The following is a 45,866-nucleotide window of genomic DNA, read 5'->3' as shown; positions in this document are numbered from 1 at the left end:
GGGGACCTCTGCCGCCAGGCCAGATTCCGGCGGCAGAGGTCCCCGGGACTGTGAATAGTAACTATTTACACTCTCAGCAAACTTTGATATCATTATATTGAAGTATGTTTTTCAAAAACGCCTATTGGCAAAGGGGTGATTATATGGCTAGAAAAACAGTTTTAGTGACCGGCGCATCCAGAGGCATCGGCAAAGCCATCGCAGTGAAATTTGCGAAAAAGGGATACGATCTCGTGATCAACTGCGTGCGCAATGAAGAACGTCTGCTTCAGACAAAAAAAGAAGTGGAATCCTACCAGGCTTCCTGCCTGGCTTTTCTCGGCGATATGGGAGATATGGCTCAGTGCGAGCTTTTATTTTCCAAGGCGAAGAAACAGTTTGGAACCATCGATGTACTTGTTAACAACGCGGGTATCTCCTACATCGGGCTTCTGCAGGACATGACATCAAGCGATTGGGACCGGGTGATCCACACCAATCTGACCTCGGTTTTCAACTGCAGCAAGCTGGCGATTCCGGGAATGGTGGCGCAGAAATACGGCAAGATCATCAACATATCCTCCGTATGGGGCAATGTGGGCGCTTCCTGTGAAGTAGCTTATTCCGCCACAAAAGGAGGAATCAATGCATTTACAAAAGCCCTGGCAAAGGAACTGGCTCCCAGCAATATTCAGGTGAATGCCGTTGCCTGCGGCGCGATCGATACGGAAATGAATCAGTTTCTGGAAGAAGACGAGCTGATCTCACTCATAGAAGAAATCCCTACCGGAAGATTAGGGCGTGCCGACGAAGTGGCCGATCTGGTCTACCATCTGGGTTATAAAGATTCCTACCTGACCGGCCAGGTTATCGGACTGGACGGCGGATGGATGTAAAAATTAGAAAATATAAAATATGGCGTATCCCGGCTGTATGTTCAGCCGGGATACGCCATATTTTTACGATTTGTTTAATATGAAGATGCTGCGATCATAGCAAAAATTGATCCATAGAATATAACTAAGAGTACAATACCCACAACCATCCAGATCAAAGATGCGCGGCAGAAGTTCTTACGGTTTTCATTACCGTTTCCGAACGCCCATACGAGTGTCATGATAAAACCAACACACGGAATCGCCATAATAAGGGTTGTGATAAACCACTGGCCCATTGTCATAACCTCTTTGTTCGGGTCATTATATGATGGTGCCTGCTGGTATACCGGTTGCTCTACGTAGTTGTTAACATCGCCTTCCATAATATTTCCTCCTGCTGTATATTTTCATGTGTCATTATATCATAGAGTTTCGTAAAAATACATAAAAATTTTATATTTTTTTAATATTAATAAAATATTTAATTTTTTGACAGTTTTATTACACTGATTTTACAAATCGCATGACATACAGCGCTTAATTCCTTCCGATGTTGTTAAAAATCCCAAGCCGAACGAGCGGATTTTTGCAATATTCATCCGTAAATTTCTATTTTTTTCTGCAAATGATTCCCGGTCCGCGGTTAAATCCGCCCCATTCACTCCCATCAGCTTCAAAATCAATTCAACTACCTGATAAGTGCTCAAATCATTTTCACTGCCGAAATTATAAACTCCCGCCGGTAAATGCAGAGCCGGTTCAAAATTTTCTACCACTTCCCAGACATTTGTTATGCTGCGGTAATCATAAACCGGGTACCTCAGCGTTTCTCCCAGCTTTAAAGACCGCTTCACATTGGCCATCAGATTGCCGTGTTCCACGTTCAAATCCGTATCCCTGTCATACATCCAGCTGAGCCTTAACGCCACCGTATCCGGATTCTGCTCCATACAGATCTGCTCCGCCTCCAGCTTCTGCCGCCCGTAGGCATGAGGAGGAAACAGGCTCTCCTCCTCACGGTGAGGAGAAGTCTCTTCGCTTCCCACATATACCTGATCGGAACTGCAGAAAACCAGCTTCGCCCCATATTCCCTGCATGCAGCCGCCACCAGGCCGCTTCCGGTTACGTTAACCAGATAGGAAGATTCCGGGTTATCCCCGCATTTTTTCGTATCGGAAACCGCACCGCAGTGAAATACTGCCTGGGGCTTTATCCTCTCAAAGGTCCGTTTAACCGCATCTTTATCCGTAAAATCCATCTGGCTGTGCGTTACTCCTGTCATATCATGACGTTCCCGGTAATATCGGATTATCCTCGAAGCCAGAAAACCATTCCCGCCAGTTACCAGTATTCTCATAAAAGCACATCCTTTTTAATCCAATGTATAATACCGTCACACAAACAGCTTTTCCACCAATTCATCGATCTCACGCTCCGTCGCGGCAATCCCCTCTTTATCTTCCGCCAAAAACAGTTCATGGGCCTTAGCCGAACAGCCGGACAATTGTACGTGAACCTCATTTTCCGGGTCAAATTCCGGAATCGCAATGTTGTTCAGGATATCCACGCCGCGCTGGGTATCGATGGTATATGCGTCTATAATGCTGATTATTCTGGGCGAATTGATAATTGCACAGATATAATGCGCCTCTCTCAGATCATCAGTTGCACAGGACAGCACCTTAGAATCCGTAACCATCACCTTTTCTCCCAAATACGGGTCATCCAGTGAACCGATCACACAGGCCGTCATGGATTTGCTCTGCTCCCTCCACACCACATGATAGTTTTGGAAGGTATAATCGCCAACATTGTCCAGCCTGTACCATGGAAACTGCGCCAAATCAAAGAATTTAGCGCTTCTGACACGGGTTTCAGTCAGCAGATCCTTAAAATAAAACAGCCAGTCATATGTTTTCGGATAGCTGACCTTCAGCGTTCCCTCATCCATGCCTCTGTAGATGCCCTCGCCTGAATTATTATGGGGAACCACCATATAGAGATGGGAATTCACTCCCCATTTGCTGATGTTGCGCCCGCCGATCATGGGATAGACCAGATCCTTTTCCACCATTCCGGGATGCACGCCCAGATCCTTGGCCTTTTGAAGCCTGGCACGTTCCACCAGATTCTCAATCAGCACACAATTTCCTCTGGCTTCCTTCACATCCACCAGATAGGTTCCTTTGGCACCGCAGGGTTCAATCCCTTTTCTGCCCTTATAGGCCGATTTGCCGCGGTATTTATCCGTTACCGTCAATTCCTTTTCTTCAAAGGTCAGCCACGGGCTTCTGTCATCCTCGGCGCTTATTGGTTTGGCGGACTGTTTCTCCATCCTGATCTTGCTCATAGCATCCGTAAATGTATCGTAATGATCCACAATTTCCTTAGGCTTAGCCGGAAGGCAGAGATAGTAATTGTGCATCGGATAGACCATCTTCTTGTTCTTCTTAAAGATCATCACAGACGCTTTATTGGTCGCAAACTTCCGGAAAGGTTTGATGGCGTCCATATCATAAACTTCTTCAATACAGAATGGAACCGACATTCCATCCCTGGTAATCACGAATTTCCGGAATCCCTCTCCGCCCTTAGGGGATTTGACAAATGTCTGCGGCAGCACAAATCCGATCTTTCCATTCTCTTTTACATAGTGATCCATGGAAACATAGACAACCGCCATGGCAAAATCGTCATGTGACGTGATCTTGTCATAAGCGCTCTTTTCAAATATATCATAGCTCATCCACACGTCCAGCGTCTGCTTTCTGTAGGTATCGGACATGGATTTCCAGCCGATCCAGGGCGGGTTTCCGATCACGATATCGAAACCGTCTTTGGCAAACAGCGGAGCAAAAGCATTTTTCAAAATAACGCCCCAGAACCCATTTTTACCGTTTTTATGCAGATCCAGAATCTTTTCATAAAACTTTTTAACCAGAGCCAGATCAATCCCGTCATAATCCAGCTGCTTTTCCCGGACCGTCAGATCGTAAAACTGATCATACGTATATTCCTTATAGATGCACTCATAAACCTTATTCAGCAGCAGATCACTCTGAGCCCTGTCCTTCATGACCGGAATCTCAAACGTGCCCACCACGGTTTTCACTTTAATGCAGTGATCGGCCTTATTCTGCTTGGCATACACGGTGGGAACCAGCACCGAATCACACATGTAAACGGGCAGGGAAATCGCCTTTTCATAAGTAGAGATGTCTCCCAATGACAGCAGATAATTGGTTTTTGCGGAGATCACGGCAATCGGATTGATATCATATCCTGCAATATTTTTCGTCGCCTCTTCAATAATCTGTTCATTGCTCAGTTCCGAACTGTTCTTTTGCCGGAACCTCTTAATCGCATGGGTGATAAATGATCCGCTTCCGCAGGTCGGGTCCAGAAGCGAAATCCCTCTCTGTCCCTCGTAATTCACCTTATTGAGCGTAAAATCCACCAGCCATCCGCAGGTATAATACTCTCCCATCAGATGACGCAGGTCCGTAGGGATCAGATTGGCATAAACGTCCCTCAGCACGTCCTCCACTACCTCGCTCTTAATAACCGAAGTGGTGGTTTCAAAATTATCCAGTTTGATCTCAATATCATTGATGAATTTCTCATCAAATGCTTCGTCAAACAGAAACCATTCAAAGAAATGCACCTCGAAGAAGTTATCGACTTCCACTCTGGAATAAGAATCCCCGGAAAACAGGGATATGATCTCCTTCATGCTCCCCATGGCCCTTGACTTTCTGGTCGGGTCGGTCAGGGATTCCAACAGCTTGAAAATCAAAAGCTTCAGCACAATATTATAATAAGTCTGGATGATAAACAACGTCTTCTGGGGATCAAGATTGGCCTTCATTCCATACATCTTAGCAAGGGACGCCCGGTACTGCGTAAAATCCGTCTCCTTCTTCCCATAGATATCTCCGAATATTCTAAGCCACTCCCGGTAAAGAGTGTTGATCCTGGTATTGGCCTTATATTCCCTTTCCAGCTCTCCATACAGGTATTGGATTGTCTCCCTGCATATCTCTGACCCAGGACCAAACTCCTTAATCAGGTTTTTGGAAGAAAGGCAGTAACGGTCCGTAGAACGCAGAAGCAGCACCATCTTCTTGAATGCCACTTCCAAATCATCTATAAATTCCACCACCAGCCTGAGAGGCAGCTTCTCTGAAAGCTGCTTTGGCAGTTTCTTGGTCTTTTTATCCGAAAAAATATCCTGCGGCGTCTCGTCGGGAACAAATCTGGCTATGATCATGGCCTCGCCGTCAAAACCAATCCCCACCTTATTCACAATCCGGCTGCAGAAAATGCTGTCATCTATAGCAGCGGCCGTATACTCATCCAATGTAAAATTGATGAGATAATGCTTCAGCCCCCGATCCTTGGCATCCCGGCCGTAAACAGCCTCATCCCGGCCCTTCTTGCTCTTAAACGTCCCTTTAATCTTATATTCAATGACAATATCGGAAAAAATACTGTCCGCACGCCCTCCATGTATGGAGGTGGTCTCATGGCTCTCTTCCAGCGAAGCGATCTCAAAATCCTGAATAAACTCTTTAATCAGCTCATTGGTGCCGATCCTGACTTCCTCTTCATTTGCAAATGTTTCCGCTTTCTTTTTATACTCATCAACATATACTGCTATGTTTTTCATCCATCATTTCCTTTCACGCTGTAAAAATACATACCCCTTATTATATCATCCAAATCCATATCTGTCAGTGTTTAAATTCCCGGCTTCCTGTATTTTGCAAAGATTTCCATCACCAAAGCCGCGGCGCCGAATACCGCCAGCGTGCATAGAAAAGGCAGTTTTGCATCCACCGAATAGATGAATCCGGCCGTCAGGGAACCCACCATTCCCCCTATATTTTTCGTAGCATTATAAAATCCCATCACCAGGTTCTGCTGCCCCTGTTCCGCCTGGTTCGCCACCAGATTCTGTATCAGAGGAACGCTGACAAAATTAGCCGCATACAAAAGAATGCTGAACCCGATCATCAGCGGAATCTTCACCGAAACAATGGCTCCCAAAGATCCCAGAGCGCATACAAGAATTACCAGAACCACAATCTGATTCACATGTTTCTTATTCATGATCCAGATACACAGCGTCATATTGGAGACAAAAGAAACCAGGCCCACAACCGCTTTAATCATTCCGTTGTAGGAAGAGGTCAGTCCCAGAACATCCTTCAGATAATAGTTAAACGCCTGGTCAAAGGATGTAAATCCGATGTTCATCAGAACATTCACCGCAAACAGCATCACAAACGCCGCACACATGAATTTGCGGCCGTCCAGAATCGCATTCAGCGGATTCGCCTCTTTTGCCAGCTGGGGCAGGGATATCTTTCTTAAATCCATATCCACATCCGGAACACAGATCAATAAAAACAGAATCCCGCAGCCCGATAAAACCGCGGCCTGGATCATAAACGTAACCATCACGGAAATCTCCCCTAAAAACCCGCCGATCATATACCCAAACGCGCTTGCCACGCTCTGTATCGTAGCGCAGATAGCCAGATGGCGCCCCCGGTCCTCATCGGACGACGTATTTACCACATAGGTTAAAAAGCTTGTAAATACCCCTCCCGTAAAAATACCTGCAAACAGCCTGGCAGCCAAAATCTGAGGTTCCGTAACGGAAACCGCAAAAAATACTTGTGCGGCCCCATAGCCGCAGCAGCAGACCAGCATGGAAACTTTAGAAGACACATACGTATTAATTTTCCCCCAAAACGGAGACAGCAAAAAATTGGTGAACAGCATAGCCGCCAGCGCCGCACCAAACATATAATCGTGAAGATTTAAATTTTTAATAAGAGTAGGGGTCACCGGATGAGCAAAATTGGCAGCCAGATTAAATAAGATAAGTATTAAAAAGAAACAGCGAAAACGGGTACGGTACTTCATACGAATACTTCCTTTACATTTTTTAACCGCCGGACTCCCTGAATGCCGGGACGCCTGTTTCCTCTCATTATATCCGATTGTTTCCCTTTAAACAAGGTTTTAATAAAAGGGCTTTTTACTTTATAAAAAAATTCCCTTATGGTATACGCAAAAAATGCAACTCCATTCTGCTGCATTTTACAAGTGAAAGTTTGAACTATAAAAACCCCGAAAATACGAAATTTTCGGGGTTTACTACTTTTTCTTTTTACCAATTCTGCCTGTCCGAATCTTGACAATTTCCAGCATTTTATCAGTTACGTGTTAATTGCTTACAGATTTTTATATATGCACAGACCATTTTCTTAGCATATATTATGCTATCTTTTCCTTTGCAATCGGTAGTTCATATAATGTATCCGGGTCAATATCCAAACACATAGTAGTATCCCGGTTTTTGCAGATATCCCATGCAAGAGTATCATTCATTACTGTACAGGTATCTATAAAAACATCGAGATCTTTTAATGGTCGGAATACTTCTTTTTCAACCATGACAGACATATCATAACAAACTATCTTTCCATCATCAAAATATACATATACTGAATAATCTTTCATTGGTATCACCTGTACTACTTTAGGAAACATATAACCACCTCCCATCACTATACTAAAGGATTTATTCTGTTTAATGGTTTGCCATCTTTGGATAGTTCCCAATTCTGCATCAATTCATCTTGATGTAAAACGCACCATGCTAAAATTAACTTTAATTGCTTTGACGGCAGGGCACCTTTTATTACTCTTACCCCATCTATTTCCACTATTGCTTTGTTTCCATTATACTCTGCATGAAAATGCGGTGGATTGTGATCATCATAATACATTGTCACCCTGATTCCATAAAATAACGATATTTCTGGCATTAAATATTCCTCCTCATTTCATTCTTTAATATATATTCTTAACAATACATATTGTTGACAATATAAGTATACCACAGTTATCTCTACAAAAAAACCCACAAACTTGATGTCTGTGGGTTTTCCATATAATAAATATATTCGGTTTCTTATCTCTTTGAGAACTGTGGTGCACGACGAGCAGCCTTTAAGCCGTATTTCTTTCTTTCTTTCATTCTTGGGTCTCTTGTTAAATAGCCGGCTTTTTTAAGGATCGGACGGAAATCTGTGTCTGCCTGTAATAAAGCTCTTGAGATACCATGTCTGATTGCACCAGCCTGTCCGGTGAATCCGCCACCGTGAACATTAACCAATACGTCGAATTTATCATTTGTCTCTGTAGCAACAAGCGGCTGACGAACTACAACCTTTAATGTTTCAAGACCAAGATATTCATCAATGTCTCTCTTATTGATTGTGATTTTGCCTGTACCTGGTACTAAATATACTCTAGCGATAGATTTTTTTCTTCTGCCTGTTCCGTAAAATTTTGAATTTGCCATGATTACTTCCTCCTTTCAGCACCTTTAATTAAAATTTGATTTCTAAAACTTCTGGTTTCTGAGCAGCCTGATCATGCTCTGGTCCTGCATAAACATGAAGTTTTGTGATCATACTTCTTCCTAAAGGTCCCTTTGGAAGCATACCCTTAACTGCTAATTCCATAACTTTTTCCGGCTTTTTAGCCATCATTTCACGTAAAGTAGTTTCTTTCATACCACCAACGTAATCTGAGTGATTGTAATAGATCTTCTGATCTAACTTCTTACCTGTAACTTTTACCTGATCTGCATTAACAACGATTACATAATCGCCGCAGTCCATGTGTGGTGTAAAGATCGGTTTATTCTTTCCTCTTAAAACCTTAGCTACTTCTGATGCCAAACGTCCTAATGTATATCCTGTAGCGTCAACTACGTACCATTTTCTTTCAATTGTTGCTGGACTAGCCATAAAACTCTTCATTGGTTAACCTCCTATAAAAATCAACTGTTATCTGCTAACTTTATATCTGAAAATGTCTTACACCGGGGCTTTGGCTATAGACACTTCAATCTAACGTCACAGTTTTATATTATATTACACTCTGCCCCGTGTGTCAACCCATTTCTGCCCTATTTTACGCACTTTTTCAGTTTTTTTGCTATGTTTTGCAGCCCCGGGCCACCGGCAGACCCGCCGCAAATTTCCGATATCTCATCCAGTTCCTCTGCCGTCAGCATGGATACCGGCTTCTGGCAGTCCTCAGGTTCCTCTATCGTATAAAAGCCGTAAACATCCCCTGCTTTCAGCCGGTCCTTCTCCAGATCCGCCACGTAGACTACTTCCGCCCCATTGCGGACCGCCTGATGGATATTCCTTCTTATAACTCCCGCAAAGTCTTCATCCACACATCTTTTTATCAGCAAAAATGCGGTCTTATCTTCCTTTATATGAGACTGCAGAGTGGCAAAACTCCAGAATTTATTCTCTCCACCCAGCCATTTGGGAAGCTCTGTCTCATATTCCAGGCTGACAAGAGTCAGGCCCTTTGCAGGCACTTTCGGCCCGGCCTTCTGGCGGTCCCTGGCATCGATAATGGTTTCCACATATTCCGGCGGATAAACGCCCATTCCCACCTTCATCAGGGTTCCCGCAATGATTCTTACCATATTATAGAGGAAACCGCTGCCGCTGATCCTTATGGTGATCATATCATCCCTCCGGTCCAGATCCAGGCTGTAGACCGTTCTCACCGTCTCCTCCGCCTGGGAGCGGACCGTGCAGAAACTTTTAAAATCATGCTCTCCGACGATGTACCCGGCCGCTTCCTTCATCTTCTCCACATCCAATGGAAAATAGCAGAAATGGGAATACAGACGGCTGACCGGCATATCGATCTTGCGGTTTAAAATCTTATATTCATAGGTTTTGGTACAGTTGCATTTTCTGGGGTGCCATTCTAACGGAACTTCTTCTGATTTCTGAATGCGGATGTCCTCAGGCAGACGCTGGTTCAGCGCAAAACAGATCTTATCCGCCGGCATCCGGTTCTCCGTATCGAATACGGCCACATTTCCCATGGCGTGCACACCGGAATCCGTCCTGCTGGCCCCGATTACGGTAATTTCTTCCCTTAAAAGCGCTGAGAGATGCTTATTCAGCACCTCCTCGATTGTTATTCCATTGGGCTGCAGCTGCCAGCCGCAGTAATTTGTCCCGTCATAGGACACAATAATTCTCACACGTTTCATAAAACCACCCTGCGCAGACCAATAAGCGCCGCCAGATATGCCGCATAGATCACATATGCAAAACGGTCGGCCCTGTTATAATGTAACGGCTTCATCTTCGTCCGCCCTTCGCCGCCCCGGTAGCACCTGGCTTCCATAGCCATAGCCAGATCGGTGGCACGGCGGAAAGCGGAGATAAACAGCGGCACCAGAAGCGGCACCATGTTCTTCGCCTTTTGTATCAGATTGCCGCTCTCGAAATCAGCTCCCCTCGCCATCTGGGCTTTCATAATCTTGTCCGTCTCCTCGATCAGAATCGGTATAAAACGAAGAGCGATGGACATCATCATGGATACCTCGTGCACCGGAACTTTAATCTTATTTAAAAATCCCAGACTCTTTTCCAGCCCGTCCGTCAGCTCATTAGGCGTCGTAGTCAGCGTCATCACCGAAGACCCGACTACCAAAAAGATCAGTCTCAGCCCCATAAATGCGGCGGTTCTGATCCCTTCCCAGGATATCTTAAAAATCCAGAACGAGACGATGGGTTCCCCGGGAGTCAAAAACAGGTTAAAGCTGACGCTGATGAGCAAAAGGAAGATCACCGCCTTTAATCCCCGCACCATAAACTTGAACGGCACGTTTGACAGTTTAATTGCAGATGCCATAAAGATAGCCGCTGCAGCGTAAGTGAATATATTATTTGCCAGAAAAAGGGATATGATAAATACCATCGTCCCAAACAGTTTGGTTCTGGGGTCCAGCCTGTGCAGCATCGAATCCACCGGATAGTATTGCCCTAATGTAATGTCTCTGATCATTGCTTTCTCCTACTTCCCAAGCAGACGAAGAATCGCCGCTTTTGCTTCTTCCACCGTAGTGATATCATTATCAATGGGCACCCCGTGGTCTTTCAGTTCATGTACAATATAAGTGATCTGAGGAGCCGCCAAACCTATGGCCTCCAGCTCTTTATAATGTTCAAAAACTTCCTTAGGGGTTCCGTCATAAACCTTCTCACCCTGATTCATCACCATGAGCCGGTCCGCATATCTGGCGATGTCCTCCATGCTGTGAGAAACCAGAATAATGGTCATTCCCTTTTTGTCATGGAGTTCCAGAATCTGATCCAGAATCTCATCCCGGCCCTTAGGGTCCAGCCCGGCCGTCGGTTCATCCAGGATCAGAACCTCAGGCTTCATGGCCATCACTCCCGCAATTGCCACACGCCGCTTCTGCCCTCCCGACAATTCAAATGGAGACTGCTTCCACAGGCTTTCATCCAGATTCACAAGCGTCAGCGCTTCCTTGGCCCGTTCCTCAATCTCTTCCTTGGGAAGTCCCAGATTCTTAGGCCCGTAGCACACATCAGAAAACACATCAACCTCAAACAGCTGATGCTCCGGGTACTGGAATACCAGCCCAACCTTGCTTCTGAGCAGTTTTAAGCTGTATCCCTCCTGATAAATATCCTGGCCGTTATAATAGATATGGCCGGAAGTGGGCTTTATCAGCCCGTTCAAATGCTGGATCAGGGTAGATTTTCCCGATCCCGTATGCCCTATAATTCCTACAAACTGGCCGTCGGGTATCTCAAAATTCACATCCTTCAGCGCATACTGTTCAAATGCCGTACCCTGGCCGTATATATAATTCAGATTTTCAACCTTTATTGCCATCGTTCTTCACTCCATCTTCCAGATGTACCTGATCCGGATACTTCTCTTTTATTATGGGAAGAAGGTACTTCATAAGTTCCCTGCGGCTTAAAATACCGTCGGGCAGATCGATTCCAGCCTCTTTCAGCTCATATGCCAATTCCGTCACCTGAGGAACGTCCAGGCGGTATGACTTTAACTCCCTGACACGTGAAAAGATTTCCTTAGGCGTTCCATCCATCACAATGCGGCCTTCATCCATCACGATCACCCGGTCCGCATGGATAACTTCTTCCATATAATGAGTGATCAGAAGAACTGTGATCTTCTCTCTCCTGTTCAGTTCCCGGACCGTTCGTATCACTTCTTTTCTGCCGTTGGGGTCCAGCATGGCTGTAGGCTCGTCTAAGACAATGCACTTAGGTTTCATGGCCATCACCCCTGCGATGGCAACGCGCTGTTTCTGTCCTCCCGACAGCTTGTTGGGTGATTTCAAACGGTATGCGGTCATGCCAACCGCTTCCAAGCTTTCATCCACCCGTTTCCAGATCTCTTCCGTGGGCACCCCGATATTTTCCGGGCCGAATCCCACATCTTCCTCCACGATATTTCCGATAATCTGATTGTCCGGGTTCTGGAATACCATTCCAGCCGTTTTTCTCACATCCCAGATGGAATTTTCGTCTGAGGTGTCCATGCCGGATACCCAGACCGTGCCATCGGTGGGAAGCAGAATGCCGTTGATCTGCTTGGCAAGGGTGGACTTTCCCGATCCATTGTGACCAAGAATCGCCACAAATGTGCCTTCTTCAATCTCCAGGTTCAGCTTGTCTATGGCCCGGTTAACTTCTTCTATATTTTCTTCTTCGTCCCTTCGGACATAATCGAATATCAATTTACTGGCTTTTATGATTCCCATTTTCATTCTCTTTTCTTAACATGAAGTTGCTCACCATTATGTTTCTCAATTTTAGTTGATATTAACACAACAGTCAAGCAAAAGAGAACGACTTTCGCCGTTCTCTCCTTAATTTTCCACTTATTCATTCAATTTTTCTTATGAAGGCATCCACAAGCCCGATACGTCCAACTGACATCCATCCACAGTCACATCTGAGGCCATGGTGCCGTCTTCCTGCATATAATACCATTTTCCGGGTTCAGGCTGAACCCAGCCCACGGACATGGCTCCGTCCTTCTGGAAATAATACCAATAACCGCCGATCTCCCTCCAGCCTTTTGTCATTCTGCCGTCTTCGGAAAGGAAATAGCGGCTGCCGCCGTCTTCCAGCCAGCCTGTTTTCGAATAGCCGTTTCCGTCAAAGTAATACCAGGAACCTGATATCAGCTTCCAGCCGTCAGACGCCAAAGAGCCGTCTTCCATCTGGTATTTATTGCCGTCTGCATAATTGCGCCATCTTCCGGACGTATCGCCGCGGTCCGACATATCCACTGTTTTTGAAGAAACCCATGGCCCGTCTTCTACATAGCTCTGTTCCGAATTCTTAGCCACAGCGCGGACTTCAAAATAATACTGGTATCCGTCCTGCATATAATCTTTAAAATCCGCCCGGTTTGTATTCACCGTAAGTTTTACAACCGAAACTTCATTCTCATACAGCCTTACCTGATACTGCTTCGCCTTTTTTACGGAAGTCCACGCCGCCGTGGTATCATCTTCCCACCACGTATTCTCAGCGCCTTCCAGCTGCACCGGCTCCGCCGAAAAAGCAGGAGCCGAAGCTAAAATTACCATCAACGCACTCAGTACAACCCCCCGAAGCAAATTTTGTACTCTCTGTCTCACGCGTTTAATCTCCTTATTTTATCTTATCCAAACGCCGTTGGCGTCCACATAAAAGGTATCGATTGTGGTGTTCACTGCTTTGCTGCCGTCGCCGGGATAGAAGTAATACCACTGTCCTGCGATCTCATACCAGCCTTCCACCATCACGCCATCGTTGTTCATATAATAAGTCTTGCCATTCTGCGTTACCCAGCTGTTTTTCACCATAGCGCCTTCAAAATCGCCCTGGTTCTGGTTAAAATAATACCACTTATTGCCGTCTTTAAACCATCCGGTAAACATATCGCCATTGCTGTTTAAGAAATAAGTCTGGTTGTTGCGGTTCTGCCATCCGGTCAGCATGCGGCCGCTGCTGTCAAACAGATACCACTTGTCATTGACCTTTAACCAGGAATTTTTCTGATAGGAACCGTCCGGATACCTGTAATACCAGGTTCCGCTCTGCTGAATCCAGCCAACCTGTGAAGTTCCGGCATTGGTAACTCCCTGGCCTCTTCCGTCCGAAACGTGTTCTTTGTTGATATACATGTCATCGGACTCTGTCCATTCGCTTTTCTTAGCGTATTTCTTATCACTCTCTGAACTGGGCACCGCCCTCACTTTAAAGGAATAAGTTCCTTCCTTCGTCATATACGGATAAAAATCATAAGAGGTTGCTTTAATTGATTCCAGCTTTGTAACAATGCTGCTGCCACGGTACAGATAGACGTCAAATGTATTGGAGCTCACGTCTCCGGCTTTCCATCTGGCCTTTCCATAACCGGAGTCTCTCCAGTAAGCGTCTTCCGGCGGATCATATGTGCCTTCAATGGCTGAGATCTTTAAGGTTACAACCAGATCCTCTCCGCTCTTCTTCGCGCTGACATAACTGCCGTTTTTAATGGAAATGTTGCTGGATGAATAGCTTCCCTTAAAATAATGATCATCGGAATCTGTCGGCCTGATATAAACCTTCATCTTAGGCTGTTCTCCCACATCTAAATCCCTGTTGGATGATGTGACCCATTCCGCATCCCGGATATAATATTTTGAATTGGATGTGCTCACCACGATATCACCGCTGTCGGCCGAACCGCCTCCACCGCCCGATCTGTCTTCTACCGTAATATCAGGCAGCCGGTCTCCCGGCTCAATATTATTGTCCACACGAATCGACACGGAGGTTATCGCAGAGCTTGCAAGTGCGCTAAAAGGCAATGCAGCCGCCAATAACGCCGCCGTAATAGTAATGCTGATAATCTTCTTTAATCCCTTCATGGTATCCCTCCCCCTGCTAACCATATATATAATACATACAGTTTCTCTCTTTCTACTATCATTATAGTCTCAGGATATGGTAAGCGTCAACTTACGATATTCTTTCAACTTTCTAACCGAATGGCAAACAGTGGTAAACAGTTGTCAGAAGCCCATAAAACGCCCTACAGCCCGTCCGGACCGCCATGCGCTGTATCTTGTACCGTAAATGCAAAAAGGAGCAGAGAATTGCTTCTCCGCCCCTAAAATCTTATACTAATTCAAGTAAAACTTCCATTGCTCCGTCGCCTTTACGCTGACCGATCTTAACGATTCTGGTATAACCACCGTTACGGGAAACGTATTTAGGTGCAACTTCATCAAACAGTTTTGCTGGGATATCAACAGCTTTTGTGTTTTTCTTTCTTCCGGCAGCTGCTGTAGGAACTTCTGTTACATCGTAAAGAACCTTTAACATCTGTCTTCTTGCATGAAGTCTGGAAGGATTGTCTTTTTTGATTTCTTTTTCTACTTCATCGTAAACGGTAACTTTCTTACCATTAACAACTTCTTTCACTCTCTTGCCGTCTTTGTCTTTGCGAGCTACTTTAGCGGTAACTTTAACGGTTTCGAAGTTATCTTTCTCTTTAACAGCTAATGCAATCAGGCCTTCTGCTACTTTGCGGATTTCTTTTGCTCTTGCTTCAGTTGTAACGATCTTTCCATGATATAACAGAGCGGTTACCTGACTTCTGATTAATGCTTTTCTCTGGCTTGAAGTTTTTCCAAGCTTTCTATATCCTGCCATTGTTTCTTTCCTCCATTTGTGGAACAGCCAGCCACGCTTCTTCGGTCTTACTGACTGGTTGCTGTAGATCCATAAATTAGTTACTCATCACTTGGGTTTAACTGCAGACCAAGTTCTTTCAACTTAGCCAATACTTCTTCTAAAGACTTACGGCCAAGATTTCTTACCTTCATCATATCCTCTGAAGTTCTGTTGCACAGTTCTTCAACCGTATTGATTCCGGCTCTCTTTAAACAGTTATATGAACGAACTGAAAGTTCCAGCTCATCAATATTCATTTCCAATACTTTTTCTTTTTCATTGTCTTCTTTCTCTACCATGATTTCTGCAGTCTTGGCATTCTCAGAAAGGTCAATGAATAAATTCAAGTGTTCGCTCAGAACTTTCGCAGCCAGACTGACTGCTTCGTCAGGAGCTAAAGTACCATTGGTATAAACATCGAGTGTCAGTTTATCGAAATCGGTAACCTGACCAACACGAGTGTTCTGAACTGTCATGTTGACGCGTTCAACAGGAGTATAGATAGAATCAACTGCGATCACTCCGATCGGGAGATCTTCGCTCTTGTTCTTGTCTGCGCTCACATATCCACGGCCTTTTGTGATGGTAAGTTCCATATAGAACTTGCTGTCAGCGCCGCCGCTTAACGTAGCGATCACCTGATCCGGGTTTAACACCTCAATATCAGGATCTGCCTGGATATCGGCACCTGTGATAACGCCTTCCCCTTCGAATTCGATATAAGCAACTTTCGCTTCGTTGGTATCGCTGGTATTTTTTATAGATAAGCTCTTGATGTTCATGATGATCTCAGTTACATCTTCCTTAACGCCCGGAATCGAACTGAATTCATGTAAAACGCCGTCGATTTTCACTTGACTGACAGCAGCACCCGGTAAAGAAGAAAGCATAATTCTCCTTAATGAATTACCTAAAGTAGTGCCGTAACCTCTTTCAAGTGGTTCAACAACAAACTTACCATATTTCTTATCTTCTGAAATCTCAACGATCTCAATGTTTGGTTTTTCAAAATCGAACACTAATAGCCCCTCCTTTTGGGTATTGTACCGCAGGGAAAATCCCTGCGGTCCATTGCAAGAAGCTTCGCTTCCTGAGCATATATGCCGGACTATCGTCAGGGATTATTTAGAGTACAACTCGACGATAAGCATTTCGTTAACTGGAACATCAATCTCATCTCTAGTTGGTAATTCTTTTACAGTACCGCGCATGTTTTCCTGATCTACATCGATCCATGCTGGTACCAGGCGTCCTGCTGTTACTTCTAAAATATCTTTATATCTCTGAGAAGATTTGCACTTTTCTTTGATTTCGATTACATCGCCAGCTTTTACTAAGTAAGATGGGATGTTTACGCACTTGCCGTTAACAAGAACGTGCTTGTGGTCTACAATCTGTCTGGTTTCTCTTCTTGTTCTGCCGAATCCCATACGGAAAACAACATTGTCAAGTCTTCTTTCCAGAAGGATCATCAGGTTCTGACCTACCATACCATCCATCTTGGATGCTTTTGCATAGTAGTTTCTAAAAGGTTTTTCTAACACACCATAGATGAATTTAGCTTTCTGTTTTTCTCTTAACTGAAGGCCGTACTCGCTCATCTTTCTGTTAGCTCTTTTTAATTCTCTGTTTGATTTTTTATCTATTCCTAAATAAATTGGATCTAAGCCAAGAGATCTACATCTTTTAAGAACAGGAACTCTATCAACTGCCACTGTTTAGTACCTCCTATTAAACTCTTCTACGTTTTGGTGGACGACATCCGTTATGTGGAACCGGAGTTACATCCTTAATACTAGTTACTTCTAAGCCGCATGCGGAAAGTGCACGGATCGCTGCTTCACGGCCTGAACCAGGTCCTTTAACCATAACGTCTACAGATTTTAAACCATGTACTAACGCTGCCTTGGTAGCAGTTTCAGCAGCCATCTGAGCTGCATATGGAGTAGATTTCCTTGAACCTCTAAATCCCAGACCACCAGCACTTGCCCATGATAATGCGTTACCCTGTGCATCTGTTAATGTAACAATTGTATTGTTAAAAGATGACTGGATATGTGCTTGTCCGCGTTCAACGTTTTTCTTTACACGCTTTTTTGTCACTTTTTTAGTAGTGGACATTTTTTTAGCCATTTTAAACTAACCTACTTTCTTCAAATCTTGAATCATACAGTTTCCTGTTTTTAAAACATGCAACGTGATTCTTAATTGTTTATTAGTGTCTTATTTCTTCTTATTCGCTACAGTCTTACGAGGACCTTTGCGGGTTCTTGCATTTGTCTTAGTCTTCTGACCACGGACTGGAAGGCTTTTTCTATGACGAATTCCACGATAGCATCCAATTTCCTGAAGTCTCTTGATGTTCATAGCGATTTCTCTACGTAAATCACCTTCCACCATCTGAGAGTCAGCAATGATTGATGCGATCTTCTTTACTTCGTCATCTGTTAAGTCCTTAACACGAGTGTCAGGATTAACGCCAGCTTCTGCAAGAATACGGTTTGAACTTGTTCTACCAATTCCGTAGATGTAAGTTAAGCCGATTTCAACACGTTTTTCTCTTGGTAAATCAACACCTGAAATACGAGCCATGTGTGTAGTACACCTCCTAAATTTTTTTCTGTTTCTTAACCTTGTCTCTGTTTGTGCTTAGGATTTTCACAGATTACTCTGATACTGCCTTTACGCTTGATGATTTTGCACTTTTCGCAAATCGGTTTTACTGATGATCTAACCTTCACAGTGATTCTCCTTTCCTAATATATACCTAAAATAATTAGATATATAGGTACAACCGGGCAAGATGCTTTTGGGCAAACTCCACCCAGTATTTCAACAAAGTCGCTAGAGCATTATAACACTATTTTCCTTATAATGCAAGTATTTTTTATACTTTGTTTTATTTATCTCTCCAGATGATTCTTCCTTTTGAAAGGTCATATGGGGACAGTTCAATTGTTACTTTATCGCCTGGTAATATCTTAATATAGTTCATACGAAGTTTACCACTGATATGTGCTAAAACCTGGTGTCCGTTTTCCAATTCTACCTGAAACATTGCATTCGGTAATTTTTCAACTACGACTCCTTCAATCTCTATAACATCTGCTTTTGACATATTGTTTTCCTCCTCTTGTAACATTTGATGAAATATTTGATTTCTTCATTTGTCACATGTTCTCCATCTATCAGCTTCTTATTTAAGGTTTCATCTTTTTCATGAATGGGCTGCAGGTGCTTTTTTTTCTTGCACTTGGGTTTTTCCAGGGTCCGGTATTTTCCGTCCACTAGATAAACATATTCTTTGCTCTCCTGTATTATGATAAAAAGTTCGTCTTTATCATGACCTGCCAGGGATCTTACCAGACTGCCTATCTCATAAGCCATCATCTTTTCACTCCTGTTTGTCGGATTCGAGCATGGATAAAATCTCGGGACCATCCTCAGTTATGAGGACTGTATTTTCATAATGAGCTGATAACGAACCGTCATCTGTCACAACTGTCCAATCATCATCCAGCCATGCCACATCATAACCGCCTGAGTTAATCATGGGTTCAATGGCCAGGGTCATACCAGCTTGAAGTTTTATGCCTTTTCGTCTCTGGGCAAAATTAGGAACTTCCGGGTCCTCATGAAGATGCTCTCCTATCCCATGACCTACCAGATCTCTGACTACGCCGTAGCCAAAACGTTCCGCGTAAGCCTGGATTGCGGAAGAAATATCATTTAAATGATTGCCAACTTTTGCATATTTAATCCCTTCAAAGAAACTTTGTCTCGTAACTTCGATTAATTTCTTTGCTTCCGGGCTGATTTCACCGACTCCATGGGTTCTTGCCGCGTCGGAATGGTAACCTTTATAGATTACACCTGCATCCAGACTGACAATATCCCCTTCCTGAATGATATGCTTCTTATTAGGAATACCATGGACCACTTCGTCGTTGACCGAAACGCAGATCGACGCCGGATAACCATTGTAATTCTTAAAGGAAGGAATACATCCGTAGCTTCGGATAATCTCTTCGCCCAGCCTGTCGACATCCATGGTGGACATCCCCGGTTTAAGGGCTTTGCGCAGTTCTTCATGAGTGATGGCAAGAATACGTCCTGCTTCCCTCATCAGTTCAATTTCTCTTGCAGATTTAATAGATACTGACATAATCAATCACCTAAAACGGACACAATATCCTGGAATACTTTTTCCATGTCCTGTGTGCCGTCAACATTAGCTAAAACACCTGCAGCATTGTAATATTCAATCAGCGGCTGGGTCTGATCATGATATACGCTTAAACGTTTCTGAACGGTTTCAGGCTTATCATCGTCTCTTAACACCAGTTTCTCGCCGCAAACATCACAGATGCCTTCCTGTTTCGGAGGGTTATACACGATATGGTATGTAGCTCCGCAGGATACACATGCTCTTCTGCCTGACATTCTGTTTACAATATTTTCATCCGGCACATCCACATTGACTGCAAAGTCAACAGATTCCCCACGCACTTTTAAAGCGCTTGTAAGGCTTTCTGCCTGTGGAATGGTTCTTGGAAATCCATCCAAAACATAGCCGTCCGCACAATCAGCTTCCTGAATACGGTCCATCAGCATGCCGATCGTAATCTCGTCCGGCACCAGCTGTCCCTGATCCATAAATGCTTTTGCCTTCATTCCCAGCTCCGTACCGCCTTTGATATTCGCTCTGAATATATCTCCGGTAGAGATGTGTGGAATGTGATACTTTTCTGCAATTTTCTTCGCCTGGGTACCCTTACCAGCTCCAGGAGCGCCTAACATGATAATTTTCATAAGGTTGTCCTCCTATTCTAATTCCCCGTGGGAAATCAATTCCCACCAAGGCAAATGAATCCGGCAAAAAGCCGGATTCCATGCTTAGTCATTTAAAAATCCCTTATAGTTGCGAACAAGCATCTGGGATTCGATTGCTTTTAATGTTTCCAGTACAACACCGACGATAATGATCAGTGATGTTCCGCCGAAGGATAAACGGCTTACGCTGAATATGCCGGATATCGCGATCGGTATAACACATACGATTGTTAAACCACATGCGCCGATAAAAACAATATAATTTAAAATCCGGTTCAAATAATCTGAGGTTGGCTTACCCGGACGAATACCAGGGATGAAACCCCCCTGCTTTTTCATGTTGTTAGCAACTTCCAGCGGATTGAACGTGATTGATGTGTAGAAATACGCAAAAACAACGATCAATGCAATGTAAATAACTAAACCAATGGAATTGGCAGGTGACTCAGCTTTAAACCAAGATGATGAATTCAGCATCACCAGAATCTTTCCTCCGAACGTTGTATAATCCGGGTGGAAAAACTGTGCGATAACTACCGGGAACGACATAATGGAAGATGCGAAGATTACCGGGATAACACCAGCGGTATTAACCTTTAACGGGATATGTGAGGACTGGCCTCCAACCATCTTTCTGCCAACCATCTTCTTCGAATACTGTACCGGTATTCTGCGTTCACCATCCTGAAGAATGATTACAAACACTACCATGGCTACAATCAGCGCCAATATAATGATTACAGTCAAAGCGATAACAGGCACTTTCTTTCCATTAAGGAAACGGTCATGAAGCATTACCGCATCATCAGGAAGGCTGGAAATGATATTAAATAAAAGCACGATTGAAATACCATTGCCGACTCCGTTTTCAGTAATTCTTTCACCGATCCACATGAGAAGTGCACTACCTGCTGTCATGGCAGCGACTGCTACAATAACCATACCGGCTTTTCCCAAACCGGTCTGCAGATTATAATCCACTAAAAGACCCTGTCCGCCGAAACCAATCGCCATAGCGACAGATTGGATTAAAGCGAGAGCAACAGTCAGATAACGGGTATACTCCGCAATCTTCTTTCTTCCATCTTCGCCGTCACGCTGCATCTCCTCTAATTTAGGAATTGCAATCGTCATCAGCTGCATGATGATGGAAGATGTGATATAAGGGGTAATGCTCAGCGCGAAGAGAGACATGGAGGTAAAGGAACCGCCAGTCATCGCATCAAAGAAGCTGAATGCGTCTCCACTCTGCTTTGCAAAAAAGTCTGCAAAATAAGTTGTGTTAACTCCAGGAATTGGCATCTGAGAGCCAAACCTTATTACAATAAGCATTAAAAATGTAAAGATCAGTTTCTTTCTGAGGTCTTTAATTTTCCATGCATTACGGAGCGTTTTTAACATTAGATCACCTCGCAGGTTCCACCAACAGCCTCAATTTTAGATTTTGCACCTTCACTGAATGCATCAACCTTTACAGTGAGCTTTTTGGTTAATTCTCCATTTCCAAGAATTTTAACTCCATCTCTTGGGTTTTTAACGATTCCGCTCTCAATTAAAGACTCTACAGTAACTACTGCGCCGTCTTCAAATTTCTCTAATGCTTCTACGTTAATACCTACGATAGTTTTTGTATTTCTATTCTTAAAGCCTCTCTTAGGAAGACGTCTGTATAATGGCATCTGACCACCTTCGAAGCCTGGTCTCGGAGCTCCGGAACGAGCTTTCTGGCCTTTGTGTCCTTTACCAGCTGTCTTACCATTACCTGAAGCGTGTCCGCGGCCTCTTCTGAAATTATCGCTGTGCTTGGAACCTTCAGCAGGTTGTAAATTTGATAAATCCATGACTGCACCTCCTTACTATTTTCTTTAGATCTCTTCTACTTTAACCAAATGTTTTACGTGCCAGATCATGCCTCTAACTGCGTCGTTATCAGGCAGTTCAACTGTTTTGTTCACTTTCTTTAAACCTAAAGCTTCAACAGTTGCTTTCTGTTTTGGAATCGCACCAATTGGGGATTTTACTAATGTAACTTTTAATTTCTCTGCCATTATTCTCTCCTCCTTAGCCCAAAATCTCTTCTACAGATTTGCCACGAAGTTTTGCAACTTCTTCCGGAGTTTTCAACTGACATAATCCTTCGATCGTAGCAAGAACTACGTTAGTCTTGTTGTTTGATCCTAAAGATTTTGTACGGATGTTTTTAATACCTGCAAGCTCCAATACGGAACGGGCAGGACCTCCTGCGATAACACCGGTACCTTCCGGAGCTCTCTTTAATAATACAGATGCGCTTCCGAATTTACCAACGAAATCATGTGGAATACTATTGTTTTCATCTACAGGAATTTCTACAAGATTCTTGGTAGCTGCCTCTTTTCCTTTACGGATTGCTTCAGGAACTTCACCAGCTTTGCCAAGGCCTGCGCCTACGTGTCCATTGCCATCGCCTACTACTACTAAAGCAGAGAATCTCATGGTACGTCCGCCTTTTACAGTTTTCGATACACGCTTAATAGCTACTACCTTGTCATTTAATTCTAACTGACTTGGGTCAATAATTGTACGTTTCATGCCGTTCTCCTCTCTACTAGAATTCCAGACCAGCCTCACGGGCTGCATCTGCTAATGCCTGAACTTTTCCCTGATAAATGAAGCCGCCTCTATCGAAAACTACATTTTTAATGCCTTTTTCTAATGCTCTCTTGGCGATCAAGGTACCTACGTATGCTGCAGCAGCCACATCATTAGTTTTCTCTAATTCTGCTTTTGCTTCTTTTTCAACTGTTGAAGCATAAACTAAAGTATTACCAACTGTATCGTCAATAATTTGAGCATACATATGATTATTACTTCTGAACACTGCTAAACGTGGTCTCTCTGCTGTACCAGCAAAACGATTACGTAATCTAGCGTGTTTTTTTGCGCGGATTTCGCTTCTTGACTGTTTACTAACCATTTTTACACTCTCCTTAATTATTTCTTACCAGTCTTACCAACTTTACGTCTGATAACTTCATCAGCATACTTAATACCTTTGCCCTTGTATGGTTCAGGTCTTCTCTTATCTCTGATTTCAGCAGCGTACTGGCCAACTTTTTCTTTATCAATACCCTTGATGGTGATTTTATTCTGTCCTTCCAGAACAGACTCTAAACCTTCCGGATCTTCCATCTCTACCGGATGAGAATATCCAAGAGAAAGGATTAATTTCTTACCCTGTTTTTGTGCTCTGTAACCAACACCATTAACTTCAAGTACTTTCTCATATCCTTCGGTAACACCGTGGATCATGTTAGCAACTAAAGTTCTGGTTAAACCATGTAAAGATTTCATCTTCTTTAAATCACTTGGTCTGGTTACTACAATATGACCATCTTCTTCTTTGATTGTCATCTCTATTGGCAACTCTCTTTCCAGAGTTCCCTTAGGACCTTTTACAGTCACTTTGTTATTCTCTGCGATTGTAACAGTTACTCCTGCCGGAACCGCGATAGGCATTCTTCCTATACGTGACATGCCATTTACCTCCTACTTAAATTCTCGGAAGAAACATCTGCGTCTCTTCTGTTTTCAGCTTCCTATAATTACCAAACAAATGCAAGAACTTCTCCGCCTACACCTAACTGACGTGCTTCTTTATCTGTAATAACGCCCTGGTTTGTAGAAAGAATAGCTGTACCTAAACCACCAAGTACTTTTGGTAACTCTTCTTTGTTTGCATAAACGCGAAGACCTGGTTTAGAAATTCTCTTAATACCGGAAATAATTTTTTCGTTTTTATCTTTACCGTATTTTAATGTGATGCGGATTACCTGGAATGCACCATCTTCTACGATATCATATTTCTCAACATAGCCCTCTTTTACAAGGATATCAGCGATAGCTAATTTCATCTTGGATGAAGGTACGTCTACTGTATCATGTTTAGCAGTATTTGCATTACGGATTCTTGTAAGCATATCTGCGATTGGATCACTCATTGTCATGGATATTGCCTCCTTCCTTAATCTTACCAGCTTGCTTTCTTAACACCTGGTATCTGTCCTTTGTATGCTAATTCACGGAAACAAATACGGCAGATTCCGTATTTTCTTAAATAAGCATGTGGACGGCCACAAATTCTGCAGCGGTTGTATTCTCTACTGGAGAATTTAGCCGGGCGCTGCTGCTTAATTTTCATTGAAGTCTTAGCCATGGAATACTCCTCCTAACTATTTTTGAAATGGCATATTGAATAATGTCAAAAGTTCACGGGCTTCTTCATCTGTCTTAGCAGTGGTTACGAAAATAACATCCATACCTCTTACTTTGTCAACTTTATCGTATTCAATCTCAGGGAAAATCAACTGCTCTTTAATTCCTAAAGCATAATTTCCTCTGCCGTCAAATGCGTTAGGGTTAACACCTCTGAAGTCACGTACACGAGGTAATGCGAGGTTGATCAGACGATCAGCGAATTCATACATTTTCTCGCCGCGTAATGTAACTTTACATCCGATTGGCATACCTTCTCTGATTTTGAAGTTAGCAACTGAATTCTTAGCTCTTGTTGTTACGGCTTTCTGTCCGGAAATGATTTCCATATCTCTAACAGCAGAGTCTAAAACTTTAGCGTTGTCTTTAGCTTCACCAACACCCATGTTGATAACAATCTTATCTAACTTAGGCACTTCCATGATGTTTTTATATCCGAATTTTTTGATCATAGCTTCTACGATCTCATTTTGATACATCTCTTTTAATCTAGCCAACTTGTGTTTCCTCCTCTCTGCTATTAGTCAATTACTTTGCCGGTAGCTTTCGCAACACGAACTTTTTTGCCGTCTTTTACTTCAAAACCGACTCTGGTTGCTTTGCCATCAACAACTAACATAATATTTGAAATATCGATAGGGCTTTCCTGATGGATGATTCCACCGTTTGGATTGCCTGCGCTTGGTTTTGCATGCTTTGTTACCATGTTGCATCCTTCAACCAGTACAGTGCCGTTTTTGGTATTTACGGTAATTACTTTACCGGTTTTATCTTTATCTTTACCTGCGATCACTTTTACTAAGTCATCTTTTTTGATTTTATGCACAGTGGACACCTCCTTATAATACTTCTGGTGCTAAAGAGACAATCTTCATGAACTGTTTCTCACGTAATTCTCTTGCTACCGGTCCAAAGATACGAGTTCCTCTTGGAGTCTTGTCATCTTTGATTATTACTGCTGCGTTCTCATCGAACTTAATATAGGAACCGTCTTTACGACGTGCGCCCTTAACGGTACGAACGACAACGGCTTTCACAACGTCACCTTTTTTTACAACACCACCTGGTGTTGCATCTTTAACAGAAGCAACGATTACATCACCAATATTAGCATATCTTCTTGTAGATCCACCTAAAACACGGATACAAAGGATCTCTTTTGCACCAGTATTATCGGCAACTCTCAATCTGGTTTCCTGCTGAATCATGCCTGATACTCCTTCCTTGTTTTCGCCTTGCAAAATAAACGTGAAACGCGAACTCCGCTTTACTTCGTTTGCGCAGCGCAAATTTGCTCAGCAAATTTACTTTATTTTGCTTTTTCGATAATCTCTACAAGTCTCCATCTTTTATCTTTAGATAAAGGTCTTGTTTCCATAACTTTTACTGTATCGCCAATCGCACATTCATTTTTTTCATCATGCGCTTTTAATTTAATAGATCTTTTCACGATCTTTCCGTATAAAGGATGTTTTACATGGTCTTCAATAGCAACGACGATTGTTTTATCCATCTTGTTGCTTACAACCTTACCGGTACGTGTTTTTCTTAAATTTCTTTCCACGACTACTGTTTCTCCTTTCAAATAGCGAATATTGACTATTCGCATCCGCTATAGAATCTATATTCCAATTATGCCAATTTCGCTTTTTCTGTAATAACAGTCTGAATTCTGGCAATGTTCTTACGAACTTCCTTAATTCTGCTGGTGTTATCTAATTGGTTAGTTGCATTCTGGAATCTCAAATTAAAAAGTTCTTTCTTAGCAGCTACTAATTCTTCATTCAACTCTGCAGCTGATTTCACCTTTAAATCTTCTACATATTTATTAGTCTTCACTGTTATCACCGCCTTCTAAATCTGCTTTAGAAGCAATTTTGCACTTGCAAGGCAATTTATGCATAGCAAGACGTAATGCTTCACGAGCTACATCCTCTGGTACACCAGCGATTTCAAACATAACACGGCCCGGTTTAACTACTGCTACCCAATATTCAAGAGCGCCTTTACCGGAACCCATACGGGTTTCTGCTGGTTTTGCTGTTACAGGTTTATCTGGGAATATTTTAATCCAAACTTTACCACCACGTTTGATATAACGAGTCATAGCAACACGGGCTGCTTCGATCTGATTGGATTTGATCCAACATGGTTCTGTAGCGACTAAACCGTATTCACCGTTAGAAATTGTATTACCTCTAAGTGCTTTTCCTGCCATGTTTCCACGGAACTGTTTACGACGCTTAACTCTCTTAGGCATTAACATTATTTATCGCTCCCTTCCTTGTTTCCTTTAGTAGGAAGAACTTCGCCTTTGTAGATCCAAACCTTAACGCCTAATTTGCCGTAGGTTGTATCTGCCTCTGCGAAACCATAGTCAATATCTGCTCTTAATGTCTGAAGCGGGATTGTTCCTTCGCTATAGAACTCAGTACGAGCCATATCAGCACCGCCAAGACGACCTGCAACTGCAGTCTTAATACCTTTAATTCCGGCTTTCATTGAACGTCCCATAGTAGACTTCATGGCACGTCTGAAAGATACACGGTTCTCCAGCTGCTGTGCGATAGATTCTGCTACTAACTGAGCATCCTTATCCGGTCTCTTGATTTCTTTGATATCAACGAATAATTTCTTATCTGTTAATTTCTGAACTTCTGCTTTTAATTTTTCAATTTCAGCTCCGCCCTTGCCGATAACAACGCCAGGTTTTGCTGTATAAATGATAACTTTAACTCTGTCAGATGCTCTTTCGATTTCGATTTTAGAAATTCCAGCGCTGTACAGTCTCTTCTTTAAAAATGTACGGATGTTGTAATCTTCTACTAAACAATCAGCGAAATCAGCTTCAGCATACCATTTGGAGTCCCAGTCTTTAATAACACCGACTCTTAAGCCGTGTGGATTAACTTTCTGTCCCATATTTGCCTCCTATCTTTCATTAAGCACGATTGTGATGTGGCTCATTCTCTTCTCGATTCTGTAAGCTCTGCCCTGTGCTCTCGGTTTTACTCTCTTCATTGTCGGTCCTTTATTTGCATAGCATTCCTCAACATAAAGGTTCTCAACGCTCATTCCGTTATTGTTTTCAGCATTAGCGATTGCTGATTTTAATAATTTTTCAATTAATGTAGAAGCATATCTTGGATTGTAAGTTACAATACCAAGTGCAGTAGTCACATCTTTGCCTCTAATGGCATCTAATACGAAACATGCTTTCTGAACAGATACTCTGGCGTAAGATAACTTAGCAGATGGTCTGGTATCTTTCTGCGCATTTCTTTCTCTCTTAATCTGGGATCTATGTCCTCTAGCCATTGGTGAAACCTCCTTTCAAATACTTGTATCCTAACGACGGGTCTTCTTCTCGTCTTTACCATGTCCTCTGTAAGTTCTGGTAGCTACGAATTCTCCAAGTTTATGTCCAACCATATCTTCGGTTACGTATACCGGAACGTGTTTTCTACCATCATGAACTGCAATTGTATGTCCAACCATCTGTGGGAAGATTGTAGAACGGCGTGACCAGGTCTTAATAACCTGCTTCTGTCCTGCTGCGTTCATAGCATCTACTTTTTTCAGCAAATGCGCATCTGCAAATGGTCCTTTTTTAAGTGAACGTGCCATAGGTTTTAATCCTCCTTCAATTATTTAATGGTCTTTCCATCTCTTCTTCTTACAATCAGTTTATTAGACTGTTTGTTTTTCTTTCTTGTCTTCAAGCCAAGTGCTGGTTTACCCCATGGTGTACATGGACCTGGGCGGCCGATACCGGTCTTACCTTCACCACCACCGTGTGGATGGTCGTTAGGGTTCATAACGGAACCACGAACTGTAGGTCTGATACCCATATGACGTTTTCTACCAGCTTTACCGATGTTAATCAGGGAGTGCTCTCCGTTACCAACAACACCGATTGTAGCTCTACAGATGATCGGAACCATTCTCATTTCACCTGAAGGAAGTCTTAATGTTGCATATTTGCCTTCTTTAGCCATTAACTGAGCTGCGTTTCCAGCAGAACGAACCAGCTGTCCGCCTTTGCCCGGATATAATTCAATGTTGTGAATCTGTGCACCAACAGGGATCTCGCTCAGTGGTAAACAGTTACCAACTTTTGCTTCAGCCTGTGGGCCGCTCATAACTTTCATTCCATCTGTAAGTCCTGCAGGAGCGAGGATGTAAGATTTTGTACCATCTTCATAACAGATAAGAGCGATGTTAGCTGTTCTGTTTGGATCGTATTCAATACCGATAACAGTTGCGGAAATTCCGTCTTTGCTGTTTCTCTTGAAATCGATCATTCTATATTTTCTTCTTGAGCCGCCTCCGCGGTGTCTTACTGTAATTTTACCCTGATTGTTACGTCCTGCGTTTTTGTTTAAGGAAGTAACTAAAGACTTTTCCGGGGTTGACTTTGTGATTTCACTGAAGTCAGATCCTGTCATGTGTCTTCTGGAAGGTGTATATGGGTTAAATGTTTTAATTCCCATTTTAAACTCTCCTTTCAATTCTCAACGCGTCCACGCGTTTCCTTTTATCACGGCATAAAAAATGCCGTATATTCAACTTGTTATAAATCTTACAGTCCCTGGAAGATCTCGATATCCTTGCTGTCAGCTGTCAGCTTAACAATCGCTTTTTTGGTTTTAGCAGTTTTACCAACTACTGCGCCTCTTCTGCGGTTTTTGCCTTCCAGATTCATAGTGTTAACACTGTCAACTTTTGTTCCTGGGAACATCTTTTCAACAGCTTCTTTAATCATAGCCTTGTTAGCTTCCGGATGAACTAAGAAAGTGTATTTTTTTTCTGCCATAGCATTCATACTCTTTTCAGTTACAACTGGTTTGAGGATTACATCGTAATATTGAACGTTTGCCATTATGCGTACACCTCCTCGATACTTGCAACAGCTGCCTTGGTAGCTACTACTGTGTTGTATTTCAAAATGTCGTAAACATTGATTGTATTAACATATGCTGTCTGGATAGAGGCAATGTTTCTTGCAGATAAAGCTGCTTTCTCGCTGCCTTCGCCCAGGATAACAAGTGCTTTCTTTACTTTCAGGTTGTTCATGATATTCTGGAAATTCTTTGTTTTAACTTCATCAAAGTTGATCTCATCAACAACGATGAACTTGTTCTCGTTAACTCTGCTTGTTAAAGCGGATTTAAGAGCTGCTCTTTTTTCTTTCTTGTTTAACTTGATTGTATAATCTCTTGGAGTTGGAGCAAATACTACTCCGCCGCCTGTCCACTGTGGGGATCTTGTTGAACCCTGTCTTGCATGACCGGTTCCTTTCTGCTTCCATGGCTTTCTTCCACCACCGGAAACTTCAGAACGAGTTTTAGCTTTCTGTGTTCCCTGACGTTTGTTTGCAAGCTGAGCTACAACTGCCATGTGTACAAGATGTTCGTTAACCTCAACACCGAATACAGCATCATTCAGTTCTAACGTTCCAACTTCATTACCTTCAATATTGTAAACAGATACGTTTGCCATCTGTGTGTTCCTCCTTTCCTATAAAAGCATTAGCGTGCTTTTACTGTTTCTTTCAGTGTTACTAAAGACTTCTTAGGTCCTGGTACAGCGCCTTTAACTAAGATCAAGTTGTTTTCAGTATCAACTTTAACGATCTCAAGGTTCTGGATGGTGATCTTCTTGTTACCCATGTGACCTGGCATCTTCTTGCCCTTGAATACCTTGCTTGGATCAGATGCAGAACCGTTTGAACCAGCATGACGATGGAATTTAGAACCATGAGCCATAGGTCCTCTGGACTGTCCGTGTCTCTTAATAGCACCCTGGAAACCTTTACCTTTGGAAATAGCAGTTGCGTCAATCTTGTCGCCAGCTGCGAAGATATCTGCTTTGATTTCGTCTTTTACTGAATATTCTTCAGCGTTCTCGAATTTGAATTCTCTTACGAATCTCTTGTAAGCAACTCCGGCCTTATCAAAGTGGCCTTTTACTGGTTTTGTGACTAATTTTGCTCTCTTGTCTACAAATCCAACCTGTACTGCTTTGTAACCATCATTCTCAACTGTCTTAACCTGTGTAACTACACATGGGCCAGCCTGAAGAACTGTTACCGGAGTCAAAGTTCCGTCTTCATTGAAGATTTGAGTCATTCCGACTTTAGTAGCTAAAATAGCTTTCTTCATAACTAATTACCTCCTGTTTGTTGATCTACAGCGGAACGCATTACGCGTTCATCCTAGAACAGTCAAATATACGTGGAACACTATAACTCCCATTGGGAGATGTTGATTCCTCTTCAGGAAAGAGTGTTGCTTCTATATATAACCCTTCAGGATATTACCTTGTCCATCGAAAACCTTATTTGGTTTTCATCTTGATATCAATGTACACACCAGCTGGCATCTCTAATCTTGATAATGCATCAACTGTTTTCTGGCTTGGTGTGATGATATCGATAAGTCTCTTGTGAGTTCTCTGTTCGAACTGCTCTCTTGAATCTTTGTACTTATGAACCGCTCTTAAAATTGTTACCACTTCTTTTTTAGTTGGTAACGGCACCGGTCCGCTCACCTGTGATCCTGTCTTTTTTACAGTCTCGATGATTTTTCCAGCTGACTGATCTACTAACTGATGATCGTAAGCTTTTAATGTGATTCTCATTACTTGACTTGCCATAAAAAAAGTCGCCTCCTTTTCGCACTTATTACTCGAAGTACGACAAGCGGTGACTGTACACGTTCCCGTGTGTGTCCTCACGAATCACACACAAAATTCCCACATATCTGCTAGAACCTTAGTAAATTGTACAGTGACTTGTCGCCAGTTTCCTAACTTGACATTCGCTCCACGGAACACCTACCACATCGGGCAGCAACCTCACGCTTCACCGCTATCATGCCACAGCTTTGTAAGCATATCACATTTTCCTTTTATTTGCAAGTATTTTTTTATTTATTTTATTATTTGGAGAAAACCTTGATAATATAAGGGATTTCAGGATTTTTTCTCAGTCATTGGCCAAGGCGTATCGAAAAACAAACAGAGCAGCATGGCCGGATAACCCGGGCGCATGCCGCTCTGAATCAATTCTGTTTCTTCCTATTAATAATGGCTGGACCAAACCGGTTCGGAAGGTTCGTTATAAGAGCTTGCAGGCTCTTCATCGTCCTCTTTTACCAGGATGCCCGTACTGTTTGTCTTATACTTAACTCCGTCTCCATTTTTCACGGTGGTGGATTTTGCAAGTTTTCCGGAAGTATTGACAACGTAATTCTTATTATCAATGGTGATTACCTGGTATTTCGTTCCGCTTTCCGCTTTCTGAAGTTTGCCCATATAATACAGATATCCGTCTTTTACTCCGTTATATCCTTTACCGGTATCTGCAAAGTAAAACTCGCTTACGTTACCATCGTCTTCTTCAACCTTGCGTTTGCCTTTCAGGACTGAACTGGTTGCCTTATCTCCAAAATAGTAGGCGGTATAGTTGCCGCTTTCCGCAAGCTCGATCTTCTGAAGTCCGTAAACAGGATTTCCCTTGTCATTAAACAGATAGGTGCGGCCGTTCAGCTTGAAGAAATCGCTGGTGCTGGCATCGCCTTCTTTCGGGCCTGACTTTGGTTTTCCCTGGTTGCTGAAATAGAACCACTCCACTTCATCCTCATAATTGCTGGCAATAGGCTCCGGAGGTTCGATGGACAGCCAGCCTGTCTTTACCTTGCCGTCCGTTCCATAATACCGGTAATCTTCAATGGAAGCGTTCTCATCCGCATCATCCCCTACATTCACCCAGCCTGTCTGCATCGCGCCGTCGCTGTCGAAACAATAGTATACGCCGTTAACCTTTTTCTCTTCATAATCTTTATTATTATCGGCGCAGTACTTTTTTCCTGAATTTGTGAAGTAGAACCAGTATTTTCCGTCCCCGTCCTCACTGGCCGGAGTCACCCGGTCCTGATCGTAATCGTCATCCGGCGGATAGAGCTTCTGCCAGCCGGTCTTCATAACGCCGTCATCGCCTGCATAATACATATCATCGTCAACCCAGCCGGTTTCCATCCTGCCTTCGTCGTCGAAATGATACCACTTGTTGTCCACCTTTTTCCATCCATCAACGGCCGCTTTGCCGTTCTGGGTAAAATAGTACCAGTAGGAATCGCCGCTTCCAGACTCGGCCAGCTTCATCCACTTGTTTGTAACCATGATACCGTTGGAATCCATATAATAAGTATCCTCTACCCAGCTGTTAAGCACCATCTCACCGTTGCTTCCCAAATAGCGCCACAGGTCGTCCGCGCCTTTTTTCCACGCGTTTGTCGTCTTATTGCCATTCGAATCATAATATACCCAATTGCCGTTAGACTGTGTCCATCCTTCTGCAGCATATGCAGAAAACGCCATAGTTCCTGCACACAATGCAGCGGCCAGCACAAGCACTGCCAATTTTCTTTTTTTCATACCATCGCTCCTTTAAGGTTCTTCCCGTAATATTCCTACATTACATTGTATCAAGTACTTTCCGATTATTCAACAAAAATAATCTTTCAATTCTATTACAATGTTGCAAAAACGGGAAAGCCATCTGCGGGCGGTCCGTGAATTGTAACATTACAATGTCCGGACTACTTGACGAGCTGTCCCTGCCCACGTTATAATCACGTTGAATGATTAAGGATATTAATAGGAAGAAAGGGCGGTAAAGCCATGTGGATAGCAGACGGTTGGAAAGATTATGAAGTAATAGATTGCTCTAAGGGCGAAAAATTAGAGCGTTGGGGGAATTATATATTGGTCCGTCCTGATCCCCAGGTCATCTGGGACACTCCAAAAGAGGACAAACGCTGGAGACATATGAACGGGCATTATCACAGAAGCGCAAAGGGCGGCGGAGAATGGGAGTTTTTCGATCTGCCGGAGCAGTGGACCATTCGTTATAAAGAGCTGACATTTAATCTGAAGCCATTCAGTTTTAAACACACAGGCCTCTTTCCGGAACAGGCTGCCAACTGGGACTGGTTTGGTTCTAAGATTAAGGCGGCCGGACGGCCTATCAAAGTTTTAAACCTGTTCGCCTATACGGGAGGCGCAACTTTGGCTTCCGCTAAAGCCGGAGCTCAGGTGACCCATGTGGACGCCTCAAAAGGCATGGTGGCCTGGGCAAAAGAAAATGCAAAATCCAGCGGTTTAGAAAACGCTCCGATCCGCTGGATTGTAGATGATTGTGTGAAATTTGTAGAACGGGAACTGCGTCGGGGACACCGCTATGATGCGGTTATCATGGACCCTCCGTCTTATGGAAGAGGGCCAAAGGGAGAGATCTGGAAGATCGAGGATGCAATTCATCCTCTGATCCAGCTGTGCACACAGCTTTTATCGGATGATCCTTTATTTTTCCTGGTAAATTCCTATACTACCGGACTTGCTCCTTCCGTTCTCACTTACATGCTGGCGACTGAAATCTGCCCCCGCTATAAAGGAACCGTAAGTTCCGAGGAAGTCGGCCTCCCGGTCACCAAAAACGGGTTAGTTCTTCCATGCGGAGCTTCCGGACGCTGGTCTTCCGGCAAATAGAGAAGGAACGCTTCGAAACCTCTCTTAGTTCCGGCCGCCGGTAAGAAGCCGCCATAAGGCAGTAAAATGCCGCTGGAGAAGCACTGCAATGGGATAGCTGATCATCAGTATAATTGCCGGCATCATCAGATAGAGCATGACCGGAACTGCCGGTATGCCGGGTATATACATGGCCGCCGCTTTGTTGATGAAGCGGACCAGCAGAAAATGAAGGGCATACAGGAAGAAATTGATCTTCATCCACTGTTTTGCTTCGAAAAGCCGGTTTTCATTAACCATGAACCACAGGGCAACCGGAACCAGAAAACGGTAGACGGCGATTCCCGACACGCTGTAAAAATGAATGGAATACCAATAAACGCCGCAAGCCGCTGCCAAAACAGCGGCGCCAGACAGAAACCGCTTCTTTGACCACGCGGCTTCTGTCATTTTTTTATGGTTCAGCGCAGCATCCGCAGCCACGGAATAAAAAAGAAGCGCATCCAGATTCAGCGGAGATAAACTGACGCCGGCCAGCAGACCGGCAAACAAACAAATCAGATAGATCCAACGCCGATACCGTCCGGATAAGAAAAAATAAATCACAGGCGCCAGCATTACCAGCATAATTAACTGGTATAAATACCAGAACACATAATTATACCGGTAGTGCAGTACTGCATCTACCAGAGCATTTAAATTCACCGGGATAATTCCTTTGTCCAGTATATCGCAAAGCCACGGGATACGGCTCCCTGCCGCATAGGCAGCATAGTAAATGGTGTTCCAGACCACAAAGGGAACAAGAACCGTTTTGATCCTGGAATTCCATTTGTTCCACAAACGGTCCATTGTGAAATTGCGGAAGAACAGATATCCGGATATGATAAAAAAGCCAGGTACGGCAACCTGGGCCACCACGTCGCCCAAAAGCCGCTCTGCCCGGTCCACCATGTCAGCAGTCCGTCCGGTTCCTAAAAATAACTTTGCATTATAAGAATGAACCCAGATCACGAGCATACTGAATACAAATATAAACCAGTAGATTTTATTTCTGAACTTTTCTTCTTTCACACGTTTCTCCTGACCGCATGGCACCTTCCGCTAAAGCCTGGTCCTACACCATGTTTACATTTATTCTATCATAACCACCATATACAGTAAATAAAAAAGAATGCTGCCAAACCGGCTTTTTGCCGGTCCAACAACATCCTCTCTTATATCTTTAACCTTCCACCAAACTGATCACCTTCACCGGCTTTCTATGCTGCCAATACGATACCTTAATTCCCGTCTTCTCTGTGGACGCATGAACGATCTTTTCATCTCCTATATAGAGAGCTACATGATTAATTCTGCCTGAACTGCTGGCATAAAAAATCAAATCGCCGGGTTTTATCTGGTTCAGGGATATCTCTTTTCCCTGAGATGCTTGTCCTGATGAACTTCTGTTTAAAGAAATGCCTGCCGCATGCTGCATCACATATCTGGTAAATCCGGAACAGTCAACTCCTGTATGGGGATCGTTTCCTCCGTATACATAGCGTCCGCCCACAAACTGCATGGCATAGTTTACAATCTCATTCCGCTTAACCGCTGAAGCATCCACCTTTTCTCTGGTGGTTTCCACCATGGTCGCATTGCCCGACAGGCGGATATATCCGCTCCCCGCTTCTGTGTTAATCTTTGCCCAGCCGTCTTTCTCTTCCAGTACCTGATAGGTCTCCCCCTGAGATACCCGTGTAAATACCGCGCCTTCGTTTGATGCTAAGATATGTACGTCAGCTTTAGGCGCATCCACTTTCACCACATAGGAAGTGGTCGTCTCAACTCCTGCACAATAAGCTTCCGCTGCCCTCGCCTCTTTGGGTGATGCCATTAAAATCCCAGCGGATATTCCCGCCAGCGCCAGCAGCCTGACTGCTTCTTTCACCATAAATTCTTCTCCTGACAATTACCTGTCTTAATTTTTACGATTTTCATACAATTGTTACACAAATGTTAAATATGTTACATATTGTAATATATCCATGACGTTTTGTCAAGATCAGAATCCATTTCATATGAAACCAATGTAACAATTCTGCCATCGGAAGGCTGAATTGTTACAAACCAAAAGCCGCTGCAGCCAAATTGGTTCTTTCTTGTCTTTGGGTGCGGAGCTGCGCCGGAGGATTAATATCCCAGTGTACCGCCATCTGAATACTCGCCGTAAAAATGAACGTGACTGGCGAACACATGTATTTTGTGTCCGACAGTCACGTTCATTTTTATGGCGAGTAGGAAGCCCGGCGGACACGGGATATTAACCCTCCGGCGCAGCTCCGCACCCAAAGCCAAGAAAGAACCGCCAAATTGGCGCAAACGGCTTCTTACGGCATCCCTCAGGAAACAGACCTACCTTCGGGTAATGGATTTTATAAAATAGATAATACAGCAAACGAATAAAACCGGAAAAATCAGCGGTACAATCAATGAAAAAATTCCAGTTATCACTGCGATCACCAAAAAGAGTATTAAAACCACTGCAAGCCCGAATAAAAGCTTCCAATACCATTTATTAAGGTCGTAGTAATGAACTGTGCTCCTTCCGCCAAAAGGTTCCTGCTCATATGAAGAGCCGCTGCGGGTATCCGCTTCCTCATAGGCTCCTCTAAGCGGATCAACGGCGTCTTCCGAAGTGTCCTCAATGGTTTTTGCAATCAGCCTGGGATCACCGATCTCAGCGATTACATCTTCCTCGCTTGCTCCCTTTTTGATCTCTTCTGATATATAGTTATCGTAGTACCGTATATTCTCACGAATGACTGTAGAGGAAACATTCCCCTCCAGCGCCTGCCTCAATCTGTGCAGAAACTCTTCCCTATTCATAGAATTCCCCCTGTTTTTTCTTAGAAGTAATCCCAGTTATTGTAACACTATATCAAAGATTGGTAAATAAATCCGCCCTTAAATAATTCTAAAGTTTTTATGATCTTTAATTATACAATCTTCTCTTTTATAATGCCATCCCGGTAAGCGGCGACCAATTCCTTCAGATCCGAGATCCGGCAGGCCAGTTCTTTTCCCAAATCGGTATCGCCGACCATAACCCTGTTTTTCATCTTTTCTACAATATAAACTCTGGGCGTGCTCTCTGTTTCCGGATTAAACGGCTTATGTTCCGCTAAAGCAAGATGTCTGGAATTATAGATTAAAGTATACCCCGCAATTCCTGTTTTAGACTGATACGCTTTGGAAAGGCCGCCGTCAATGATAAACAGCTTGCCGTTTGCCTTAACCGGTTTCTCACCGTCTTTAATCTTGACCGGCACATGACCATTGATAATATGGGCTCCATTCATGGAAAGATGGAATTCTTCTATAATCTTATTGCAGTATTCTTCCTGTTCACAGAACTTATAATAAGGGTTCAAATTTTCCTTTTGAAGGGATTTATCCTCTATAAAATAATGTTCAAATGTGGTCATCTTATCTTTTCCAAATACAGGCGACTTGGCGCCGCACCACAGATACCACATGAAGTCCTTGGCATCTTCCTTCTCCTTGGTTCCCTCCGGAAGGAAATAAGCGTTCTGAATCCTCTGGTCGATATGATCCATCAGATCCTTTCCGGAACACGGCTCCCCGTTAAAGATCATATCGTCGAACGTTCCGTCCTGCTTCATAGGAATACAGCCGTGATAGAGCAGATTTCCATTGTAGCATTTATACATTCCTCCATGGGAATAGATAAATTTAATATGTTTATGGAGAAGGTCGCTGTGTTTAAATGATAACGCCAGGGTATTCAAAAGCTCTTCCTCTTCCGCCGTCAGTTTCAACGGATGACGTGGATCGATGGTCGGAAACTTTGTATCCAAAAGCGGGTACTCTTTCCCCTGGATGGAAACGGTTCCCTTTTTGTAATCCACTGCCTCTAAAAGAATTCTGTCGTCCATCAGATAGCCAGGATGGCGCTTGATGATCTGGCCTTCCACCTTGAACTGAATCACCGCAATTGCTTTATGCATCTTGGCCGCCAGCCCCGGGTCCACCGCATCATAGATGTTCTGATCCAAGATCTTAGGCACAAAACGCTCGCAAGGATCATCCCTGTATACATGTGCCGCAAACATGGAGAGCGGCCTTAAATTGATTCCATAACCGTCTTCCAGCACATCAAAGCTGTTATAGCTGATAGCGATTCTCAATACATTGCAGATACAGGCCAGATTGCCCGTAGCCGCCCCCATCCAGGAGATATCGTGATTTCCCCATTGGATATCCACATCATGAAACTGCATCAAAGCATTCATAATCAGATCGGCTCTCGGTCCCCGGTCAAAGATATCGCCGATTATATGGAGATTGTCAATGGTCAGGTTCTGAATCAGCTCGCACAGCGCAATGATAAATTTATCCGCCATATCGATATCGATAATGGAGCGTATGATCTCACTATAATATACCTTCTTATTGTCGTCGTTATAATCCACGTGAAGCAGCTCATCGATAATATAAGAAAATTCAGGCGGCATCTTTTTACGGACTTTCGATCTGGTGTATTTGGAAGATACCTCTTTGCAGATCTGAACCAGCCGGTAGATGGTGATCCGCTTCCAATCGTCAATATCCTTATCTGAAGTGATGATTTTGTTGAGCATCCGGTCCGGATAATAGACCAGATTGGCAAGCTCAACCTGCTCTTCCTCCGGGATAATATGCCCGAATGTCTCCTTTATCTTCTCACGGATAATACCGGAAGAGCTTTTCAGCAGATGAATAAATGCCTCATGTTCCCCATGAAGGTCGCTGAAAAAATATTCCGTTCCCTTGGGCAGTCCTGAAATCGCCATCAGATTGATGATCTCGCTGGACGCTGCCTTAATCGTAGGATACTCTCTTGCCAGGAGTTTTAAATAAGCCAAGTCTCGCACTACGCGCGCCTCCCCTCACAACAGCCCTGAAATTTATATTTTGCAGCTAATACGGCGCAGCAACTCAGGACCAGTTGCATTTATAATAAGTTTATAGTACCATAGAATCGGTTAAATTGAAAGTTTTTACAAGGGTACAAACTTCTCTGCGCCGGAATGATGGCGTCAGCAGGAAGACATAATTCTAAAGAATGGCCGATCGAAAGGAGAACTATCGGAATGGAACAATTATACGTGTTTGGAACAGGCAACGCCACTGTTACGCGCTGCTACAACACCTGTTTTGCAATCAAGGACGAGGAACAGTTTTTTATGGTTGACGCAGGAGGCGGCAATGGAATTCTGCGCATCCTGGAGGATATGGACATAAAAATGGAGCAGATTCACCATATTTTTGTGACCCACGAACACACCGATCATATCTTAGGCATGATCTGGATGATCCGCGTGATCGCCACCCACATGAAAAACGGCATTTATGAAGGGGATCTCAATATATACTGCCACGAAGACCTGACTTCTACCATCGACACCTTATGCAGGCTCACCGTCCAGGGAAAATTCTATAAAATGATCGGGGACAGAATCCATCTGATTCCTGTTCACGACGGAGAAACTCGGAAAATTCTGGATTATGATGTCACCTTCTTTGACATCCACTCCACAAAGGCCAAACAATACGGCTTTACAACCGTGTTAAAAAATGGGCAGAAGCTGACCTGCGCAGGGGATGAACCATATAATCCGGAATGTGAATCCTATGTGGCCGGAAGCAAATGGCTGCTGCATGAAGCGTTCTGTCTATATGAGGACAGGGAGCGTTTTAAACCTTACGAGAAACATCACAGCACGGTAAAGGACGCCTGCGAGCTGGCGGATAAGATGGGAATTGAGAACCTGATCCTGTGGCATACGGAAGATAAAACGATTCAAACCAGGAAGGAACGGTATCTCCAGGAAGGGCATTCCTGTTATCAGGGAAATCTGTTTGTACCGGATGATGGAGAAATTATCGATTTTATATAGAACGTGAAGGGATTTTTAAAAAAGCCTTGAGGCTTGGTGTAAAATGCAGCGCATTTAACATCAAGTCTCAAGGCTTTTTCGAAAATCCCTTCACGCTTCATGTAAAAATTATTACATGGCCCGTCTGTAGACTTCCAATATCTCTTCTTTTCCAAATTCCTTAATGCCAGGCAGTGTTCTGTCGCCGAAGAACGTGCACTTCTCAGCCATCTCTTCCAGCTTATCCTCTTCCACGCCCAGTTCACCGATAGTAACAGGCATTCCAATGCTCTTAAAGAAATTCTCAAATGCGTCAATTCCGGCAAGAGCCGTCTTCATCGGATCTTCAAAGTTCATATCCACACCCCAAACACGGACTGCCAGCTGTGCAAACCGGTTCACATTATAAGGGCATACATATCTGGCCCATGTGCTGAACAAAGCGGCCAAACCGGCTCCATGGGATATCTGCGGATACATTCCGGAAAGCTCATGTTCCATCTGATGTACCTGCATGAAGAAATCACGTCCTACTCCGGTCAGGTTATTATGGGAAAGGCTTCCGGCCCACATAAGGGTAGCTCTGGCTTCGTAGTTTTCAGGGTCCTGGTCTGCGATCTTTCCGGCTTCTGCAACCGTTTTTAACAGGCCTTCCGCGATACGGTCTGTTAAAGGAGTATCTTTATCCGCTCCAAGATAACGCTCCAAAGTATGCATCATGATGTCCACGCTGCCGCAGGCAGTCTGATATTTGCTGACCGTATATGTAAGTTCTGGGTTACAGATCGCAAACAGCGGGCGGTGCAGCTGAGAACTGAGCCCGCGTTTTAAGCCGCCGTCCTCATTGGTGATAACGCAGGAATTGCTCATCTCGCTTCCTGACGCGGAAAGGGTTAAAATATTGCCCTGTGGAAGAGCTTTTTTCAATTTCTCTTCCCTTGTGAAAAACTTCCATACATCAATATCCGGGTTAGCAACTCCGTCCGCAATACATTTGGCAGAATCGATAACGCTTCCTCCGCCGACGGCCAGAATGAAGTCCACTCCCTCTTCCAAGCAAAGTTTAATTCCTTCCTTTGCCAGGGAAAGAGTCGGATTGGGCTGAACGCCTCCCAATGTCACATATTCAATCCCCTCTTCCTTTAAAGAAGCGGTTACCTGGTCAAGCAGCCCGGAACGTATCACGCTGCCGCCGCCATAATGAATCAGAACCTTCTTAAACCCATATTTTCTGATCAGTTCCCCTGCCTTCTTCTGCGTATCCTTACCAAAAATCACTCTGGTAGGAGTACAAAATTCAAAATTTCTCATCGCAACCTCCTCATTCCCAATCATTTTTTAATGAAATTAAACCTATTATATCAAAAAAGATTCGAGAAATCCACAAAGCTTTATGCAGATCTGTCGAATCTTTTTATATTTTACTTTTCATAATGCTTCAGGTTTATTTTAACCGTATGATATGTTGACAATATACATAAACATTACGGATTTTCTTTGCCTGCTGGCCTTCATCTCCCAGTATAATAGGCTGTGTTCCCGAAGCAGTAACGTAGAACTTAATGGCAATGGCATCCTGCCCTACCAAAATCTCATGAGTCTCCTTATACGGAAATGCGGTTTCTTCCACTTTTACATAATTGCGCAAAGCCATATCGATCTCCGGATTGATGTAGCACCGCACCACATTCTCCAATCCATTCATCTCGATAATCGCCTTTGCTTCATCAAATTTCAGGTTTGTAAACCGAAACTCCCCATTCCCCAATACATAAGATAATGTCTGACTATCCAACAACAGTAACGGTACATTTGTGTTTTCACCCATAGAACGATCCTCCTTCTAAAAATTCGATTCTCCTCTATTTATCATTATATCATTTTTCTGATTTCAGTCAAGTAATTCCTTGTATATTCTGTATATTTATATTGTTGTTCGTTATTTATCAAACAACTTTGTTTTTTCTGTAACATTCTACATTTTTATGCATAACCCAGCTATTTCACGCATATTTTTTATGTAGGGGAAGTATCTATAAATTCAACAGAACGAAAGGCCGTACAACGGCAGAATGTGAGGTAAAAATGAACCGAAAAATCATTTACATAGAGTGTCTTCTGCTGCTCATGCTGACCGGTTCCCTGTTATGGCACCGTGTCGCCCCATTTCCTGCCGGCAGTACGGATACAGGCGCTAATAAGGCCACTTCCTCCGACGCTCCCAAATATATTAAATGGGTGGATTTCGACGTGACCTCGGATGCCATGAAGCAGGCGCTTCAGCTGGATATGAACAGTTATCAAAAAGAAGTGCATTTCGATTGGATTGATCTGCTGGCCTATCTGGGCGCCAAATACGGCGGAGATTTTTCTAAATACCGTTCACAGGATATGAAGGATTTAGCGGAAAAACTGCAAAATGGTGAAACTCTGGAGGCTCTGACCAAAGATATGAAATATTTTTCTTATTATAAAGAAGCCTACGGCGCAGTTTTAGGCGGTATGGTGGGGCTCTATGAGATCCAGGTTCCGCCCTCAGAAGTTCCCGCATCCATGCTGTCGGAATCCGGAGATGGAGAAACGGATGAGAATAAGGAAAATGTGTGGCTTACCAAATATGGGCTCAAAGCATTTTCCCCTATCGCCAAAAATTATCCTTACACCGACTTCGACGATTTCGGAACGTCCCGGTCCTACGGTTACCGCAGGCAGCATCTGGGCCATGATCTTATGGGGCAGGTGGGAACGCCTGTGATCGCCGTGGAATCCGGTTATGTGGAGGCGATCGGCTGGAACCAATACGGCGGATGGCGCTTAGGGATTCGCAGTTTTGATAAAAAACGGTACTATTATTACGCCCATCTGCGAAAGAACTATCCCTATCACAAAAGTCTGAAAGAGGGAAGTATCGTAAAGGCCGGCGATGTGATCGGGTATCTGGGCCGCACCGGGTACAGCCGGACGGAAAATACCAACAACATCGACGAACCCCACCTCCATTTCGGCCTCCAGCTGATTTTTGATGAATCACAAAAAGAGGGAAATAACGAAATATGGGTGGACTGTTATGAACTGGTCAAATTCCTTTCCATGAACCGCTCCGAAACCTTAAAAAATCAGGAAACAAAAGAATATAACAGGATCTATGAAATGAAAGACCCTGCCATACCTGAAAATGCTCAATAATTTAGTTGTTAACTGTTCAGAGGGCGGGAATATTGGAATAGAAATCCGAGTCAAGCTCGCTTGTAAGCGGATTTTTATTTCAATATTCACATCGGAGGAATCTACGATGCTTCTTGTATGGCCGTAGGCCATGCAAGAAGATACCCCCTCTCTGAATCGTTACTTAATTATTTGACTGCTGGCTTCCCAGCATGACCTCCACTTCACGTTCCTGGTACTTTCCATCTGCCAGAGACTGAACGGTCAGGGTCACTTTTGAACCTTTTTCATAATATGTCAGCATGTTCTGAAGCTGGCTCAATGTGGTTACAGACTGTCCGTCGAACTTGGTAATAATATCTTTCTCTCTCAAATCTGAGTTGGCCGCCGCCCCATCATCCAAAATCTTATATACAAAGATGCCCACAGGCATATCGTAAGCCTGGGATGCCTGCGCATCGATATTGGTTCCTTCGATTCCAAGCCAGCCGCGTTTCTCATCGTCCACTTTCACTCTTGTCTGTTTTGTCATCAGAGTATCCAAAATGTCCTTTGCTTTTGAAATCGGAATGGCATATCCCATGCCCTCCACTTCTGTGGAAGCCGTTTTCGCCGCATTGATGCCGATCAGGTTACCGTTTAAATCCAGTAGTGCGCCGCCGCTGTTTCCAGGATTGATGGCCGCATCTGTCTGTATAAATGTGTGTTCGGTTCCGTCTTCGCTCTTTATCTTGCGGTCCAGAGCGCTGACATATCCAACGGTTGCCGACTGGCCTTCGCCGAGAGCGTTGCCGATTGCCACAACCTGCTGTCCTACTTTCAGGCTGTCGGAATCACCGATATTTGCAATCTTAATCTTACTCATGGTATCGGAAGGAATCTTATCCAGCTGTACTGCTATAATCGCCAGATCAGTGGCCGCATCCGTACCTTTTACCGCCGCTTCCACAGAGGATTCATCGTCAAATGTCACCGTCATATTCTGTGCGCCGTCAACCACGTGATTATTGGTCGCTATCAAAAGTTCTGTATCATTTTTCCCGATAATAATGCCGGAACCGCTGCTCTCAGCTTCAAAGCTTTGAGGCCCGAAAAATGTCATCTGCTCTACGGTCATCTTGTCTGTAATCGCAACTACGGACGGCATGGCCTGCTCCACAATTCCTGAAACGTCGGTCACTCCCGCTGTCATAATCACTCCGCCGGATGTACTGGTGTTTTGTGCTTTTAAGGCCGGAGTCTCCTGAGGAACCGCCTTGCTTTCCTTCACTTCCAAAACCGAACTGCTCCATGCATTTAACCCTGCCATAACGCCGCCTGATACGGTACCAAATAAAAGTGCAGCAGCAGTGATTCCTGCTGTTTTTTTCGCTAAACTTTTCATTTTCATCATAATAATTACTCCTTTCTTTCATCTATCTATCATTCTGTCATATCCTCATAACCTCTTTACACTAAATAATATAGCCAGAATTTATGAAGGAATTGTGATGAAAAAAAGGAGTATTTGTGTCTTTAGGTTCTATCTTGGCTTTGGGTGTGGGGCTGTGCCGCTCCGGTTCTGACTCTGCACGCTGAATTCCCATGCTGATACAAAGCGCCCTGTCCATCCGGGCCATCCACAAATCGTTCAGATGTCCTATGTAGCCATGAAGCCGTTTCTGGTCAATCGTTCTCACCTGTTCCATGAGAACCGTGGAGTCGCAGGGCAGGCCGCTGGCCGTTTTGGGAAGGGTAACGTGTGTGGGAAGTTTTGCTTTGGTGCTCTTGCTGGTTAAGGCCGATACAATCACAGTCGGACTATGACGGTTTCCCATGTCATTTTGTATAACAAGAACCGGACGGACGCCGCCCTGTTCGGAACCTACGGTTGGGGACAGATCTGCATAATAGATATCGCCTCTGTAAATGCTGTTTTCCATATCAATAATCTCCTCTTTGTTTCTGATATTAAAATTATTGACAGGAAGACAGGCTTATAAACATAAAGTGGGGGAAATCTTTTTTTAGAAAGAAACGCCGGAAAGAAGGGGGAACCTGGGCGGGCGGCGGAAATCATAAGGAATAGGGAATTCGAGTTTCGACCCTAAGAGGTACTAAGGCCGCCAGAAACGGAAAAAGGCAGCGCGGTGCCCATTCGCGGTGAACTCCTGATGACTTCATCGCTCAGGGGGCACCTCAAATACTGATTCGGTATTCAGTATTTGTCTGCCTTTTTCCGTTTCTGCCGGCCAAGTACCTCTAAGGGTCTGCAAACGATCCCCTATTCCTTATGATTTCCGCCGCCCGCCCAGGTTCCCCCTTCTTTCCGGCTGTTGCTTGGCTAGCTAAGGATAAAAAAGATTTGGTGGATATAAGAGTAAATTTTTACATCAAGCGTGAAGTCTTTTTCAGAAATGCCTTCACCATTTAATGTAAAGGGTGAGGTCATTTTGCGAAATGCCTTGACGTTTAAAGTAAAACCCGAAGGCATTTCTGAAAATCCCTTAACGATCTGTGTAAATGTGATTCTACATAAATACCTACGCACCAATATTGTTTTTAACCAGGCCAGCGAAAAGCAGCCCGGAATCGGGAGGCAGAGCCGGGAGACGAAGGTCGGAGGGGCCGTCCGGGCCGGGGAAGGAAGATGCAGACAGATCGGATCGTATGGAACCCCTTTAGAACATCTTAGGCCCGT

60 protein-coding genes are annotated in these 45,866 nt (G+C 43.8%); 5 read left to right on the top strand and 55 right to left on the bottom strand.

Going from position 1 to position 45,866, the window contains the following annotated elements:
• Positions 1 to 143 precede the first annotated feature (143 nt).
• Positions 144 to 875, top strand: coding sequence for an SDR family oxidoreductase (locus C0033_RS25610; protein ID WP_103230694.1), 732 nt, complete (start codon positions 144 to 146; stop codon positions 873 to 875).
• 74 nt (positions 876 to 949) lie between these two features.
• On the opposite strand, the gene C0033_RS25605 is transcribed toward C0033_RS25610, so the two are convergent.
• From C0033_RS25605 to C0033_RS25370, 47 genes are all read right to left on the bottom strand, one after another.
• Positions 950 to 1,240, bottom strand: a complete 291-nt coding sequence (locus C0033_RS25605; protein ID WP_242984596.1) for a hypothetical protein — start codon at positions 1,238 to 1,240, stop codon at positions 950 to 952.
• Positions 1,241 to 1,369: 129 nt separating this feature from the next.
• Complete coding sequence (locus C0033_RS25600; RefSeq protein ID WP_103230693.1) at positions 1,370 to 2,215, bottom strand: sugar nucleotide-binding protein; 846 nt, start codon at positions 2,213 to 2,215, stop codon at positions 1,370 to 1,372.
• Between the two features lie 36 nt (positions 2,216 to 2,251).
• Positions 2,252 to 5,527, bottom strand: coding sequence for an N-6 DNA methylase (locus tag C0033_RS25595; protein ID WP_103230692.1), 3,276 nt, complete (start codon positions 5,525 to 5,527; stop codon positions 2,252 to 2,254).
• A 71-nt stretch (positions 5,528 to 5,598) separates the two neighbouring features.
• Positions 5,599 to 6,792 (bottom strand): MFS transporter, encoded by a 1,194-nt coding sequence (locus tag C0033_RS25590; protein WP_103230691.1) that lies wholly within the window; start codon positions 6,790 to 6,792, stop codon positions 5,599 to 5,601.
• A 354-nt stretch (positions 6,793 to 7,146) separates the two neighbouring features.
• Positions 7,147 to 7,422, bottom strand: coding sequence for a DUF2442 domain-containing protein (locus C0033_RS25580; protein WP_103230689.1), 276 nt, complete (start codon positions 7,420 to 7,422; stop codon positions 7,147 to 7,149).
• Between the two features lie 17 nt (positions 7,423 to 7,439).
• Positions 7,440 to 7,700 (bottom strand): DUF4160 domain-containing protein, encoded by a 261-nt coding sequence (locus C0033_RS25575; protein WP_103230688.1) that lies wholly within the window; start codon positions 7,698 to 7,700, stop codon positions 7,440 to 7,442.
• Positions 7,701 to 7,846: 146 nt separating this feature from the next.
• A complete protein-coding gene (gene rpsI, locus C0033_RS25570; RefSeq protein ID WP_103230687.1) occupies positions 7,847 to 8,239 on the bottom strand; it encodes a 30S ribosomal protein S9 in 393 nt (130 codons plus the stop codon).
• Between the two features lie 28 nt (positions 8,240 to 8,267).
• Positions 8,268 to 8,702, bottom strand: a complete 435-nt coding sequence (gene rplM, locus C0033_RS25565) for a 50S ribosomal protein L13 (protein WP_103230686.1) — start codon at positions 8,700 to 8,702, stop codon at positions 8,268 to 8,270.
• Positions 8,703 to 8,851: 149 nt separating this feature from the next.
• Positions 8,852 to 9,970 (bottom strand): tRNA pseudouridine(38-40) synthase TruA, encoded by a 1,119-nt coding sequence (gene truA, locus C0033_RS25560; protein ID WP_103230685.1) that lies wholly within the window; start codon positions 9,968 to 9,970, stop codon positions 8,852 to 8,854.
• Positions 9,967 to 10,770: an energy-coupling factor transporter transmembrane component T gene (locus C0033_RS25555; protein ID WP_103230684.1), complete on the bottom strand. Its 804-nt coding sequence runs from the start codon at positions 10,768 to 10,770 to the stop codon at positions 9,967 to 9,969. The genes truA and C0033_RS25555 overlap by 4 nt, the downstream gene beginning before the upstream one ends.
• Positions 10,771 to 10,779: 9 nt before the next feature.
• On the bottom strand, positions 10,780 to 11,628 hold the full coding sequence (locus tag C0033_RS25550; protein ID WP_103230683.1) for an energy-coupling factor transporter ATPase: 849 nt from the start codon (positions 11,626 to 11,628) through the stop codon (positions 10,780 to 10,782).
• Positions 11,612 to 12,526, bottom strand: coding sequence for an energy-coupling factor transporter ATPase (locus C0033_RS25545; RefSeq protein WP_103230682.1), 915 nt, complete (start codon positions 12,524 to 12,526; stop codon positions 11,612 to 11,614). Before C0033_RS25545 ends, C0033_RS25550 begins: the two co-directional genes overlap by 17 nt.
• A gap of 138 nt (positions 12,527 to 12,664) precedes the next feature.
• Positions 12,665 to 13,414, bottom strand: a complete 750-nt coding sequence (locus tag C0033_RS25540) for an N-acetylmuramoyl-L-alanine amidase family protein (protein WP_103230681.1) — start codon at positions 13,412 to 13,414, stop codon at positions 12,665 to 12,667.
• 18 nt (positions 13,415 to 13,432) lie between these two features.
• Positions 13,433 to 14,671 carry an N-acetylmuramoyl-L-alanine amidase family protein gene (locus C0033_RS25535; RefSeq protein WP_103230680.1) on the bottom strand — a complete coding sequence of 413 codons (1,239 nt, stop codon included), beginning with the start codon at positions 14,669 to 14,671 and terminating at the stop codon, positions 13,433 to 13,435.
• Between the two features lie 250 nt (positions 14,672 to 14,921).
• Complete coding sequence (locus C0033_RS25530; RefSeq protein WP_103230679.1) at positions 14,922 to 15,458, bottom strand: L17 family ribosomal protein; 537 nt, start codon at positions 15,456 to 15,458, stop codon at positions 14,922 to 14,924.
• A gap of 80 nt (positions 15,459 to 15,538) precedes the next feature.
• A complete protein-coding gene (locus tag C0033_RS25525; protein ID WP_103230678.1) occupies positions 15,539 to 16,498 on the bottom strand; it encodes a DNA-directed RNA polymerase subunit alpha in 960 nt (319 codons plus the stop codon).
• Between the two features lie 102 nt (positions 16,499 to 16,600).
• Positions 16,601 to 17,194, bottom strand: a complete 594-nt coding sequence (rpsD, locus tag C0033_RS25520; protein ID WP_103230677.1) for a 30S ribosomal protein S4 — start codon at positions 17,192 to 17,194, stop codon at positions 16,601 to 16,603.
• A gap of 16 nt (positions 17,195 to 17,210) precedes the next feature.
• Positions 17,211 to 17,612 carry a 30S ribosomal protein S11 gene (gene rpsK, locus C0033_RS25515; RefSeq protein ID WP_034859933.1) on the bottom strand — a complete coding sequence of 134 codons (402 nt, stop codon included), beginning with the start codon at positions 17,610 to 17,612 and terminating at the stop codon, positions 17,211 to 17,213.
• Positions 17,613 to 17,702: 90 nt separating this feature from the next.
• Positions 17,703 to 18,071 (bottom strand): 30S ribosomal protein S13, encoded by a 369-nt coding sequence (rpsM, locus tag C0033_RS25510; RefSeq protein WP_103230676.1) that lies wholly within the window; start codon positions 18,069 to 18,071, stop codon positions 17,703 to 17,705.
• Positions 18,072 to 18,106: 35 nt separating this feature from the next.
• Positions 18,107 to 18,220, bottom strand: coding sequence for a 50S ribosomal protein L36 (gene rpmJ, locus C0033_RS25505; RefSeq protein WP_003497809.1), 114 nt, complete (start codon positions 18,218 to 18,220; stop codon positions 18,107 to 18,109).
• Positions 18,221 to 18,378: 158 nt separating this feature from the next.
• On the bottom strand, positions 18,379 to 18,597 hold the full coding sequence (gene infA, locus C0033_RS25500; protein WP_006782218.1) for a translation initiation factor IF-1: 219 nt from the start codon (positions 18,595 to 18,597) through the stop codon (positions 18,379 to 18,381).
• Positions 18,576 to 18,866 carry a KOW domain-containing RNA-binding protein gene (locus tag C0033_RS25495; protein WP_347501225.1) on the bottom strand — a complete coding sequence of 97 codons (291 nt, stop codon included), beginning with the start codon at positions 18,864 to 18,866 and terminating at the stop codon, positions 18,576 to 18,578. The genes infA and C0033_RS25495 overlap by 22 nt, the downstream gene beginning before the upstream one ends.
• 7 nt (positions 18,867 to 18,873) lie before the next feature.
• Complete coding sequence (map, locus tag C0033_RS25490) at positions 18,874 to 19,644, bottom strand: type I methionyl aminopeptidase (RefSeq protein WP_103230674.1); 771 nt, start codon at positions 19,642 to 19,644, stop codon at positions 18,874 to 18,876.
• A gap of 2 nt (positions 19,645 to 19,646) precedes the next feature.
• On the bottom strand, positions 19,647 to 20,291 hold the full coding sequence (locus C0033_RS25485; RefSeq protein WP_103230673.1) for an adenylate kinase: 645 nt from the start codon (positions 20,289 to 20,291) through the stop codon (positions 19,647 to 19,649).
• An 84-nt stretch (positions 20,292 to 20,375) separates the two neighbouring features.
• Positions 20,376 to 21,713: a preprotein translocase subunit SecY gene (gene secY / locus C0033_RS25480; RefSeq protein WP_103230672.1), complete on the bottom strand. Its 1,338-nt coding sequence runs from the start codon at positions 21,711 to 21,713 to the stop codon at positions 20,376 to 20,378.
• On the bottom strand, positions 21,713 to 22,153 hold the full coding sequence (rplO, locus tag C0033_RS25475) for a 50S ribosomal protein L15 (protein ID WP_103230671.1): 441 nt from the start codon (positions 22,151 to 22,153) through the stop codon (positions 21,713 to 21,715). Before rplO ends, secY begins: the two co-directional genes overlap by 1 nt.
• A 24-nt stretch (positions 22,154 to 22,177) precedes the next feature.
• Positions 22,178 to 22,360, bottom strand: a complete 183-nt coding sequence (gene rpmD, locus C0033_RS25470) for a 50S ribosomal protein L30 (protein WP_103230670.1) — start codon at positions 22,358 to 22,360, stop codon at positions 22,178 to 22,180.
• A 13-nt stretch (positions 22,361 to 22,373) separates the two neighbouring features.
• Complete coding sequence (gene rpsE / locus C0033_RS25465) at positions 22,374 to 22,883, bottom strand: 30S ribosomal protein S5 (protein WP_103230669.1); 510 nt, start codon at positions 22,881 to 22,883, stop codon at positions 22,374 to 22,376.
• Positions 22,884 to 22,899: 16 nt separating this feature from the next.
• Positions 22,900 to 23,268, bottom strand: a complete 369-nt coding sequence (rplR, locus tag C0033_RS25460; RefSeq protein WP_103230668.1) for a 50S ribosomal protein L18 — start codon at positions 23,266 to 23,268, stop codon at positions 22,900 to 22,902.
• A 17-nt stretch (positions 23,269 to 23,285) separates the two neighbouring features.
• Positions 23,286 to 23,828, bottom strand: coding sequence for a 50S ribosomal protein L6 (rplF, locus tag C0033_RS25455; RefSeq protein WP_103230667.1), 543 nt, complete (start codon positions 23,826 to 23,828; stop codon positions 23,286 to 23,288).
• Positions 23,829 to 23,896: 68 nt separating this feature from the next.
• Positions 23,897 to 24,298, bottom strand: coding sequence for a 30S ribosomal protein S8 (gene rpsH / locus C0033_RS25450; protein WP_103230666.1), 402 nt, complete (start codon positions 24,296 to 24,298; stop codon positions 23,897 to 23,899).
• Positions 24,299 to 24,321: 23 nt separating this feature from the next.
• Positions 24,322 to 24,507 carry a type Z 30S ribosomal protein S14 gene (locus C0033_RS25445; protein WP_002604691.1) on the bottom strand — a complete coding sequence of 62 codons (186 nt, stop codon included), beginning with the start codon at positions 24,505 to 24,507 and terminating at the stop codon, positions 24,322 to 24,324.
• 16 nt (positions 24,508 to 24,523) lie between these two features.
• Positions 24,524 to 25,063, bottom strand: coding sequence for a 50S ribosomal protein L5 (gene rplE / locus C0033_RS25440; RefSeq protein ID WP_103230665.1), 540 nt, complete (start codon positions 25,061 to 25,063; stop codon positions 24,524 to 24,526).
• Between the two features lie 23 nt (positions 25,064 to 25,086).
• On the bottom strand, positions 25,087 to 25,392 hold the full coding sequence (rplX, locus tag C0033_RS25435) for a 50S ribosomal protein L24 (protein WP_103230664.1): 306 nt from the start codon (positions 25,390 to 25,392) through the stop codon (positions 25,087 to 25,089).
• A gap of 13 nt (positions 25,393 to 25,405) precedes the next feature.
• Positions 25,406 to 25,774: a 50S ribosomal protein L14 gene (gene rplN / locus C0033_RS25430; RefSeq protein WP_103230663.1), complete on the bottom strand. Its 369-nt coding sequence runs from the start codon at positions 25,772 to 25,774 to the stop codon at positions 25,406 to 25,408.
• A gap of 101 nt (positions 25,775 to 25,875) precedes the next feature.
• Complete coding sequence (gene rpsQ / locus C0033_RS25425; RefSeq protein ID WP_180994897.1) at positions 25,876 to 26,175, bottom strand: 30S ribosomal protein S17; 300 nt, start codon at positions 26,173 to 26,175, stop codon at positions 25,876 to 25,878.
• A 23-nt stretch (positions 26,176 to 26,198) separates the two neighbouring features.
• The gene (gene rpmC, locus C0033_RS25420; protein WP_103230661.1) at positions 26,199 to 26,405 is read right to left on the bottom strand and encodes a 50S ribosomal protein L29; all 207 of its coding nucleotides are present in this window, start codon (positions 26,403 to 26,405) and stop codon (positions 26,199 to 26,201) included.
• The gene (gene rplP / locus C0033_RS25415; protein ID WP_103230660.1) at positions 26,395 to 26,832 is read right to left on the bottom strand and encodes a 50S ribosomal protein L16; all 438 of its coding nucleotides are present in this window, start codon (positions 26,830 to 26,832) and stop codon (positions 26,395 to 26,397) included. Before rplP ends, rpmC begins: the two co-directional genes overlap by 11 nt.
• Positions 26,832 to 27,488, bottom strand: coding sequence for a 30S ribosomal protein S3 (rpsC, locus tag C0033_RS25410; RefSeq protein ID WP_103230659.1), 657 nt, complete (start codon positions 27,486 to 27,488; stop codon positions 26,832 to 26,834). The genes rplP and rpsC overlap by 1 nt, the downstream gene beginning before the upstream one ends.
• Positions 27,489 to 27,497: 9 nt before the next feature.
• Entirely contained in the window at positions 27,498 to 27,884 is a 387-nt protein-coding gene (rplV, locus tag C0033_RS25405; protein WP_103230658.1) for a 50S ribosomal protein L22, read from the bottom strand.
• Positions 27,885 to 27,914: 30 nt separating this feature from the next.
• The gene (gene rpsS, locus C0033_RS25400) at positions 27,915 to 28,193 is read right to left on the bottom strand and encodes a 30S ribosomal protein S19 (protein WP_103230657.1); all 279 of its coding nucleotides are present in this window, start codon (positions 28,191 to 28,193) and stop codon (positions 27,915 to 27,917) included.
• 20 nt (positions 28,194 to 28,213) lie between these two features.
• On the bottom strand, positions 28,214 to 29,059 hold the full coding sequence (gene rplB / locus C0033_RS25395; protein ID WP_103230656.1) for a 50S ribosomal protein L2: 846 nt from the start codon (positions 29,057 to 29,059) through the stop codon (positions 28,214 to 28,216).
• A gap of 89 nt (positions 29,060 to 29,148) precedes the next feature.
• The gene (rplW, locus tag C0033_RS25390) at positions 29,149 to 29,448 is read right to left on the bottom strand and encodes a 50S ribosomal protein L23 (RefSeq protein WP_103230655.1); all 300 of its coding nucleotides are present in this window, start codon (positions 29,446 to 29,448) and stop codon (positions 29,149 to 29,151) included.
• Entirely contained in the window at positions 29,448 to 30,068 is a 621-nt protein-coding gene (gene rplD / locus C0033_RS25385) for a 50S ribosomal protein L4 (protein ID WP_103230654.1), read from the bottom strand. Before rplD ends, rplW begins: the two co-directional genes overlap by 1 nt.
• Positions 30,069 to 30,097: 29 nt before the next feature.
• The gene (gene rplC / locus C0033_RS25380) at positions 30,098 to 30,730 is read right to left on the bottom strand and encodes a 50S ribosomal protein L3 (protein ID WP_103230653.1); all 633 of its coding nucleotides are present in this window, start codon (positions 30,728 to 30,730) and stop codon (positions 30,098 to 30,100) included.
• A 175-nt stretch (positions 30,731 to 30,905) separates the two neighbouring features.
• Positions 30,906 to 31,223 carry a 30S ribosomal protein S10 gene (gene rpsJ / locus C0033_RS25375; protein ID WP_103230652.1) on the bottom strand — a complete coding sequence of 106 codons (318 nt, stop codon included), beginning with the start codon at positions 31,221 to 31,223 and terminating at the stop codon, positions 30,906 to 30,908.
• A 426-nt stretch (positions 31,224 to 31,649) separates the two neighbouring features.
• Positions 31,650 to 33,005, bottom strand: coding sequence for a cell wall-binding protein (locus C0033_RS25370; RefSeq protein WP_103230651.1), 1,356 nt, complete (start codon positions 33,003 to 33,005; stop codon positions 31,650 to 31,652).
• A gap of 246 nt (positions 33,006 to 33,251) precedes the next feature.
• Between C0033_RS25370 and C0033_RS25365 the strand changes: the two genes are divergently transcribed.
• A complete protein-coding gene (locus C0033_RS25365) occupies positions 33,252 to 34,118 on the top strand; it encodes a class I SAM-dependent methyltransferase (RefSeq protein WP_103230650.1) in 867 nt (288 codons plus the stop codon).
• Between the two features lie 24 nt (positions 34,119 to 34,142).
• Here the strand turns inward: C0033_RS25365 and C0033_RS25360 are convergent, their stop codons facing one another.
• The 4 genes from C0033_RS25360 to C0033_RS25345 form a co-directional block, all read right to left on the bottom strand.
• A complete protein-coding gene (locus C0033_RS25360; RefSeq protein ID WP_103230649.1) occupies positions 34,143 to 35,171 on the bottom strand; it encodes an acyltransferase in 1,029 nt (342 codons plus the stop codon).
• A gap of 151 nt (positions 35,172 to 35,322) precedes the next feature.
• Positions 35,323 to 36,033, bottom strand: a complete 711-nt coding sequence (locus C0033_RS25355) for a C40 family peptidase (RefSeq protein ID WP_103230648.1) — start codon at positions 36,031 to 36,033, stop codon at positions 35,323 to 35,325.
• 461 nt (positions 36,034 to 36,494) lie between these two features.
• Positions 36,495 to 36,968 (bottom strand): DUF1700 domain-containing protein, encoded by a 474-nt coding sequence (locus C0033_RS25350; protein ID WP_103230647.1) that lies wholly within the window; start codon positions 36,966 to 36,968, stop codon positions 36,495 to 36,497.
• 110 nt (positions 36,969 to 37,078) lie between these two features.
• The gene (locus C0033_RS25345) at positions 37,079 to 39,016 is read right to left on the bottom strand and encodes a fructose-1,6-bisphosphatase (protein ID WP_103230646.1); all 1,938 of its coding nucleotides are present in this window, start codon (positions 39,014 to 39,016) and stop codon (positions 37,079 to 37,081) included.
• 219 nt (positions 39,017 to 39,235) lie between these two features.
• On the opposite strand from C0033_RS25345, the gene C0033_RS25340 reads away from it, so the two are divergent.
• Positions 39,236 to 40,042, top strand: coding sequence for an MBL fold metallo-hydrolase (locus tag C0033_RS25340; RefSeq protein ID WP_103230645.1), 807 nt, complete (start codon positions 39,236 to 39,238; stop codon positions 40,040 to 40,042).
• 111 nt (positions 40,043 to 40,153) lie between these two features.
• On the opposite strand, the gene C0033_RS25335 is transcribed toward C0033_RS25340, so the two are convergent.
• Together C0033_RS25335 and C0033_RS25330 are read right to left on the bottom strand one after the other, a co-directional pair.
• Positions 40,154 to 41,332 (bottom strand): iron-containing alcohol dehydrogenase, encoded by a 1,179-nt coding sequence (locus C0033_RS25335; protein WP_103230644.1) that lies wholly within the window; start codon positions 41,330 to 41,332, stop codon positions 40,154 to 40,156.
• Positions 41,333 to 41,465: 133 nt separating this feature from the next.
• Complete coding sequence (locus tag C0033_RS25330; RefSeq protein WP_103230643.1) at positions 41,466 to 41,849, bottom strand: hypothetical protein; 384 nt, start codon at positions 41,847 to 41,849, stop codon at positions 41,466 to 41,468.
• A gap of 257 nt (positions 41,850 to 42,106) precedes the next feature.
• Here C0033_RS25330 and C0033_RS25325 point away from each other — a divergent pair, with 257 nt between their 5' ends.
• Complete coding sequence (locus C0033_RS25325) at positions 42,107 to 43,207, top strand: M23 family metallopeptidase (protein WP_103230642.1); 1,101 nt, start codon at positions 42,107 to 42,109, stop codon at positions 43,205 to 43,207.
• Positions 43,208 to 43,370: 163 nt separating this feature from the next.
• On the opposite strand, the gene C0033_RS25320 is transcribed toward C0033_RS25325, so the two are convergent.
• Together C0033_RS25320 and C0033_RS25315 are read right to left on the bottom strand one after the other, a co-directional pair.
• The gene (locus C0033_RS25320; protein WP_103230641.1) at positions 43,371 to 44,579 is read right to left on the bottom strand and encodes a trypsin-like peptidase domain-containing protein; all 1,209 of its coding nucleotides are present in this window, start codon (positions 44,577 to 44,579) and stop codon (positions 43,371 to 43,373) included.
• 61 nt (positions 44,580 to 44,640) lie between these two features.
• Positions 44,641 to 45,108: a type II toxin-antitoxin system PemK/MazF family toxin gene (locus C0033_RS25315; protein ID WP_103230640.1), complete on the bottom strand. Its 468-nt coding sequence runs from the start codon at positions 45,106 to 45,108 to the stop codon at positions 44,641 to 44,643.
• A 522-nt stretch (positions 45,109 to 45,630) separates the two neighbouring features.
• Here C0033_RS25315 and C0033_RS27340 point away from each other — a divergent pair.
• Positions 45,631 to 45,866 (top strand): hypothetical protein (locus tag C0033_RS27340; protein ID WP_207656894.1); only part of this gene is annotated, 236 nt, incomplete at its 3' end.

Origin of the sequence: Clostridium sp. chh4-2 (genome assembly GCF_002899675.1) — a bacterium.
Classification (GTDB): domain Bacteria; phylum Bacillota; class Clostridia; order Lachnospirales; family Lachnospiraceae; genus CHH4-2.
Note: the sequence above shows the minus strand (reverse complement) of the source record. Positions and strands in the feature narration are given on the sequence as shown.

Bases quoted from the DNA above. Each gene is read 5' to 3' on its own strand.
- C0033_RS25485 (WP_103230673.1), bottom strand. From the start codon at position 20,291: ATGAAAATTATCATGTTAGGCGCTCCTGGAGCTGGTAAGGGTACCCAG.
- C0033_RS25610 (WP_103230694.1), top strand. From the start codon at position 144: ATGGCTAGAAAAACAGTTTTAGTGACCGGCGCATCCAGAGGCATCGGC.
- C0033_RS25495 (WP_347501225.1), bottom strand. From the start codon at position 18,866: ATGGCTTATGAGATAGGCAGTCTGGTAAGATCCCTGGCAGGTCATGAT.
- rpsS (WP_103230657.1), bottom strand. From the start codon at position 28,193: ATGGCACGTTCACTTAAAAAAGGACCATTTGCAGATGCGCATTTGCTG.
- rpsQ (WP_180994897.1), bottom strand. From the start codon at position 26,175: ATGCGAATAGTCAATATTCGCTATTTGAAAGGAGAAACAGTAGTCGTG.
- rplR (WP_103230668.1), bottom strand. From the start codon at position 23,268: ATGGTTAGTAAACAGTCAAGAAGCGAAATCCGCGCAAAAAAACACGCT.
- rpsE (WP_103230669.1), bottom strand. From the start codon at position 22,883: ATGAAACGTACAATTATTGACCCAAGTCAGTTAGAATTAAATGACAAG.
- truA (WP_103230685.1), bottom strand. From the start codon at position 9,970: ATGAAACGTGTGAGAATTATTGTGTCCTATGACGGGACAAATTACTGC.
- C0033_RS25365 (WP_103230650.1), top strand. From the start codon at position 33,252: ATGTGGATAGCAGACGGTTGGAAAGATTATGAAGTAATAGATTGCTCT.
- C0033_RS25355 (WP_103230648.1), bottom strand. From the start codon at position 36,033: ATGGTGAAAGAAGCAGTCAGGCTGCTGGCGCTGGCGGGAATATCCGCT.
- C0033_RS25370 (WP_103230651.1), bottom strand. From the start codon at position 33,005: ATGAAAAAAAGAAAATTGGCAGTGCTTGTGCTGGCCGCTGCATTGTGT.
- C0033_RS25325 (WP_103230642.1), top strand. From the start codon at position 42,107: ATGAACCGAAAAATCATTTACATAGAGTGTCTTCTGCTGCTCATGCTG.
- rpsJ (WP_103230652.1), bottom strand. From the start codon at position 31,223: ATGGCAAGTCAAGTAATGAGAATCACATTAAAAGCTTACGATCATCAG.
- C0033_RS25530 (WP_103230679.1), bottom strand. From the start codon at position 15,458: ATGGCAGGATATAGAAAGCTTGGAAAAACTTCAAGCCAGAGAAAAGCA.
- rplN (WP_103230663.1), bottom strand. From the start codon at position 25,774: ATGATTCAGCAGGAAACCAGATTGAGAGTTGCCGATAATACTGGTGCA.
- C0033_RS25545 (WP_103230682.1), bottom strand. From the start codon at position 12,526: ATGGGAATCATAAAAGCCAGTAAATTGATATTCGATTATGTCCGAAGG.
- rplO (WP_103230671.1), bottom strand. From the start codon at position 22,153: ATGGATTTATCAAATTTACAACCTGCTGAAGGTTCCAAGCACAGCGAT.
- C0033_RS25550 (WP_103230683.1), bottom strand. From the start codon at position 11,628: ATGGCAATAAAGGTTGAAAATCTGAATTATATATACGGCCAGGGTACG.
- rpmD (WP_103230670.1), bottom strand. From the start codon at position 22,360: ATGGCAGAGAAATTAAAAGTTACATTAGTAAAATCCCCAATTGGTGCG.
- secY (WP_103230672.1), bottom strand. From the start codon at position 21,713: ATGTTAAAAACGCTCCGTAATGCATGGAAAATTAAAGACCTCAGAAAG.
- rplD (WP_103230654.1), bottom strand. From the start codon at position 30,068: ATGGCAAACGTATCTGTTTACAATATTGAAGGTAATGAAGTTGGAACG.
- C0033_RS25330 (WP_103230643.1), bottom strand. From the start codon at position 41,849: ATGGGTGAAAACACAAATGTACCGTTACTGTTGTTGGATAGTCAGACA.
- C0033_RS25605 (WP_242984596.1), bottom strand. From the start codon at position 1,240: ATGGAAGGCGATGTTAACAACTACGTAGAGCAACCGGTATACCAGCAG.
- C0033_RS25600 (WP_103230693.1), bottom strand. From the start codon at position 2,215: ATGAGAATACTGGTAACTGGCGGGAATGGTTTTCTGGCTTCGAGGATA.
- rpsM (WP_103230676.1), bottom strand. From the start codon at position 18,071: ATGGCTCGTATTTCAGGTGTTGATTTACCAAGAGAAAAACGTGTTGAA.
- rpsK (WP_034859933.1), bottom strand. From the start codon at position 17,612: ATGGCTAAAAAAATGTCCACTACTAAAAAAGTGACAAAAAAGCGTGTA.
- rpsH (WP_103230666.1), bottom strand. From the start codon at position 24,298: ATGACAATGAGTGATCCAATCGCAGATATGCTTACAAGAATCCGTAAT.
- rplW (WP_103230655.1), bottom strand. From the start codon at position 29,448: ATGGCAAACGTTCAATATTACGATGTAATCCTCAAACCAGTTGTAACT.
- infA (WP_006782218.1), bottom strand. From the start codon at position 18,597: ATGTCAAAAGCAGATGTTATAGAGATTGAAGGAGTCGTAGTTGAAAAA.
- rplM (WP_103230686.1), bottom strand. From the start codon at position 8,702: ATGAAGAGTTTTATGGCTAGTCCAGCAACAATTGAAAGAAAATGGTAC.
- C0033_RS25350 (WP_103230647.1), bottom strand. From the start codon at position 36,968: ATGAATAGGGAAGAGTTTCTGCACAGATTGAGGCAGGCGCTGGAGGGG.
- rpsC (WP_103230659.1), bottom strand. From the start codon at position 27,488: ATGGGACAGAAAGTTAATCCACACGGCTTAAGAGTCGGTGTTATTAAA.
- C0033_RS25555 (WP_103230684.1), bottom strand. From the start codon at position 10,770: ATGATCAGAGACATTACATTAGGGCAATACTATCCGGTGGATTCGATG.
- map (WP_103230674.1), bottom strand. From the start codon at position 19,644: ATGTCAGTATCTATTAAATCTGCAAGAGAAATTGAACTGATGAGGGAA.
- C0033_RS25535 (WP_103230680.1), bottom strand. From the start codon at position 14,671: ATGAAGGGATTAAAGAAGATTATCAGCATTACTATTACGGCGGCGTTA.
- C0033_RS25340 (WP_103230645.1), top strand. From the start codon at position 39,236: ATGGAACAATTATACGTGTTTGGAACAGGCAACGCCACTGTTACGCGC.
- C0033_RS25445 (WP_002604691.1), bottom strand. From the start codon at position 24,507: ATGGCTAAGACTTCAATGAAAATTAAGCAGCAGCGCCCGGCTAAATTC.
- C0033_RS25575 (WP_103230688.1), bottom strand. From the start codon at position 7,700: ATGCCAGAAATATCGTTATTTTATGGAATCAGGGTGACAATGTATTAT.
- C0033_RS25590 (WP_103230691.1), bottom strand. From the start codon at position 6,792: ATGAAGTACCGTACCCGTTTTCGCTGTTTCTTTTTAATACTTATCTTA.
- C0033_RS25595 (WP_103230692.1), bottom strand. From the start codon at position 5,527: ATGAAAAACATAGCAGTATATGTTGATGAGTATAAAAAGAAAGCGGAA.
- C0033_RS25320 (WP_103230641.1), bottom strand. From the start codon at position 44,579: ATGATGAAAATGAAAAGTTTAGCGAAAAAAACAGCAGGAATCACTGCT.
- C0033_RS25315 (WP_103230640.1), bottom strand. From the start codon at position 45,108: ATGGAAAACAGCATTTACAGAGGCGATATCTATTATGCAGATCTGTCC.
- rplC (WP_103230653.1), bottom strand. From the start codon at position 30,730: ATGAAGAAAGCTATTTTAGCTACTAAAGTCGGAATGACTCAAATCTTC.
- rplB (WP_103230656.1), bottom strand. From the start codon at position 29,059: ATGGGAATTAAAACATTTAACCCATATACACCTTCCAGAAGACACATG.
- rplP (WP_103230660.1), bottom strand. From the start codon at position 26,832: ATGTTAATGCCTAAGAGAGTTAAGCGTCGTAAACAGTTCCGTGGAAAC.
- C0033_RS25335 (WP_103230644.1), bottom strand. From the start codon at position 41,332: ATGAGAAATTTTGAATTTTGTACTCCTACCAGAGTGATTTTTGGTAAG.
- rplF (WP_103230667.1), bottom strand. From the start codon at position 23,828: ATGTCACGTATAGGAAGAATGCCTATCGCGGTTCCGGCAGGAGTAACT.
- C0033_RS25580 (WP_103230689.1), bottom strand. From the start codon at position 7,422: ATGTTTCCTAAAGTAGTACAGGTGATACCAATGAAAGATTATTCAGTA.
- rpsI (WP_103230687.1), bottom strand. From the start codon at position 8,239: ATGGCAAATTCAAAATTTTACGGAACAGGCAGAAGAAAAAAATCTATC.
- rplV (WP_103230658.1), bottom strand. From the start codon at position 27,884: ATGGCTAGAGGACATAGATCCCAGATTAAGAGAGAAAGAAATGCGCAG.